Annotated in this window: 46 protein-coding genes (1 of these 46 cut by a window edge); 24 read left to right on the forward strand and 22 right to left on the reverse strand. The window is 28.4% G+C overall.

Features of this window, described 5'->3' with window-relative positions; translation table 11 throughout:
- The first annotated feature begins 342 nt into the window (after positions 1-342).
- The 7 genes from JRV97_RS06510 (at position 343) to JRV97_RS06540 (ending at position 6,537) form a co-directional block, all read left to right on the forward strand.
- Positions 343-1,236, forward strand: a complete 894-nt coding sequence (locus JRV97_RS06510) for an RnfABCDGE type electron transport complex subunit D (RefSeq protein ID WP_280997353.1) — start codon at positions 343-345, stop codon at positions 1,234-1,236.
- On the forward strand, positions 1,233-1,850 hold the full coding sequence (locus JRV97_RS06515; protein ID WP_280997354.1) for an FMN-binding protein: 618 nt from the start codon (positions 1,233-1,235) through the stop codon (positions 1,848-1,850). The genes JRV97_RS06510 and JRV97_RS06515 overlap by 4 nt, the downstream gene beginning before the upstream one ends.
- Positions 1,847-2,449: an NADH:ubiquinone reductase (Na(+)-transporting) subunit D gene (locus tag JRV97_RS06520; protein ID WP_280997355.1), complete on the forward strand. Its 603-nt coding sequence runs from the start codon at positions 1,847-1,849 to the stop codon at positions 2,447-2,449. Before JRV97_RS06515 ends, JRV97_RS06520 begins: the two co-directional genes overlap by 4 nt.
- On the forward strand, positions 2,449-3,045 hold the full coding sequence (locus JRV97_RS06525; protein WP_280997356.1) for an Rnf-Nqr domain containing protein: 597 nt from the start codon (positions 2,449-2,451) through the stop codon (positions 3,043-3,045). Before JRV97_RS06520 ends, JRV97_RS06525 begins: the two co-directional genes overlap by 1 nt.
- 9 nt (positions 3,046-3,054) lie before the next feature.
- The gene (locus JRV97_RS06530; RefSeq protein WP_280997357.1) at positions 3,055-4,170 is read left to right on the forward strand and encodes an NADH:ubiquinone reductase (Na(+)-transporting) subunit F; all 1,116 of its coding nucleotides are present in this window, start codon (positions 3,055-3,057) and stop codon (positions 4,168-4,170) included.
- A gap of 12 nt (positions 4,171-4,182) precedes the next feature.
- Complete coding sequence (locus JRV97_RS06535; RefSeq protein WP_280997358.1) at positions 4,183-4,641, forward strand: hypothetical protein; 459 nt, start codon at positions 4,183-4,185, stop codon at positions 4,639-4,641.
- Positions 4,642-5,082: 441 nt separating this feature from the next.
- Positions 5,083-6,537 (forward strand): NAD(P)/FAD-dependent oxidoreductase, encoded by a 1,455-nt coding sequence (locus JRV97_RS06540; RefSeq protein ID WP_280997359.1) that lies wholly within the window; start codon positions 5,083-5,085, stop codon positions 6,535-6,537.
- 410 nt (positions 6,538-6,947) lie between these two features.
- On the opposite strand, the gene JRV97_RS06545 is transcribed toward JRV97_RS06540, so the two are convergent.
- Entirely contained in the window at positions 6,948-10,721 is a 3,774-nt protein-coding gene (locus JRV97_RS06545) for a glucodextranase DOMON-like domain-containing protein (RefSeq protein ID WP_280997360.1), read from the reverse strand.
- Positions 10,722-10,932: 211 nt separating this feature from the next.
- Here JRV97_RS06545 and panC point away from each other — a divergent pair, with 211 nt between their 5' ends.
- From panC to JRV97_RS06560, 3 genes are read left to right on the forward strand one after another with little or no spacing between them, the layout of a single operon-like run.
- Positions 10,933-11,775 carry a pantoate--beta-alanine ligase gene (gene panC / locus JRV97_RS06550; protein ID WP_280997361.1) on the forward strand — a complete coding sequence of 281 codons (843 nt, stop codon included), beginning with the start codon at positions 10,933-10,935 and terminating at the stop codon, positions 11,773-11,775.
- Positions 11,776-11,786: 11 nt separating this feature from the next.
- Positions 11,787-13,670, forward strand: a complete 1,884-nt coding sequence (locus tag JRV97_RS06555) for a cache domain-containing protein (RefSeq protein WP_280997362.1) — start codon at positions 11,787-11,789, stop codon at positions 13,668-13,670.
- Positions 13,651-14,124 (forward strand): chemotaxis protein CheW, encoded by a 474-nt coding sequence (locus JRV97_RS06560; RefSeq protein ID WP_280997363.1) that lies wholly within the window; start codon positions 13,651-13,653, stop codon positions 14,122-14,124. The genes JRV97_RS06555 and JRV97_RS06560 overlap by 20 nt, the downstream gene beginning before the upstream one ends.
- Before the next feature lie 26 nt (positions 14,125-14,150).
- Here the strand turns inward: JRV97_RS06560 and JRV97_RS06565 are convergent, their stop codons facing one another.
- Positions 14,151-15,344, reverse strand: a complete 1,194-nt coding sequence (locus JRV97_RS06565; protein WP_280997364.1) for a flagellin N-terminal helical domain-containing protein — start codon at positions 15,342-15,344, stop codon at positions 14,151-14,153.
- A gap of 22 nt (positions 15,345-15,366) precedes the next feature.
- Positions 15,367-17,484 carry a hypothetical protein gene (locus JRV97_RS06570; RefSeq protein WP_280997365.1) on the reverse strand — a complete coding sequence of 706 codons (2,118 nt, stop codon included), beginning with the start codon at positions 17,482-17,484 and terminating at the stop codon, positions 15,367-15,369.
- A gap of 276 nt (positions 17,485-17,760) precedes the next feature.
- Between JRV97_RS06570 and JRV97_RS06575 the strand changes: the two genes are divergently transcribed.
- Positions 17,761-19,848, forward strand: coding sequence for a methyl-accepting chemotaxis protein (locus JRV97_RS06575; RefSeq protein WP_280997366.1), 2,088 nt, complete (start codon positions 17,761-17,763; stop codon positions 19,846-19,848).
- Between the two features lie 26 nt (positions 19,849-19,874).
- Here the strand turns inward: JRV97_RS06575 and JRV97_RS06580 are convergent, their stop codons facing one another.
- The 9 genes from JRV97_RS06580 to JRV97_RS06620 all read right to left on the reverse strand — a co-directional run bounded on the left by JRV97_RS06580 (position 19,875) and on the right by JRV97_RS06620 (position 29,273).
- The gene (locus tag JRV97_RS06580) at positions 19,875-20,834 is read right to left on the reverse strand and encodes an asparagine synthetase A (RefSeq protein WP_280997367.1); all 960 of its coding nucleotides are present in this window, start codon (positions 20,832-20,834) and stop codon (positions 19,875-19,877) included.
- A gap of 313 nt (positions 20,835-21,147) precedes the next feature.
- Positions 21,148-23,019, reverse strand: a complete 1,872-nt coding sequence (gene mutL / locus JRV97_RS06585) for a DNA mismatch repair endonuclease MutL (protein WP_280997368.1) — start codon at positions 23,017-23,019, stop codon at positions 21,148-21,150.
- A gap of 4 nt (positions 23,020-23,023) precedes the next feature.
- Entirely contained in the window at positions 23,024-23,743 is a 720-nt protein-coding gene (rlmB, locus tag JRV97_RS06590; protein ID WP_280997369.1) for a 23S rRNA (guanosine(2251)-2'-O)-methyltransferase RlmB, read from the reverse strand.
- Positions 23,744-24,166 carry a Mini-ribonuclease 3 gene (locus tag JRV97_RS06595; RefSeq protein ID WP_280997370.1) on the reverse strand — a complete coding sequence of 141 codons (423 nt, stop codon included), beginning with the start codon at positions 24,164-24,166 and terminating at the stop codon, positions 23,744-23,746.
- A gap of 177 nt (positions 24,167-24,343) precedes the next feature.
- A complete protein-coding gene (locus tag JRV97_RS06600; RefSeq protein WP_280997371.1) occupies positions 24,344-24,994 on the reverse strand; it encodes a response regulator in 651 nt (216 codons plus the stop codon).
- Positions 24,972-26,585: an ATP-binding protein gene (locus JRV97_RS06605; RefSeq protein WP_280997372.1), complete on the reverse strand. Its 1,614-nt coding sequence runs from the start codon at positions 26,583-26,585 to the stop codon at positions 24,972-24,974. Before JRV97_RS06605 ends, JRV97_RS06600 begins: the two co-directional genes overlap by 23 nt.
- A gap of 19 nt (positions 26,586-26,604) precedes the next feature.
- Positions 26,605-26,985: a DUF1987 domain-containing protein gene (locus JRV97_RS06610; RefSeq protein ID WP_280997373.1), complete on the reverse strand. Its 381-nt coding sequence runs from the start codon at positions 26,983-26,985 to the stop codon at positions 26,605-26,607.
- A 12-nt stretch (positions 26,986-26,997) separates the two neighbouring features.
- A complete protein-coding gene (locus JRV97_RS06615; protein ID WP_280997374.1) occupies positions 26,998-27,543 on the reverse strand; it encodes a SiaB family protein kinase in 546 nt (181 codons plus the stop codon).
- Positions 27,544-27,563: 20 nt separating this feature from the next.
- The gene (locus JRV97_RS06620) at positions 27,564-29,273 is read right to left on the reverse strand and encodes a cache domain-containing protein (RefSeq protein ID WP_280997375.1); all 1,710 of its coding nucleotides are present in this window, start codon (positions 29,271-29,273) and stop codon (positions 27,564-27,566) included.
- Positions 29,274-29,351: 78 nt separating this feature from the next.
- Between JRV97_RS06620 and JRV97_RS06625 the strand changes: the two genes are divergently transcribed.
- From JRV97_RS06625 to JRV97_RS06685, 13 genes are all read left to right on the forward strand, one after another.
- Complete coding sequence (locus JRV97_RS06625; protein WP_280997376.1) at positions 29,352-30,284, forward strand: enolase C-terminal domain-like protein; 933 nt, start codon at positions 29,352-29,354, stop codon at positions 30,282-30,284.
- A gap of 179 nt (positions 30,285-30,463) precedes the next feature.
- Positions 30,464-31,198, forward strand: a complete 735-nt coding sequence (locus JRV97_RS06630; protein WP_280997377.1) for a hypothetical protein — start codon at positions 30,464-30,466, stop codon at positions 31,196-31,198.
- Positions 31,199-31,242: 44 nt separating this feature from the next.
- Positions 31,243-31,974, forward strand: coding sequence for a hypothetical protein (locus tag JRV97_RS06635; RefSeq protein ID WP_280997378.1), 732 nt, complete (start codon positions 31,243-31,245; stop codon positions 31,972-31,974).
- The gene (locus tag JRV97_RS06640) at positions 31,971-33,347 is read left to right on the forward strand and encodes a hypothetical protein (RefSeq protein WP_280997379.1); all 1,377 of its coding nucleotides are present in this window, start codon (positions 31,971-31,973) and stop codon (positions 33,345-33,347) included. The genes JRV97_RS06635 and JRV97_RS06640 overlap by 4 nt, the downstream gene beginning before the upstream one ends.
- An 11-nt stretch (positions 33,348-33,358) precedes the next feature.
- Complete coding sequence (locus JRV97_RS06645; RefSeq protein ID WP_280997380.1) at positions 33,359-34,594, forward strand: isoamylase early set domain-containing protein; 1,236 nt, start codon at positions 33,359-33,361, stop codon at positions 34,592-34,594.
- A 130-nt stretch (positions 34,595-34,724) separates the two neighbouring features.
- On the forward strand, positions 34,725-35,060 hold the full coding sequence (locus tag JRV97_RS06650) for a L7Ae/L30e/S12e/Gadd45 family ribosomal protein (protein WP_280997381.1): 336 nt from the start codon (positions 34,725-34,727) through the stop codon (positions 35,058-35,060).
- Complete coding sequence (gene infB, locus JRV97_RS06655) at positions 35,053-37,218, forward strand: translation initiation factor IF-2 (RefSeq protein WP_280997382.1); 2,166 nt, start codon at positions 35,053-35,055, stop codon at positions 37,216-37,218. Before JRV97_RS06650 ends, infB begins: the two co-directional genes overlap by 8 nt.
- A gap of 56 nt (positions 37,219-37,274) precedes the next feature.
- Positions 37,275-38,540, forward strand: coding sequence for a DegT/DnrJ/EryC1/StrS family aminotransferase (locus JRV97_RS06660; RefSeq protein WP_280997383.1), 1,266 nt, complete (start codon positions 37,275-37,277; stop codon positions 38,538-38,540).
- Positions 38,541-38,549: 9 nt separating this feature from the next.
- Positions 38,550-40,391 (forward strand): polysaccharide biosynthesis protein, encoded by a 1,842-nt coding sequence (locus JRV97_RS06665; RefSeq protein ID WP_280997384.1) that lies wholly within the window; start codon positions 38,550-38,552, stop codon positions 40,389-40,391.
- A 10-nt stretch (positions 40,392-40,401) separates the two neighbouring features.
- Entirely contained in the window at positions 40,402-41,316 is a 915-nt protein-coding gene (locus JRV97_RS06670; RefSeq protein WP_280997385.1) for a glycosyltransferase family 4 protein, read from the forward strand.
- A gap of 12 nt (positions 41,317-41,328) precedes the next feature.
- Complete coding sequence (locus JRV97_RS06675; protein WP_280997387.1) at positions 41,329-42,528, forward strand: hypothetical protein; 1,200 nt, start codon at positions 41,329-41,331, stop codon at positions 42,526-42,528.
- A gap of 60 nt (positions 42,529-42,588) precedes the next feature.
- Positions 42,589-44,259: a phosphoenolpyruvate carboxykinase (ATP) gene (locus tag JRV97_RS06680; RefSeq protein ID WP_280997389.1), complete on the forward strand. Its 1,671-nt coding sequence runs from the start codon at positions 42,589-42,591 to the stop codon at positions 44,257-44,259.
- Positions 44,260-45,411, forward strand: a complete 1,152-nt coding sequence (locus JRV97_RS06685) for an MFS transporter (protein ID WP_280997391.1) — start codon at positions 44,260-44,262, stop codon at positions 45,409-45,411.
- A 29-nt stretch (positions 45,412-45,440) separates the two neighbouring features.
- Here JRV97_RS06685 and JRV97_RS06690 read toward each other — a convergent pair whose 3' ends face one another.
- From JRV97_RS06690 to smc, 10 genes are all read right to left on the reverse strand, one after another.
- Positions 45,441-46,163 carry an N-acetyltransferase gene (locus JRV97_RS06690; RefSeq protein WP_280997393.1) on the reverse strand — a complete coding sequence of 241 codons (723 nt, stop codon included), beginning with the start codon at positions 46,161-46,163 and terminating at the stop codon, positions 45,441-45,443.
- Positions 46,164-46,223: 60 nt separating this feature from the next.
- On the reverse strand, positions 46,224-47,018 hold the full coding sequence (locus JRV97_RS06695; RefSeq protein WP_280997395.1) for a cyclase family protein: 795 nt from the start codon (positions 47,016-47,018) through the stop codon (positions 46,224-46,226).
- A 12-nt stretch (positions 47,019-47,030) separates the two neighbouring features.
- The gene (locus JRV97_RS06700; protein ID WP_280997398.1) at positions 47,031-48,434 is read right to left on the reverse strand and encodes a YlbE family protein; all 1,404 of its coding nucleotides are present in this window, start codon (positions 48,432-48,434) and stop codon (positions 47,031-47,033) included.
- Entirely contained in the window at positions 48,431-49,972 is a 1,542-nt protein-coding gene (gene fdrA, locus JRV97_RS06705) for an acyl-CoA synthetase FdrA (protein WP_280997400.1), read from the reverse strand. The genes JRV97_RS06700 and fdrA overlap by 4 nt, the downstream gene beginning before the upstream one ends.
- A 2-nt stretch (positions 49,973-49,974) precedes the next feature.
- Positions 49,975-50,619, reverse strand: a complete 645-nt coding sequence (locus JRV97_RS06710; RefSeq protein ID WP_280997402.1) for an oxamate carbamoyltransferase subunit AllH family protein — start codon at positions 50,617-50,619, stop codon at positions 49,975-49,977.
- A gap of 38 nt (positions 50,620-50,657) precedes the next feature.
- Complete coding sequence (locus tag JRV97_RS06715) at positions 50,658-51,959, reverse strand: uracil-xanthine permease family protein (RefSeq protein WP_280997403.1); 1,302 nt, start codon at positions 51,957-51,959, stop codon at positions 50,658-50,660.
- 40 nt (positions 51,960-51,999) lie between these two features.
- Complete coding sequence (locus JRV97_RS06720; RefSeq protein WP_280997405.1) at positions 52,000-54,354, reverse strand: xanthine dehydrogenase family protein molybdopterin-binding subunit; 2,355 nt, start codon at positions 54,352-54,354, stop codon at positions 52,000-52,002.
- Positions 54,354-54,824, reverse strand: a complete 471-nt coding sequence (locus JRV97_RS06725) for a (2Fe-2S)-binding protein (protein ID WP_280997407.1) — start codon at positions 54,822-54,824, stop codon at positions 54,354-54,356. The genes JRV97_RS06720 and JRV97_RS06725 overlap by 1 nt, the downstream gene beginning before the upstream one ends.
- Positions 54,824-55,690, reverse strand: coding sequence for an FAD binding domain-containing protein (locus JRV97_RS06730; RefSeq protein ID WP_280997409.1), 867 nt, complete (start codon positions 55,688-55,690; stop codon positions 54,824-54,826). The genes JRV97_RS06725 and JRV97_RS06730 overlap by 1 nt, the downstream gene beginning before the upstream one ends.
- Positions 55,691-55,935: 245 nt before the next feature.
- Positions 55,936-57,671, reverse strand: the end of a protein-coding gene (smc, locus tag JRV97_RS06735) for a chromosome segregation protein SMC (RefSeq protein WP_280997411.1). Its footprint extends 1,807 nt past the window's final position; only the last 1,736 of its 3,543 coding nucleotides appear in the window; its start codon lies off the right edge, out of view; the stop codon is at positions 55,936-55,938.

Genomic DNA, 57,671 nt, shown 5'->3' on the forward strand with positions numbered 1-57,671 from the left:
TCCTTTTTATAATTTTTTCTTTTTCATTGACTTCCGTTATTTATGACGAAAAAATATTTATTAGGTTCAAATGTATTTGAACAACTAAAAAAATTATAAAAATATTATATATAAAAATATTTAATTATACTAAATATATTTTTTACTAAATTTTATAGCATTCTTTACTATTAATTGATAATTAGAATTATTAATATTACTTTTCATATATAACAATTTTTGGTAAATTAAGTGGTATAATTTAATTGTTAAAAGGTAATTTAATGATATAAATTTTAAATTTGTAATTAATATAAAAATTTGATATAATTTATCTGAAAAATAAAATTAGGGGGTGGTTTAGTGAAAAAAAGTTTTTTTCTTAAACAGCCTATGATGAGGCGGGTGTTGTATGCACTAACTCCTATATACTTGTTTGCTTTATACTTTTATGGAGTTAGACTTTTATTATTAAGTGTTGTTGTTTTTGGAGGAGGCATAATAACTGAATATATAATGGAAAAAAGAGTTAAAAAAAATGTATCAGAAGCCGTCCTTGTAACTTCTATGCTTTTTGTTCTATCTTTGCCTCCTTTAACGCCATGGTGGATAGCTTTGATAGGTATCATTTTTGGAGTATTGTTTGGAAAAGAAGTTTTTGGTGGTTTTGGGAGAAATCCTTTTAACCCTGCTATAGTTGGAAGATTATTTATTTATATAACCTTTCCAAATATTATGACATATGGCTGGATGGAACCGGGTAATTTTGGGATAAATGCCATTACTACGGCAACACCTTTAAAAATTATGAGAAGTGGAGAAGCGTCTTTTAATCTATTAAAAATGTTTTTTGGATTTAGAGCTGGCTCAATGGGTGAAAGTTTTATATTTCTAATAATCATAGCTGCAATTTATTTAATTTATACCAAAACTGCGAGCTGGAAAATAATTTTATCAACATTTTTAAGTGCAACTACAATGATTTATATTTTTTATTTTGCAGGTTTTATTAATTATCCACTTCAATTTTTAATGTCTGGTAGTTTGCTATTTGTTACAGTGTTTATGGCAACTGACCCAATTAGTGGTCCTAAAAATCAAAAAGCTCATTGGTACTATGGAATTTTGATTGGAGTTATAACTATATTGATTAGAACATTTTCATTATTTCCTGAAGGAACAAGTTTTGCGGTTTTATTGGGCAATACTTTTGCACCTTTAATGGATGAGCTTCTTAAAAAGAAGGTGAAAAAATGAAAAAGGAAAGTAAATTATATGTAGTTATATTTACTTTTGTTATTTCATTTGTTTTTGTTTTTATATTGGCATTAGCAAATGAGTTGACTAAAGAAAAGGTTAAAATAAATGAAGAATTATTCCAAAGAAAGGCTATACTCTCTGCTATGGGAATAGAATTTAAAACTGATAAAGAAGCTTATAAATTATTTGATGAAAAAGTTAAAGTTGAAAAAATTAAAGATATAGATGTTTATAAATCAAATGTGAATGGAGAGGATGTATACGCCGTTGTTTTTGTTGGTAATGGATTATGGAGTACTATTAGAGGAGTACTTGCAGTTAATAAGGACTTAACTAGAATTATAGGGATAGATTTCATTTCCCAAAGCGAAACTCCGGGTTTGGGAGGAAGAATTGAAGAAGCATGGTTTAAAGGACAATTTAGATTTGAAAGGATTAAAGATGGAAAAATAAAAATGATTATAGGAGGAACTGGTAAAGGAGATTTTAACCATGAAAATGGCGAATTTGAAGCAATTACAGGTGCTACAAGAACATCTGAAGCAGTAGCAGCCATGTTAAATAAGTATTTGTCTATTTTAAAAAACCTCTTAGGGGGTGAATTGAGATGAGTGAATACAATAAAGTGTTAAAAGAAAATGTATGGTACAATAATCCAGTTTTTGTTCAAATTTTGGGAATATGTTCAGCATTAGCAGTTACTAATAATTTAACAAACACATTTATTATGACTATTGCAGTAAGTTTGGTTACAGCATTTTCAAGTTTGACCGTTTCAATAATAAAAGGACTAATTCCAAGAAAAGTAAGAATGATAGTACAAACATTAATTATAGCTTTCTATGTTATTATTGTGGATATTATTTTAAGGGCATATTTGCCAGGAATAAGTAAAGCGTTGGGACCATATGTTGGATTAATAATAACCAATTGTATTATTATGGGAAGAGCAGAAGGTTTTGCGCAATCAAATGGACCAATTATATCTTTTTGGGATGGCTTTACATCTGGTCTTGGATATTTAGTAGTTCTAATGGTTGTAGCATTTTTTAGAGAATTACTTGGCTTTGGAACATTGTTTGGTTATAGAGTTTTACCTGAAGGATTTATGTCCTGGACAATCATGTTAATGGCACCAAGTGCATTTTTTATGCTTGCAATTTTTATATGGGTTGCAAAAGGTATAATGTTAAGAAAGGAGGCTAAATAATGGCTCCAAATATAAATCCTTTTATATTATTTTTTGCATCAATTTTTACAAGTAATATATTACTTGCTAATTTTCTTGGAATGTGTTCATTTATTTCAATATCTAAAGACATAACTTCATCAAATGGTTTAGGAATGGCAGTTACAATGGTAATGACAATAACTACAGCTTTAAATTGGATTGTATATAATAAAATTATAGTTCCATTAGGATTAGAATATTTAAGATATATTATTTTTATAATTGTTATTGCTGCAGTTGTACAAATATTGGAAATGCTTATTGATAGGTTATCACCAAATTTATATATGAGCTTAGGTATTTTTTTACCATTAATTACTGTTAATTGTGCAATTTTAGGTGTTTCATTATTTATGCAATTGAGATATTATACATTTATCCAGTCTATATTCTATGGATTAGGTTCTGGTCTTGGCTGGTGGTTAGCAATTATGGCGTTAGCAGCTATTAGAAAAAGAGTTGATAAAAGTCCTAATGTTCCTGCTGCTTTAAAAGGCCCAGGGTTGACGTTGATTATTATAGGTATAATGGCCATGGCATTCATAGGATTCTCAGGAATGCTTAATGTACAGTGAGGTGATATGATGAGTCCTATTATATTAGCACCTTTAGTAGTTTCAATTATTAGTGGAGTTTTAGCAGCTATAATTGCTATAGTTGATGGAATAGTAAACAATTATGGAGAAGTTAAAGTTAATATTAATGGGGAAAAAGAAATAACGGTGAAGGGTGGAGCATCTCTTCTAACCACTTTATCAGAAACTGGTATTTTTGTACCATCTGCTTGTGGAGGTAGAGGAAGTTGTGGTGCATGCAAAGTAAAGGTTTTATCAGATGTTGGCCCACATTTGCCTACCGAAACCCCAATGCTCACACCAGAAGAGATAAAAGAAAATATTAGATTATCCTGTCAGGTTAAAGTAAAAAAAGATATTGAAATATGGCTTCCAGAAGAATTGTTTAATGTAAAGAAATATAAGACAAGAATAGAAAAGATTACAGATGTAACTCATGATATTAAAGAAGTTCGTTTTAAATTATTAGAACCATCAGAAGTAAACTTTAAAGCAGGGCAATATATGCAAATAGTGGTTCCACCTTATGAAAAGATAAAAGAACCCACACAAAGAGCGTATTCTATATCATCATTACCGTCAGAAAAAAATTCATTTGAATTGTTAATAAGGCTTGTCCCCGGTGGGATTGCAACAACATATGTTCATAATTATTTAAAAGAAGGAGATACAATGGAAGTTATAGGACCATTTGGAGAGTTTTATTTAAGGGATACAGATGCAGATGTAATAGGTGTTGCAGGCGGATCGGGAATGGCTCCTTTAAAATCAATAATTTTAGATATGTATGAAAAAGGAATAACAAATAGAAATGTTTGGTATTTCTTTGGAGCAAGATCTTTGAGAGATTTATATTATGTAGAAATGTTTAGAGAATTAGAAAAAAAATGGCCTAATTTCCATTTTGTTCCTGCACTTTCTGAACCTTTACCTGAAGATAATTGGGAAGGGGAAACAGGTTTTATCACCGATGTATTAGATAAATATATTAAGGAAAAAATGGATCAGAATACACCTAAAGAAGGATATTTGTGTGGAAGTCCTGGGATGATAAATGCATGTGTTAATGTTATGACAAAAAATGGTATTTCAGAGGATAAGATTTATTATGATAAGTTCGCTTAAGGGGGGAGAAATATGAAAATGACTCCTGAATTTCAAAAAGCTCAGGCAAATATGCAGCCGGGTATTATAACAGCTGATGGTTTTTTGGGAGACGATGATAGAAATTTAATAGATATTATTATAGAAGATGAAGAGTTGTTATCAAGTCTAAATTGTGATGTTGAGACAATAATTGAAAAGTTAAAATATTTAAAAGAAAAAGGAGAAAAAGGATTGGGAGAACCAATAACCGTTGATGGAAAATGGGAAGTTCAGGTTGGAGAAGCAAGAGGACATTTACCATGCCCATTTGAAGATGGAATATTCAGAAAAGTTGTGACAAAAGTAGTAAATCTTAAAAATAATGAAAGTATTATATTTAGTGATTTATCTCTACATTTAATTGAGAAACATCATTTTTTTCAGGGAAAGGGATCTCCTTTTAGGCTTGATCCTGCAAAACTTGTAAGGGTTTTGGAGATTTGTAAATAATTAAAGTTGAATCAAAATAAAACTCATTCAAACGCTTGATTGCTAAACTGAAAAAAACATATTTTTAATGCACCGCATTAAAAAAAGATAAAGATTTATATTAAAAAATATAATTTAAAAGATGTTTTAATTTATAAAAACTGATATTTTCGCGAAGCGAAAGATTAATGCATAGCATTAAAAATAGATAAAGGTTTATATATTAAAAAAATATAATAATTAATATAGGTTATAAATAAAGCAATTATTTTAGTTTATAATATTTAAAATTTCGCGAAGCGAAAGTTCGGGAATTTTCAATGGTTCATCCCATTATTTTTATAAATTTTCTTTATGGAAATCATGTAAATTTCTAGTTTTCATTCGTTTTATTTTTGAATTCCAATAATGCTGTATTTCTTTCTAGGGTTCATTTTTTAAAATTTATTAGGGGGAAGAATTATGTATGATGTTACTATAATTGGTGCAGGAGTTGTAGGATGTGCTATAGCACGTGAGTTATCAAAATACAATTTAAAAATTTTGCAATTGGAAAAAAGTGATGATGTAAGTAATGGCGCGTCGAAAGCAAATAGCGGTATTGTTCATGGTGGGTATGCTGCAAAACATGGAACATTAAAAGGTAAACTATGTTTTGAAGGAAATAGGTTATATAAAAAATTAAATGAAGAATTAAATTTTGGATATAAAAAAACTGGTGCTTTGGTCATAGGATTTGACGAAAAAGATGAGGAGAATATAAAAAAATTATATGAAAATGGTATAAAAAACGGTGTTTTTAAAAATGAAATGAGAATAATATATAAAGATGAAATATTAGAGTTAGAACCTAATATAAATAAGGATGTAAAAGTTGCATTATTAGCAGAAGATGTAGGTATAACCTCTCCTTATGAAATGACAATTGCTTTGGCAGAAAATGCTGTAAAAAATGGTGTTGAATTAAAACTTGAAAATGAAGTTTTAGATATTATTGAGAATATTGATTATTATACAGTTATTACAAATAAGGGTGAGTATAAAACAAAATATATAATTAATGCTGCAGGAGTTTTTAGTGATAAAATTTCCAAGATGGTTGGTATTGATAATTTTTATATAAAACCCAGAAAAGGACAATATATTATTTTTCATAAAGGATATGGGAAAATAATAAATAGAGTAATTTTTCAAACGCCAACAAAAAAAGGTAAAGGAATCCTGGTTACACCAACTTATCATGGTAATTTAATGATAGGTCCGAATGCTGATGAAGTATCAAAAAAAGAAGATTTAAGTACAGATGTTGAAACATTAAAATATATAATATCAACAGCAAGGAAATCTGTTCCGAATATAGATTTAAGAAAGGTTTTAACCTCTTTTTCAGGCATAAGACCTACTCCATCAACAGGAGACTTTATAATTGAAGAATCAAAAGAAAGATTTATAAATGTTGCAGGAATTGAATCGCCGGGATTAACTTCATCTCCAGCTATAGCAAGAATGGTTCTTGGTATATTGAAAAGCTCTGGATTAAAAATGATAAAGAAAACAGATTTTGATCCATATAGACCACCAATAATTATAAAAAAGGATTTATCATATAAAGAAGTAAATAAAATGCTGAATATAGATTCCCCAAATCAAATAATTTGTAGATGTGAAATGGTAAGTAAAAAAGAGATTATAGATGCTTTAAACAGAGGAATACATATAAAATCTATAGATGCTATTAAGAGAAGAACGAGAGCAGGTATGGGTTTTTGTCAGGGAGAATTTTGTGGGCCTCGTGTAAGAAAGGTTATTGCTGAAACGTTAAATATTCCAGAAGATGAAGTTCCTCAAAGGGGAAAAGGTTCCGGTATAATACCCAAAAAAGTTAATTTAAATTATTTCAAAAATTTAGGAATATAAAACCAGCTGTAAATACAGCTGGTCAGTTTGTAGACAAAATCAAAATTAAATACAAAGTATTTTCAAAAATAATATTCACTCATACGGAAAATTCTAAATCCTCAAAAATATTCATTCCCGGCGGTCGCTCAGACGCACATCCTGATTGGCTTCGCTTAAAATCACATCCATGTGATTTTATCCGCCTTCATTCATATTTTTTCGGGAATTTTCAAGTATTCGCTCATATTATTTTTTTAGAAAATACTTTGTCAACAGTCTGACCAGCTGTAAATACAGCTGGTTTTATTGTAGTTTGAAAATAGAAACCATCAATGTTTTTTCATTGGATAAATGAATATTATTCTGAATGTTTTTTCTTTATCTAAAAGCTAAAGCTCTGACTAAATTAGTCAGAGCTTTAGTTTTTATTAAAAGTCTATTTCTACTGGAACTAATGTTGCGTATTTTTCTTGTGATGCATCATAACTTGATAATACTTTATGCTGATCATATCCTTCTGGAACTATAATATCAAGAACATATGGCCCGTAATCTCCTGCATCTGCCGGATATCCGCCTAATGTCCATTGTGTGTTTTCTGGTGTAACTGCTCTATAATGATCTGCTCCATATCCATCTTGAGATCCAACCATGAAATATGCATAAATTTTGTTGCTTTTAATATCTAAGAATTTTTTCATTACAATAACAGTTATAATCTTTTCTCCTGGATCAGCTTCTACTTGAACACCTTCGGGTAGTTCTTGTTCATCAGAAGTGGCTAATAACTGACCGTAACTTGGCCATCCAGCAACCTTAATAAAGTAGTCCCAAGGATGTTTTGGATCAAATTGAACTCTAGCGCCATCTTTATAAGTTTTAGTTAACCCGCCATCTTTTGTATCTAAATAAATATTAATTAATTGATGTGAGAATCCTTTAGGAGCACCCCATGGATTTGTCATTTCTCCAAACTTAAATTTAAATACTATGGAGTCATCATTATCATATACTTTAGCCCATTCTATATCCCATAAACCTTTATAAGGCTTAAATGCTCCATCTTTAGGATAAGTATATCCTCCAGGTCCATCTTCATCACCAATTGGATCTTCGAATGTTTTTATTAATCTTCCACCAATTTCTTTTGGTATCATAACATGTACTGGTCCAGTATTTGGAGCGAAGTCAACATCTCCGGAATTTCCTTTTTCAGTATATGCCATAACAACAGCTAAATTGAGTTCATCACCACTTTTAATGCTGATTAAATCAAAAGGAATTTTGAATTCAACAATATTTCCTTTTGCTGCAATATATCCTGGAGTTTTCCCTGCAATCATCCACCTTTCTGTTCCACTGGCATTGTAGTAATATAAATCTTTAGAATTAGGATATTTTTGAAGATTGAAACTAAATCTTTTTGCTAGAGCAAAACCAAGATCTGTAATATTTTCTCCTGTTTTTGAGTATGCAGTTCTTGTATTTAGTTTTTTGGCATTTGGCATATCTGTATAGATTTCTAATTTATAAGGCTTTCCTGATAATTCATCAATAGATTTTTTAAGTTCTACAGCAACATAAATATTAGAGTTATCTCTTCCCACATAGAAACCAGAAATCAAGTCTCCTTCTTTATACATAACACCTGAATCATCATCGGCAAAATAGGCACTTTTTGCCATTTCTTTGTCATCAACAACACCATCTAATGTTATTTCAACTTTTCCAATATTTCCTTTTGAAGCTGAAGAAGGTTTTTTATTTGCTATAAATAAATACCCAGGAATTTTATTTTCAGGAACTTTAGCTATTCTATATAATTGAATTAAAAGCTTTTTAAATTGCATATCGAATAATACTTCATTTGGTCCCGCATCTTGATCTGATCCATACCACCAGAACCAATCACTACCTTCGGCGGCATATAAAACATCTAAAGCTTTTTTAAATTCTTCATCTGTTAATTTATTTTTGTTTTCCATTAAAATCTTTCTTGCTTCAGATAGTCTTTCCCAGGCTTCATTTTCTTCTTTTTCTCCATACCATGTGTCTAAACTTCCGCCAACCCATGAACCTTTAGGTAATTGATTCAATTCTCCCTTAACTTCATAACTTTCTATATATTCTTTTGGAGTAACTAATTCAACATATGGATCATTTGAAAGAGCTTGATAGAATAGTTTTCTAAAATCATTACCATTATTTGGATAATGTTCCCATGCATTTTCTCCATCTAAAGCTACTGTAACGACCATATCTCCTTCATCATTTAACTTTTGTATATTATGTAATGCAGTAAGAAAATCTTTTACAGCATTTTCTTTTGTCATAATAGAATATTTAAATCCAATTCTATCAGAAAGATCAGTATCTCTGAAAAATACAATAACACTTTTTCCATTTACTGTGACTTTATATGGTTTATATAATTTATGTGGATCTCCTGTGTTAACTCCCGCTTTTTGTAAAATTTGTTTATCTGTAATTATCCATTTTATACCATTATCTGCAAACATAGGAACTAAAGGAGTACTTACAGCTTGTTCAGATGGCCACATTCCTACAGGTTTTTTACCAAATATTGATGTAAAATATTCTAATCCTCTTGTGATTTGTGCTTTTGCATCTTCTGGCCAACCCATATCTACTAATAATGGCAATATTGGATGATAATAAGGAGTTGTTGTTAATTCAACTTTTCCTTCATCCCATAATTTTTTATATTTATCTACAATTTCTGACATTAGTTTATATTGCACAGAAATAACATATTTTAAATCTTCTTTTGTAAAATCTTTACCTTTTTCAGCTAAAGCTTTTAATTTTTTATCACTATTTATATAGTCAGCATTAATCCAATAAAGATTCCATGAAACTTTTAAATCTAACCAATCTTGATCAGTAAATTTTTCATTTTTATCTCTTTTTTCCCTTAATTCTGCATATCTTGGGTGAGAATCAACAAATTGTGGATTTATATCAAAAAAATGCCATTTAACAAATTCTTTTTCTTCATCGGTTAATTTATCTTTTAAGGATAATTCTAAATATTTATCTTTTGCTCCGTTGTTTACATAGTCCATTAGTTGAATTAATAATACTGGAGTTATATTGAATGTAACACTTCCAGAGGTTAAGTATTTATCAACTAAATCAGCCATATATGGATAATCATTTATAGCATGAGCTCTAACCCAAGGCATTTCTGCATTTAGATTACCAGGTATTTTATAAGAAGGTTGATGATGATGCCAAACAATAGCCACTTTCAAAGGTTCTTTGTTGTCATCGCCTTTAGGAATTTTTGATAAAAAATTTTCTACAGCATTTTCTGTAATATTTTTAACTTCTGGAGCAGGTGCTGAATTTTCTGCTGAGGATTGAGGTGGAATATCTCTCCATGAAGCTACGGTATCTTCTTGGGTTTGTTCAGTATCTTCAACTATTACTACTCTGTTAGAGATTTCTTCACCATTTTCGTCTTTTTCTACAGTATCCCAATTTCCTCTTGTATATTTATATTCTAATCTTTTTCCAACTTCAGTTTCTAATTTATAAGTAGCTTTATTTCCGTTTCTTTCCATGACGAGTTGTCCGGGGTCCCAATTGTTGAAATTACCAACTATAAAGATATTATCGGATTGTGGTGTATTTGAAGGTAACGTTACTACAAAAGTGACTATAGCTTTTTCACCAGGTTGAGCTTTTGTTTTTATTTCTGCTGGAATATCAGCCCAACTTGCTACAACATCTTCAATAGTTTTGTTTTCATCAGCTAAGGCCTTCCTATTAGCAATTTCCCCACCATTTTCGTCTTTTTCTACAGTACCCCAATCGCCTCTTGTATATTTATATTCTATTTCGGTTCCTTTTTCTACAGTTAATGTAACAGTTCCAGTATTTCCATCTCTTGATAAAATATAATTTTCATCACCAGGGTTCCAATCATTGAAAGAGCCTACTATATAAACATTTTCATCAGTAGGTGTATTTGCTGGTAAAGTTACTTTAAATGTTAATGTGACTAAATTAGAACTACTGTCTGTAGGGACAGGTGTTTCTGATGTTTCTGGAGTGACTTCGCTAACAGATGGAGTTTTTTCCATTACTTGCGCTTGTTGAGCACCACAACTAATTAAAAAAATAGATAATAATGTTACAATTGCTACAACAAAAAACTTAGAAAAACTTTTTCTCATACTTTTTGTTACCCCCTTTTAATAGAAATTGATTTTTGTATTTGTAATTATATAATCACATTCATTTAAAATTATACACTAATACATACTGAAATTTCAAGTTTTTAATAAAAACTATTTTTTAGTATAGTTTATCTTTGAAAAATCATTAATGTGTGGTAAAATTCAGTTAGAATAAGGAATATAATAATGATAGGCAGGAGGGATTTAAATGGAATTAATAACTTCTATATCAAAAATGAAAGATATTAGAAATAAAATTATTAAAGAGGGAAAAAGCATAGGTTTTGTTCCAACTATGGGATATTTACATAAAGGTCATTTATCTTTAGTTGAACAAGCAAGAAAAGATAATGATATAGTTGTTGTAAGTATTTTTGTGAATCCAACTCAATTTGGTCCAAATGAAGATTTTGATAGATATCCAAGAGATTTGAATAGAGATATGGAATTATTAAAACCATATAATGTCGATTATATTTTTCATCCAGATGTAAATGATATGTATTCAAAAACTCATTCAACATATGTAGAAGAGATCAAATTAACAAAAGTTCTTTGTGGGAAATCAAGACCAGGACATTTTAAAGGGGTAACAACTATAGTTACAAAATTGTTTAATATAGTAAGACCTACAAGAGCTTATTTTGGTCAAAAAGATGCTCAGCAATTCAGAGTTCTTAGAAAAATGGTTGATGATTTAAATATGGATGTTGAAATGGTTGAAATGCCGATAGTAAGAGAAGAAGACGGCCTTGCGATGAGTTCCAGGAATATTTATTTGAAATCTGAGGAACGAAAACAGGCTTTAGCATTAAGTAAATCGTTGAAAAAGGCTAAGGAATTATATGAAAGTGGTGAAAGGAATGCCAATATTATAAAAGCAGAAATGCGAAAAATATTTGATGAAAATCCTCTGGTTAAAGTGGATTATATAGAAATAGTAGATGAATATAATCTAGAAAATGTTAATATAATTAAAAATAAAGTATTAGTAGCAGTTGCTGCTTTTGTAGGTAAGGCACGATTAATAGATAATGTAATTTTAGGATAGGGGAGATATAAATGTCTAAAATATCTATGAAGGGAATGTTGAATTTAGTATCAATTATACTTTTGAGTATATCAATAATTACTACAGTATATTTTTTTCAAAATGAATTTGGGAAAAATATCTTTGAGCCTATTTCGGAAAGCATAATGAATAATTTAAATGAAAAAGGGAATTATATATCTCTTTATTTTGAAAATGAAATAAGAAAATTAGAGATAATGCCAAAGAATTTTTCGTATAATTCAACAGAAACTGGGGAAATTTTGCAATATTTAAAAAATCAATTAAAGGAATATCCGGAATTTGAAGAATTTTTTATAGCAAATTCTGATGGTGAAAGTATTTCAAGTTCGAATATTTTTACGAATATATCCCGATATAGATATTTTCAAGAAATATTTACAAATAATAAGAAATGGTCTATTAGTGATATTTTTACTTCTAAAATCTCAGGTGACGCTGCTATAATCATTGCAATTGAACATTATATTAAAGGTAAAAAATATATTTTTGGAGGAGCTTTGAATTTAAAGAAATTCTTTTTAGATTCCAATGCCTTTAAATTTAAAAAAGAAGGAAACATATTTTTTATAGATAATCTTGGTACTTATTTTAGTGTTAATAATGATGGGAGTATTAATTCGGGGACATTTGCAAAGAATTTTAGAGATAATATAATTCGTGATTTAAAAAACTCACATGGATATTTAGAAACAAATAAAAATAAAAAAGATTATTTATTATTTGTTAGTCCAATTTATTCTATAAATTGGAAAATAGGGTTTTATATTGAAAAAAAATTAATTATGCCTAATTTTACCAGATATTACCTTATTGGATTTGGATTTTTGGCGTTGCTTGTATTATTTGAGATTCTTTTTAATCATATGATTATAAGAAAAAGGTTTTATAGCTCTATTAATATAATGAAAAATGAAATGAAAAAGCTTAATGAGATGAATTTTGATAATATAGAAATAAATATTAAAGAGCCTATGTTTATTGATTTTTCAGATAATTTACAACTGATGGCAATGAACTTAAAGGAAAATTTTAATTCTTTTTCTAATCAAATCTATAAATTAGAAGGAAATATCAATCAAACTGATTCTTTAATTAAAGAAGAAATTTCACGTATAAATGAAGAAAATGAAACTATTGAAAAATTGTCCAAGACATTTGAAGCAATTTCTCAATCTGTAAACGATTCTCAAAATATTTCTGAGAATTTTAAAAACAAACTTTCTTCTTATGATAAAGAGCTTGAAGAATTGCGTCATAATTTATTGAAATCAAAAGCAAAAATTTCATATTTTTCTGAATTAATTTCAAAAATAACGGAAATCTCTGAAAAGGTTAGTGATTTGTCATTTAGGGCGGAAATATTATCATTAAATGCAGCATTAGAAGCCTCAAAAGAAAAAAGTTCCCTGACTTTTGCAGTAATTGCTGCAGATATGAGGGATATGTCTTATGTTTTGAAAGATTATAATTCCAAAACACATTCACATATATCTCACATAATAGAAAATTTAAATGAATACAAAAATACACTGGATGGATTATTTAAAGCAATAGACACCAATATATATGAAATAAGAAGAGTTTCCTCTACTTATAAAGATATAGAGAATTTTATTAAAGAATACTCAATATCTTCTGCTCAGCTAAAAAATGCTCTTAATTTGTTAAAGTTAATTACCAATAAAAATAAAACAATTATGGAAAATATTGTGGATAATTTTAAAGAAATTGAGAAGAATTATGAAGAGTTAAAGAAGATATTTGTGTCAAAAAAGGTGCCTAAAAATTTAGATGAAATATTTAAGAAATTAGAAGAAATAGAGAAAAAAGAGGAATCAGGAAGTGAATTAGATGAAGAAGAATCCGTTTAAAGAATTAAAAAAAATAATTTTACTTAAGGATAAAATTGATTATTATGTTGTGTTTAAAGTAGAAAATGTATTATATGGGTTAAAGGCAGAGATCATAAAAGAAATTATACCAACTTTAGAAAAAAAAGAATTACCAAATACTCCAGACTATATTGGAGGAGTAATTAATAAGGATAATCAGCCAATTACTTTAATTGATTTAAAAAAATTATTAAGTGATGAATATCAGGAATATGACAAAAATATGTATATTATAAATTTTATTTATGATAAAAAGAATTATGGATTTTTTACAAAAGAAATAATAGATATTATTCCTGTGGATAAGGGGTCTTTAAATAATGTAGGAGAAGAAATGCAGGATTTTTATTTTGTTGATAATATATTTTCTTTTAATGGAGATATAGTTCTTATTATTAATGTGGAAAAAATATTAAAAAACAATGAAGAATAAAAAAGCCGGGTTATAAACCGGCTTTTTTATCTTAAAAGTTGTGTAACCTGTTGAGGTAACTGATTTGCCTGAGATAGCATAGCGGTACCACTTTGAAGCAAAATTTGTTGTTTGGTATATTCTGCCATTTCTTTTGCCATGTCAGCATCTCTGATACGGCTTTCAGCAGCTGTTAAATTTTCTTCAGCAACACCTAAGTTTTTGATTGTATGTTCTAACCTGTTTTGTGAAGCACCTAATTTTGCCCTAAAAGCTGAAACTTTATAAATAGCTGCATCTAAAGCACTCAAAGCAAATTCTGCATTACTTTGAGAATTTATTTTTACTTCAGAAGTAATACCTAAATCATCAGCTTTCATACTTTCAAAACCAAGAGAAATGACCTGCCCTTCATTTGCTCCAATATGGAATTTTATAGGATCGACATTAGAAGTAACTATTCCATATACAGCAACAGAACCACCATCTACTTTTGTTCCTGATGCTAAAGTTCCTCCGTAATCACTAATTTTTGCTATTTGATCAGAACTCCATGTAATACCGACTGTAGCAGTTCCACCACTTAATGTAGCAGTAACTCGAGATCCTGATAAAGTTACACTTGTAATTGTAACTTGAGAAACTCCGTTAGAATCAATTCTTGAAATTTTAATATCTAATTGTGAGGTTGCTCCGCCATTGAATTGTCCAACTTCTATTATAAAATTTCCGCTTGCCGTAATATTAGAAGAATAGCTACCAACAGCAAAATGAGCAGATCCAGGTGCTACAATTTTTGCTTCAGCAGTTCTTGTTCCTTTTATTGAACCATCTAATAAATTTTTTGTGTTAAATTGTGTTGTTTTAGCAATTCTGTTAATTTCATCTCTTAATTCGGAAAATTCATTTTGTAATTGGTCTCTGTCTGCATCAGTATTTGTTTCAGTAGATGATTGAACTGCTAATTCTCTCATACGTTTTAAAATAGAATGAACTTCATCAAGTGCGCCTTCGGCGGTTTGGATCATAGACACAGCATCTTGAGCGTTTTTGATGGCTTTATCAAGTCCCTTTATCTGGTTCCTCATTTTTTCAGATATTGCCAATCCAGCAGCATCGTCAGCAGCTCTGTTAATTCTTAAACCAGAAGAAAGTTTTTCTAATGTTTTTCCCATACTACCCTTTACATTTGAGAGGGTTCTCCATGCATTTAATGCTTCCATGTTGTGATAAATTCTCATAAACTACACCTCCATGTTTATGTTATTTGGTTTTGAAATTAATTGTATAATAAATATTTTCGAATTCATCTGCATATGTGTTTCCAAATTCATCAACTATTTGAGAAGGATCAATCTGTATTTCCCATGTTTGCGTAGAATCTAACGTAATATCTTTAAGTATTCCGTCATATTTAATAAATTTATTTTTTTGTTTTGCGGATAATGGAATATTAAAAGTTTTATTTGTCCCATTTTCTAATATTTTTATATTGATACTTAAATAATCTTTTTTTTCTATTTCCGATTCATCTGAAAATTCAATTAAAATCCGAGGATTTTCTATTGATTTGCTAACATTTAAATCGTAAAAATCGTATGTGCTTTCCTTTGAATAAACGTCAGTTCCTTCTATTGATATCCTGTACAGTTCAGGAGGATTATTTTCTTTTACTAAAACCTCAAAATTTTTTGTTACTGAGTAATTGTTATCAATATCTTTTGTCGAGAGCTGTATGTAATTATGGCCTAATGGAAACCCATCAGAAAGATTATAAGTAAAAGTTCTAACTTGAACAGGATTTGATTTGAATAACTCATTGTCATTTATATTAATGGAATATACATATGTTGCTGGATAAGAGTAATTTGAATTTATGTTGAATATTATATCGAAATCATTTAATCTAGTAGATTCCGGATCAACTTCAATTTTTTCTGGTAGTATATAAAGGGTAGTGCTATTGTCAGAGTTCTTCTGATTTAATGAATATTTTAAATCAAAATTATTTATAGCTTTTGAAACTTTGAATGTTTTATAATAGGTTTTTGTATATTCTGGATTTTCTTTTGTTATAGTAACAGTTAATTCATAATTTCCTGGGTCTAAGTACATTTTTTCTGTTTCTAAAATAGTGCTATTTGTAGTAATATCTAATTTTTTATAATCGGTGTTGTCTTTTTTTAATGTAAAACTATATTTTAATTCATCTGAAAAATTACGTTTTTTCTTTACTGAAACATTAAAAAATACTGGATCTCTATTTGTTATAATTGAAGAATTATCAATTTTAATATTTTTATCTAAATAATCTTTTTTATAAATATCAACATTGGCAGAAAATTCTTCAAACTTTTCCACGTGAAGTAAAATTTTATTTTGTGTAGAATCATTTGTTACCATATTCCTGGCATTTAATAATAAACTGACTTCACCATCGTTTAAATAAATAGGACCATATTTTAATTCTTTTTTTTCAGTTGTTGATTCAACGATTTTTTTATCATTATTTGAAATACTAAATAAATAAGATGCAGGTAAACTATATTTTTCATCTACATTCAATATGACATATATGGGATCTATTGTAGATAAAGTTGCATTATCAGTTATAATAGGACCGTCATAAGATTCTTTATGCAATTCTGTTATTAGATTGAATGAAGTATCTATATTTTTAGGATTTAATTCTACAGTTGTTCTGCCAAAACCATTATTAGCAGTATCGTATATTTCTACAGAGATAATATGTTTTTTCTTCTGAAAAAAAAGTGGAGTTGATTCAAATGTTTTATTTTTTATATTTCCATTTTCAACCAATTTATTATCAAAATAGATTTTATAAGAGAAATCGCTATTATATACAATATCCGAATCAACATCAACTAAAATAGAATAGTTTTTATAAGGATCATAGATGTTGTTTTCTAATATTTTACCTGTTTCTGTATTTTTGAATTTCAGAATTGGTTCCAGTTCTTTTTTATAATCATAGACGTTAATATATAATTTGTTTTTACTGGTATAATTTTCTCCACCAATGGAAAAAACACCCTCAATTTCATATTTTCCTGGTTCTGTTAATTCGAAATTTCCGGAAAATGTATTTTCGTTTATAGATTTTAATTCTATTGTTCTAATATTTTTGTTATTGGTAGTGCTTACTATATTTAAGTGAGCTTGACCAATATTAGCAAGTGGTGAATCTAATCTTAATATCACTTCACCCTTTGCTTCATTAATATCCTTATTCATTATTGTCTTAGTTTGAGAAGAAAAAGAAATTTCAACGTTTATTTTAAATTTTGATTCAACAGGTTTCAAGCATGATGAGAAAAGGAATAATAATAAAATTATCATTAAATAGGATATGTTTTTCATAAAATCCCTCCATGGAATAATCTTTCAATTTATCATTCTTTAAAAGAAATAAAATTCCTAAAAGTGTAAAAATAATTATTAAAGTATACGATTTGAGAATTTATTTGGATATACAGAATAAGAGATGATTTTTAAATGCAGATGTTAGTATTTCTTTATAATCTTTTTTGGAATTTTAATCATAAAAGTATATAATCAAACTGTAGAATTATATGGATTTATTTGTTGATAGATTGATATTTGAATAATTCTTTCAAATAAAGCGGAGGTGTTAAAATGAGCATTAAAGCGAAAATTATTTTTGGATTTTCTGTAATAGTATTAATAGCTGTTATTATAGGATCTTTGGGTTTGTTGTCAACAAATAATATAAAAAGTTATGTTTTAAATATTGCAAATGAGAACTTACCTAAAGTTCAGAAAGTGTTATCGCTATATCAATTACAAACATCTATTGAAAAATCTGAAATGGCATTGCTTGGATTAACCGATCAACAATTAAGAAATAATGAATATCAAAAAATGGATGAAACATGGAATTCCATTAATAAACTGATTAAGGAATATGAAAACTTTAATTTGAATGCCGAAGAAACAAAATATTGGAAAGAATATAAAAATAAATTAAGTGCCTGGGAAAGTGCCCATGCAAGTTTCATGGAATTATCTAAAAAATTGGATGAGACGAAGATACTTGATCCTAAAACATTAAAATTGGATGTAAAAACATATGAAAGCGAATTATATAGATTAGCATGGATTATTGAAAAAGCAATTTTAGAAAAAGAACCATTTAATGAAGAATTAAATCCTAGAAAAAGTGCTTTTGGTAAATGGCTTGAAAATTATCAAACAGAAAACGATTATCTGGCAGATATGTTTGTTGATATGAAAAAATATAATGAAGGTTTTTTAAAAACAGCTAAAACAATTAATTTGGTAATAAAAAAGAAAAATGAAAAACAAATCTCTTTAATGCAGAGAGTATATAACAATTCTCTTATTCCATATTTAGAGAATATTTTTGATACATTTGAAACAATAAATCAAATTGCTGATGAATCGTTGAAATTAAAGAATCAAATGGCTGATCAAAGTTTAAATGTAGATTTGCCACTTTTTGAGGATATGGCAGGTGTATTAAAGAAAATAGTTGATTATAATAAGACTGAAGCAATTCAAAAAGGTAATGAAGCAGTTTCTAAAGCTCAAAAAGCATTAATTGTTGTTTTATCTTCAATAGGATTCGGTATTATTATTTCTATAATTTTTGGATGGGCTATTATTGCAAATATTGTAAAACCAATTAAAGAATTAATGAAAAAGATAAAAGCATTTGGTAAAGGAGATTTAACCATTGATTTTACCATGAAAGGTAAAGATGAAATATCACAAATGGCTAAGGTTTTAGATAATATGGCAAGTGATTTAAGGGATTCAATGAAATTAATATATGAAGCTTCAAATAAATTATCATTATCTTCGGATACATTAGCTTCAATATCAGAAGAGCAAAATGCTATTTCAGATGATTTATCATCACAATCAAGAATTATTGAATCAAATACAGAAGATGCGTCTGCTTCCGTAGAAGAAGTATCTTCAGGAGTAGAAGAGGTAGCAAGTTCTGCTCAAATGATATCAACAAATGCAGAAGAGTTATCTTATAAAGCGAATGAAGCTTCAGAAGCAGCATTGAATGGAGAAAAATCTGTAAACAGAATTGTTGAAATAGTGGAAAATGCAGTAAAAGAATCAAGTAATACTCAAGAAAAAGTAAATAGCTTATCAGAAAAGGTTCAAAATATAGGTAATATTGTTGAAACAATAAATCAAATAACAGAACAAACAAATCTATTGGCATTAAATGCCGCAATAGAAGCCGCAAGAGCCGGTGAAGCCGGCAAGGGATTTGCAGTAGTTGCTGATGAAATAAGAAAGTTAGCTGAGCAAAGTAAAGCGTCAACTGAAGAAATAGCAAAAATTTTGATATCTGTTAAAGATGGTGCTGTAAGTGCAAATGAAGCCACAAATAAAGTAGTTAATATAATAAAAGATATTGATGTTGAATCTGAAAATGTTGTTTCGCAATTTAAGTTGATTTTAGATAAGGTAGAAGAAATGAATATGAAAGTTCACGAACTTTCATCTGCAGCTGAAGAACAAAGTGCTTCTACAGAAGAAATGGCAGCAGCCATGGATAGAATTTCAAAGGTTATTAATGAAATATCAGATCAAGTAAAATATATGGTTTCAGCAATCGATCAACAAACAAAAAGTTCTCATCAAGTAAATGAGACAGCAGAAGAAGGAAATAAATTGTCACAATCGTTAATGGAATTAATAAATAAGTTTAGCATATAATAAAACGGGCTGAAAAGCCCGTTTTATTATATAGAATGTTTACCTGGAGTTTTGGCAAAGAGTCTGGTTTTTTCAACATGATCTAAAGCTAAAATCCATCTAGTAAATCTTTCAATTCCGATTCCACAACCTGCTGAATGTCTTAATATTCCAGCTTTGGCTACTTCTAAATAATCTTTGAATTGTTCTGGTGGGGTCTTTTTTAATTCCATTCTTTTTAATATTTGCTCATATTCATGTTCTCTTTCACCACCAGAAATAGCTTCTTCATATCCTTCTGGATATATAAGATCAAAATCAAGTAAAACATCAGGTCTTTCAGGATCTTGTTTATCATAAAACTCTCTTTCCATTAAAGGAATATCTATCATCCAGAATGGTTCTTCGGCCTCTAAAGAAGCTTTTTTCTCATAATCTTCACCGTATTTTTCTTTTAGTTCTTTAACTGTGTATCGTTTAAATGGTTTTTTAGGTATTTTTAGTGATGGATGATATTTTTCGATAATTTCAGGATGTTTTTCTTTTATAGTTTTTATTGTGTAAATAATTGCATCTTCCATAACATCAAAGACATCTTCACGAGAAGATTCTAACATTTCCATATCAATTTGAACAAAATCAAATAAATGCCTTCCTGAATTCATTTTATCTTCTGTTTCAAGTCTAACATTTGGTGATACAATATATATTTTTTTATGAACCAATACAGCGACTTGTTTGTGTAAAATCATAGATTTTGTTACAGAGTATTTTTGCCCATAATATTCAAATTCAGCTTCGAAATGTGGATGGTTTAATGGATCAGTTATTGGAGAAACTGTAACAGGCAATAATTCAACAAATCCTTTTTTGTCTAATACATGTCGGATACCTTTTAAAATATCACTTTGAATCAATGTTGCATCTTTAAAAACGGGATTTTCTAAATACTCTTTTACCAATTCTACAGTATCAATCTTTCTTCCTTCTGCCAATTTTTTAGTCATAATACCCTCTCCCTTCAAAATAATATAATATATAAAATTATGTATAATCTCTCCCTCTCCCAGGCATTTTCACAAAGTACTTGAAAAATCAATAATAAAAAAATTATGATTAATGACTAAAATATAAAAAACCGGCGCTGGTACGAAAATATCCAGCGCCGGTGAATTATAAACAACGAACTACCTCGCGTTACACCAACGCTGGTTGATATTATTATTATTGAAATTATTAAATTTTATTGAAATTATTTTTTTCATAAGTTACACCGCCTATAATATTTTTTTTCAATTATACTATAATTTTTTTGAGATGTCAAGTTCTCTCAAAAAAATCATCTATTTTTTTTAATGATAATTCCATGGAAATAGGTCGTCCATGAGGGCATGTTAAAATTTCATATTCTATAATTTTAGAAATAAGAGTTTCCAATCCAACAGGGTCATCTCCAGTTTTAACTGCAGCTCTGCACGACATAGTTGCAATTGCATGATCAAATACTTTTTCGGGTGATTCTATACCTTCCAATCTTAATTCATCAAGTATTTCTATAATAGCATTTTGAGGGTCGTTTATTTTAATATTAGATGGTAATCCAGAAATAAAATATCCATCATTATTTTTGATAATTTCGAATCCCAGTTTTCTAATTTTTTCAATATTATTTTCTAAAATTTCTTTTCTTATAGTATCAAGATTTAATTTTATAGGTAGCATTATCATCTGTGTTGTAATATTTCCATTTTCAAAAAATTCTCTTTTTAAGTCTTCATAGATAACTCTTTCATGAGCGGCATGGAAATCTATAAATTGTATAGAATCTTTTAATTCAAGAATAATATATCTATCTGCTACTAATCCGAGAATTTTATAATAACTTAGGTCTAAAATTTTTTCTTTTTTCTTTATTTCTGGTTTTATATAATTTGTATTATGAATAATATTTTTTACAATATTTTTTTCATTATTTTTTTGTTGAAAGTTTTTTTGTATGGACTGAAAATAACTGTTTTTATTATCTTTTTCTTCCTTTTTTCTTTTTATTAAAAATGTATTGTATTTTTCTTCATTATCTGAAACTATAGGAACTTCATTTAATTTTAAAGGTTCAGATTTAACAGGATATTTTTCTTTTTCAATTTTTGATTTTTCTTTAAAATTATAATTTGAGTCGTTTTCAATATTAATAGCCATTTTAAATTTAGTTTGATTAATTAAAGTTTCTCTTATAATCCTTTTGAATTTATTATAAATAATTCTTGATTCAGATATTTTTACCTCTAATTTTTGTGGATGAACATTAACATCAACTTCTTTAGGATCTATATCAAAAAAGATAATCCCATATGGATGTCTTCTCGACTCTAGCATTTCACCATATCCTGCTTCAAATACAGCGAATAAGTCACCAGAACGTATATATCTATTATTTATAAAAAATATTTGAGCTGTTCGATTGTTTCGAGTTACTCGTGGATGAGATATAAATCCTTTTATTTTAAACCATGGTTCTTCATAATCAATTCTAAAAAAATCTTCTTTTGAAGTTTCAGGAAAAATAACGTTTATTTTTTCAAGTAATTTCATATTTTTAGATATTGAGTAAATAGATTTATTATCTTTTATATAGCTTATTGAAACATTAGTAGCTAAAATAAATTTTTCTATAATTTCAGTAATCATTCTTCCTTCAATTGCGGCAGATTTTAAAAATTTTCTTCTTGCTGGAACGTTGAAAAACAAATCTCTTACTTCAATTGTTGTTCCACTTGAAGCAGCAACTTTTTTAATATTTATGGGTTCACCACCTACGAATTCTATAGAAGTAGCAATATTTTCATTTTTTCTTCTTGAAACGATTTTCATTCTTGAAACTCTTGATATAGCAGCTAAAGCTTCACCTCTAAATCCATAAGTATGTATAGAATATAAATCTTCAACTTCTTTAATTTTACTTGTAGTATGTGGTTGAACAGCTAATAAAATATCTTCTTCAGACATTCCAACACCATTGTCTGTAATTCTTATATATGTTTTTCCACCATCTTTTATTTCTATAATAATATTATCTGCGTGAGCATCAATTGCATTTTCAAATAACTCTTTTACAACTGCAAAAGTACCAGTGACAACTTCACCAGCAGCGATTTTCATAATAACAGATTCAGGTAACTTAACAATAGCCATTTTTTCACCTGCTTTTTTGTTTAAATATTTCAAAAAGCAATATTCCTGCACTTACAGAAACATTTAAAGAATCAACATTATTTGCCATTGGGATTGATATTAAAGCATCACATCTGGATTTTACTTTTTCTCTGATTCCGTTTCCTTCATTTCCCATAACTAATGCGACATTTCCAGTTAAATCCATTTCATAATAAATATTATAGCTCATATCTGCACCATATACCCAGAATCCTCGTTTTTTAATAACGTCAATAAATCTTGATAAATTAGTGACTTTTAAAATGGGTATTTTAAAAGCTAATCCTACAGAGACTTTAATTACAGTAGGAGTAATTTCCACAGAGTTATCTTTTGGGATTACAATTAGATCGCTGTTTGATGCGACAGCTGATCTTATTATTGCTCCAAAATTGTGAGGGTCCTGGAGTTGATCCAGTATAATGATTGTGGCGTTTTCTTTTAAATTATCAAGAATATCTTCTTCGGCATATTTAAATTCTTTGCCTATATCAATTACCACACCTTGATGTTTGGATATATTTACCATTCTTTGTAATACTTTATCTGGTGCAAAAGAGAAAGAATAATTATGTTTTTTGGCTAATTCAATTAAATCATTTAAAGTTTTATCCGTTTTTTTACTATCTGTAAAGTATATATTTTTTACAGGATATTTTGCATTTATAATCTCTTTTAGAACATTTCTACCATAAACATACATCTATTCTCTCTCCTTTAATGTGTTTTTTGATAGTTCTAATATTTCATTCAATCTTGTATAATCTTTTTTTAAAAACAAATATCCAATTACAGTTTCAAAAGCAGTAGCTTTTCGATAGTTTATATCATTACCTCTTTTTTTTGCTCCTTTTGAATTTAATCCCCGTTTATAAATAGAGTTTTCTTCTTCAGTAAAGTTATTTATAATGTTGTCTACTATTTTTGATTGTGCAGAAGCGCTAACATAATTTTTGCTCTCATTATGCAATTTTCCAGCCTTTTTCCTGCCTTTATCAATTATATAGTTAATAAAATACAAATTTAATACAGCATCTCCAATATAGGCAAATGTATCTACAGGGACTTCTTTTAAATCTATAATTTTACTTTCAAATAATTTTCCTAACGCATCAAATTCACTCATAAGAAACTCCTTTCAGAAAAGATTGTATTATTAATAATTATATCATAAAACTTAGCACCTTACGGTGCTAAGTTTTAGTTTATAAAAAAATTACAAAATATTCAAAATAATATTTTACTCTTTACATTATTTTTTAATATTTTATTTTCAATCTATAATTTAACGACAGGCGTTAAATTATATTTCTATATCAACATCTCCGCCGTGATTTTTTATTTTCAGCATTATGTCATTCAGTGATTTTTTTAAAACGTATATATTTTCATTTTCATCGAAATATGTAAAAACAATATTTAAAGGCTTTATTATTAAAAAACCGTCGACAACTTTATTTATTTTTTCAATAACTCTTCCATTTAAAGGTTTGTTAATATGAATTCTTAAAACGCCGTTCACATTTTTAACTTCTACAACGTTTTCTTCTTCTTGTTTTTTATAAAGATTTCTTATTTTTGAAACTTTGTTTTGTGAAATAAAAACCTTATTTAAAGCCTTTTTAAGCTTTTCTATAGTTACAGGTTTTATAATAAAATAATCAGCACCGAAATTCAAAGCATCAAAAATATCTTTTTTATTGTTTATTACGCTAATAATAATAATTTTTGAATCCGGGAATCTTCTTTTTAACTTTTTTAAAGCATGAATTCCATCAGTTTTTTTTAACATTAAATCTAATGTTATTATATCAGGTTGTAATTTTTGATATATATCAATCAAATTATAACTATCTTCTAATTCATCAACAACAATATGACCAAGTTCATTGAAAAATTTTTTTAACGTATTTCTCATAATTATATTATCTTCAACAATTAATATTCTGGCCATGGAATAAACCTCCTGAAGATTTTGGTAAAATAATTTCAAAAGATGTACCTTTTAAAGGTTTTGACGAAATTTTTATTTTTCCATTTAATTTTTCTACTTCATTTTTAATGATAGTTAATCCCAAACCTTTTCCGGCAAACTCGCTTGGAGAATCATATGTGGTAAATCCTTCTTTGAAAATTTCATATAATAATAAATCTTTATTTTGCTTGTTAATTTTTTTTAATTTGCTAATATCAATTCCTTTTCCATCATCAGATATTGTAATATAAATGTTTTCTTTATCATCAAAAATTTTACAATATATATTTCCACCAGCTGTTTTATTTAGAGATAATCTTTCTTCTGGTAATTCTATACCATGAACAACAATATTTCGGAATATATGTATAAGAGATTTATTAAAATTGAAGTATATTTCTGGATCAAAGAAAATATTACTATTACTTTCTATATTAAAACTATTAATTTCTTTACCAAATTTAAGAGCTAACTCGTAAGAATATTTTTTATACATATTAAAAATATCAATAAAAGAGGAGTAGTATATTTTTTTTATTTTATTTAATAATTTTTTGGAATAAAATTCTGGCAGTTCTTTTTCTATTAAATTTTCCAGATCTAATAATTTAGTTTTATCAATCCATAATTTATCTTCTTTCAGAAAATCTTTACCTAAAGCATTTTCTATAATATTTATTTCATAGTCAATAAAATTTTCGGGCTTTTTTTGCTGAATAAAATTTAAAATATCATTTTTTGATAAAATATCATTCTTTATAATATTTAAAGTGTTTTCAAAATTATCAATATTTTTTCCAGCTTTTATCATATTCCATTGTAAAAATAAACCTTTATATGTATGCATTTTTTTTAGTAGATCAGATAAAAAAGCTTTTAAAGAAAGAATATTGATATTATAATATAATCCTTTTGTACAATAATTAATATAATCATCAATAGTTTTTTTTACAATATCTCTATATATTATAGTATTTAATAACATTTTATTATTATTTTTTTCAATTTCTAATTTTTCTTCCAGGATTTTTTTATCGGTAATATCGGAAATTATACACATTATTTTCTTCTCGGATTCTAAATGGAGTATTTTATATCTAATTTTTAAAATTTTATTATTTGTTGTTATTTCAGTTGGTAAAAGTTCTAAATAAACATCCTCTTTTTCATCGTTTTCAAAGATATGATTTAAAATTCTCTTTTCGATTTCATGATCTTCTCCGAATAATAGGTATAATACATTTTCTTTAAAAATATTTTCTTTATCGAAAATATTTAAACATTCATTACTATAATCTCGGTTAATAAGAAAATTTTCTCCAAAGGTAAAAAATCCCTCTCCGGAATTATCAAGAAGTAACTTTAAATTCTTTTTAGTATCATTAAGCAACTTATGATTAATATCACTTATTTTAGCTATCTTTTTTGATTGATTTAAAAGTTGTTCATAACTTTTTATTAAAGAATAATAATTCTCTTTTATTTCAGTATCAGAAAGAGAATTATTTTCTAAAAGTTTTTTGTGTTTTTCTAAAATTTCTATTTCATTAAAAAATATATTTTCACTCATAGCTATTACCTCGAGTATTCTATTTTTTAATCATATTAAATGGAATATTCAAATCTTCCATAAAGTTTTCAGCGATTTCATATGAAAATTCATTATCCTCATCATAATACCAGTTGATTATTATATTTTTATTATTTTCATATGCTTCTTCAAGAATATCTAATATAAACATTATAGATTTTGTGCTGCTTGTATTTAAATAACTGATATCGAATTTAAAAATAACCTTTTCATTATTTGCCAAATTATCAAAATAATTTTCTAACCATTCAAAAATAGGATTATAGAAATCAAAAGAATTTTCAGGATAAGATTCTCCTTTTATAGATAAAATATTTTTTTCCGGATCAAAATCAATTTCTGGTGTTGCCTTTGTAGGTTCAATATATAATTTCTTCATTATCTTACCCTCCTAAACTTTTATTATTAATATAAAATAATAATATTTTTCATCTAATTTTATGAAATCATATTCGAATTTTTCAGAAGCTCTTTTGGCCATTTCAAGAAAACCAAGACCAGCACCACCAGTTTTACTCTTAAAAGTTTCTTTTAATCTTTTTTTATATAGTAATTTTATTTCATCTTTACTTAAAGAATTTATTTTATTAATATATTCTTTTAAACTTTGCATATCTTCTTTTTTTATAATATTTCCAGAACTAATAAAGTATTTATGATCGCTTTTTCCTATCAATAATATAGATTCTAAAAAAACGTGATTTTTTTCTTCTGCAGTTAAAATTCTTTCATAATTTTTTATATTTTGACTTTGTTCTATAAATACAGAAAAAACATTGTTTGAGGGGGTATTAAGATTTTTATCATTCTTCATATATTCTCTTAATGCTCTCCCGATTTCTTCGATTATCCCCTGAGAAAAAGGTCCAATAAAAGACATTATAACATTACTTTCTGTAATTTTCTTTTTCAGTTCAAGAATTATTTTCGGATACAAAATAATTCCCCCCTTTGAAATTATTTTAATTTAAAACCAATAATAGTAATATCATCTCTTTGGTCTTCTCCAGCCATATATTTATTAATACATTCTTCAAAATTCTTTTTTTGTATAGTCATCGGTTCTCCAGAAACTTTTTTTATTAAATTAATAAAATTCTTTCTACCGAATCTCTTTCCTTCGGGATTATTTTGATCTTCATATCCATCAGAAGACATATAAAAAGTCATATTTTCTTTTATTTCAATAATATGTTCTTTAAAGATATAATCATCTTTAGAGCGTTTATATCCAATTCCTTTATTATCTGCTTTAATTCTAATGACTTCATCATTGTGTGCATAATATAAAGAAATTCCAGCACCGCTATAAACAAGCTCACTTTTATCTGACGAAATATAACATAATCCAATTTCTAAACCATCATCAATTCTATAATCAGTACTATTTGAATTTATGGTTTTTTTAAATAATCCATTTAATTCACTTAATATTTTTGAAGGTTCTTTAATATTAGTATCGTCTATAATTCTATTTAATAAAGAATTTGCTGTCATTGTCATTAAAGCTCCCGGTACACCATGCCCAGTGCAATCAACTACAGCAATGTAAAAAGAACCATCTTCTTTTTCTTTAAACCAGTAAAAATCGCCTCCAACTATGTTAGTCGGTTTCCAAAAAACAAAGAAGTCTTTAAAATTCTTTTTTAATGTATTTTCTGAAGGTAAAATAGAATTTTGAATGTTTTTAGCATAAAAAATACTATCCATAATTTTTTTATTTTTTTCCTCTAATTCTTTAGTTCTTTTTTTAACTAAAGCTTTTAACCTAATATTAGAGATTAGTATACTTTGTAATATGACAAAAGCAATTAATAATGCGAGAGAAATTAATGAGTAAGAAATAACCCCTTTAATAACCGGAGCTATAACTTCGCTTGTTTCAACCGTTGTAATTATATACCATCCTGTAGAACTCAGTTTTGTATAAGCAACGTAATAATTTTTAGAATTGATGGAGGTTTTTATAAGATCTTTTTGTTTGTCGAAAGCTTTTAAATCAAACATAAATTTTTTGTTTATATTCTCAAGGTTTTTATGAAGAATAATGGTGCCTTCTTTATTTACAACGAATGTTTGACCGGTGTTATAGCTTATTTCTGCGTTTATTAAATTTACAAATTGACTTATGGAACAATCAATAGATAAAACACCTACAACTTCATTATTTTCGTTAATTAAAGCTTTTCCTGTAGATATTAACCATGCCTTTGTTTTATATTCTTTATAAGGTGTTCCAATGTATACAGTTTTTGGATTTTTAATTCCTTCTAAGTACCATGGTCTGATTGTTGGATCATAACCCTCTGGTACTTCCCAATCATTAATAACTATTTTTTTATTTTTATATCCAGTATAAATATATGCAATATTTTTGTTTGAATTTTGATAGTTTTTCAAAACTTCTAAAACTTTTTTTTCACTTTCTCTGGAAAATCCTGCATTAATGAAATCTTTGTCCTTTGCAAATGTTTCGGCAAAATGTATCAATTCTTTAAAATAATCATCGATAAAAGTAGCAACAACAGAATTTTCACTTTTTATATAGTCTTGCGCTTTGCTTAAATTTATATTATAATAGTTAATAGAGAAGAATAAACCGATTCCAATAATGAATATAATAGATATGAATGATAAAGGCAAAATAATTTTATGTTTGTTTTCCATTACTAGCACCTCGTTTTTTTAAAATAATATTCATATATTATATTATATCAGAAAAATTATAAAAATAGGAGGAAAATTATGAATAGAAAAAGAGATGTATACTATTGGCAGGAAAGAAGTATATTAAAATATTTAAAAGAGGAATGGATAGAACATGCTGTATTCAAAATTGATTCAAATGGAGTAGAAGGTATTGGTGCAGGGACACCTAATCCTGATTATGGAGAAACATATAAAACTACAATGGCTATAATTGAAAAGTTAAGAAAGTTGACAGAAGAATGGAAGAATTTAAATGATTATGCTGAATTTGAAAGAGAGATGGACAATATAGTAAAATTTGATATGTCATCAAAGACAGCTGTAGAAATTGCAATTGCTGATTATATATTAAACGCAAAAGAACTAGATTTATCGAAAATATTATTTTCTGAATCAGGTGAAAATCAAGAAATGAAAAAAATATATGTTCATAAGGATATGGGATATGCCATTTATGAAGAAATTTATGATGCTTCCACCATAAAAATAGAATTTTTAGAAAAAATAAATTTAGAAGAGTTAGAAATATTGCGAGCAAATATAGAAAAATATAATGTTTGGATAGATTTTAAAGGATTATTTAATCATTATGAAGTAAGGAAAATATTGAATATTTTTGAAGGAATAAATATAATTGCTATTGAACAGCCTTTGCCTGTTGGAAGTGAGTTTGCAGCAAAAGATTTGTTAATGAAATATCCAATTTTTTGGGATGAATCATTTAAAAACGTTCATGATATTTTAAAACTAAAGAATATATCAACAGGATTAGTTTTTGAATTAACAAAATTTGGTGGATTGTTAAAAACATCAGAGTATTTAAAATTGGCAAGAAGAATAGGATTAGAAACAATGATTTCTTCAAGAATAGAACATCCAATTACTTTAAAATGGGCAAAAAAGATAAAAAACTCTTTTAATTATATAGATCTTGATTATGAACATTATATAGAAAAAACTTCTAAATAAGGAATCTGGAGGATTCCTTATTTTTTTTACAATTTTTATTGTTAATAATGTATAAACAATAATAATCGATATTAATAATTTGTAATAATCAAAAATCATTTTTCTTTCAAAAGAGTGAAGGAGTATAATATTATTGCAACAAAAATATAACATCTATTACATCTATAGGAGGGGTGTGTATGAGAAAATATTGGATATTTTTTATGTTGATTGCAGTTTTATCTTTTGCATTAGTAGGATGTGTAAAACCTAAAGTTGAAGAACAACCTGAACCTATTATGTTAAAAGTAGAATTACCAGATAGTTTACCTTCAACTATAACAAGTGTTTATATGGTAGGGAATTTTAATAATTGGACATTTTCTGATGATTATGTATATGATGTGGTTACAGAAAATGGGAAAAAGATGGTTAATGTTGAGTTAAATTGGGATAATTTAGAATATCCAATTCAGTTTAAATTCTCTGATCAAATGGACTGGGCAGGTGTAGAAAAAGGTCCTAATGGAGAAGAATTAACTAATAGAGTTATTTTTGAAAAACCAGTTGAATCAAAGAATTTAAGAATTTGGAATTTTGCAGATACTTCTATAGATTATTCTTCTATGTCTACACCTGTTACAGTTAAATTTGTAGTTGAAGTTCCAGAAAATACACCTGAAGCATCAGGAGTATATATTAGAGGAGATTTAATAAATTCTTCCTGGGATGGAACACCTTTGACACTAAATAATGGAAAATATGAAGTTACTTTAACTCTTAATTCTTATGAATTATATCAATATAAGTATGTTTTAGATAATGATTGGGCACATGTAGAATTGATGCCTGATGGTACAAATGATATACCAAATAGATGGATTGTTGTAACTGATAATGAAACTATAGTTAATAAAGTTCATGCTTGGAAATAATTAAGTAGCCCCTTTTGGGGCTTTTTTAATAGGAGGTGGTGTTTTTGAAAAAGATTGTATTATTAATCTTAATAATTTCTTCAGTGTTCATTTTTTCTGGATGTTTAATGAAATTGTTAAATCTTTCTGTTCCAGAAGGTATATATGTAGGATATGATGGAAATAATTGGCTGCAAACAGATGATAAAGGTATTATCGAAAATAGTAAATTTGTATATGATGATAATTTAAAATTATATAAAGTTACAATAGATGCTTCTAAAATCAATTTTAATGAAATAGATAATGATGGTAGTAAATTTTATATAGGTTATTATAAAGTATTTAATGTAAAAAGCGATGGGAACATAGTTTCTGACTCTATTCCTATTTTGAAATCTGCTTTGTCAAACAATCAAATAACAGTTTATTTAGATATAGATAAACTTGTTAATGGTAAAGCAATTGGTATTGGCGATGATACAAAATTAAATATGAATTGGTATGCTGCTGGAACTTTCAATAATTGGTCTCCTGAATTGATGAATAAAGTTAATAATCATTTTGAAATAGAAATAGATAATGCGTATAATAAAGGAGATAATATAGAATATAAGATCCCAGCTTCAAATAATTGGAAACCATGGCAGATGATATTTAACAGTGAAGTGTATTCAGATTCATCTCAAAATCAAATATATACCTTTAAAAATAATGTGACAGGTTTTAAAATTAAATTTTATCCTTTAATCAGTTATGTTGAAATTGAAGAATTAAAGGCTGGTGATTCACAATGAAAAAAATCTTTTTGTTTTTAATTTTACTAATTTCAATATTTGTTTTTTCCGATATTCAGATCAATGGTAATTTAGAAACATCGTGGACTTATACATTAGAATCATCACCTGCTCAATTTTATTACAATGGATTAAAATTAGATTTGTATGTTAAACCAAATGATTCAAATTTTTCTGGAGAGTTAAACCTTAACAAAGGCAATGATGATAAATATTATATAACAGATGGTGAGTTTAATTTTAAATTCGATACAAGTCAAGTAAAAACTTTATGGAAAAAGAAAAGCGTAAATACTACAGATTGGATAAATGCTTTTAATAATGAAAAAATTGGAACTGTTGATGGAATCATATATAGTTTTGATTTACCAATACTACATGCTGAAAATTATTTGGTCAAAAAAGATGGAGGTTCTTCTTCGATTTTTATATCTCATATAAGAGGTATTCCTTTAGGAAATTTCTATTATAGTTATATATATTCAAGAGAATTTTTTACAAAGTATATTTATTCAGATTGGAGATTATTTGATTTTAACTTGAATTTAGGAAATAATCAATTATTTGGAGAATTTGGATATTCATATGATAAAGGTGAGAATTATCTGGATAATAATTATCTTATCTTTGCAGGAAATAAAATGAACTTAGGTAAAATTCAAAATTCTTTATACATAAAATATCTATCTTCAGGTTATAAAAAAGATTATTTGCCAGATAGTTTTTCACAAAATATTAGAGATGAATTTAACATTGATAAATTAGGAATTACATTAGAAGGAGATTATCATTTTAAAGATGATAACTTTTCTAATTTTTCATTAGATTATTTAAAAAGCTACTTTTCATTAAATAATTATAATTATGTATATATAGGAATGCCTTTTGAGAATAATAAGTATAATATAGATAATATTGAATTTTCTGTGAATGTTCCATTGAATTTACCTGTTATAGGTAATGCGAATTTTTCGGTGTATAAATATGGATTAGAAGATAATTGGAAGAATATAAAAAAGTATAAATCATTTTCTATTTCATCTAATGTAAATGGAAATATGTTTGGATATTATTATAATTTATCTTATATTTTTGGAAACAATGCAGTGAATATAGAAAATTCTACTGTTTATAGTGGAGGTTTTTCTGAAGTTTTATATGGGACATTATCAAAATCATTTGGTAATTTAAACATATTTGGAAAAGGTATGTATATATATGGTGTAATAGAAAGGTATAAAACAATGTATTTAGAAGCGAAGTATACAGGTTTTTCTAATATGGAGTTATTACTAAGTCTGGGTGATGGTAATTTTGGTGCTTCAAAAGAGTTTAAGAAACAATTATCTTTAACTGTTAAAACAGGATTTTAGGAGGTGTGTGTATGAAAAAAATATTATTGATATATCTTATAGTAGTTTTATCTATTATGTCTTTTTCAAAGGTTTATGTGTATAAAAATAATGTAGTTTTTGAATTTAAAGATCTTACAGCATCAAAAGTTTTTTTAGCAGGTTCTTTTAATAATTGGGATCCAACAGCACAACCTATGAAAAAAGTTAAAGGTGGATTGTGGAGGGTTGTATTAAGATTGACTCCTGGAGATTATCAATATAAGTTTGTAATTAATGGTACAGATTGGAAAGAAGATCCAGAAGCTCCTGATTATGTTCCTGATGGATATGGTGGAAAGAATGGAGCATTTTCATTGGTTTTAGAAAATGGAAAATTAAAGATAAAAAAACCAGAAAAACAAGAAAGTGGTATATTAAGTGGTAAATATTCATTTGATTTAAAATCCAAAGTGAATATGGATACATATTCTTTTAAATCTCCAGAAATATCCCATAATTTTTATTTAACTATTAACCCTAAAAAATCTGGTATGAATTTTGAAGCTGTTTTAAATGCAGACAACTCTAATTGGCAGTTAGGAATATCATCTATAAAGGCTACGTGGGAAAATTCGAACTTTATTTTTGGAGTTTTTAAGGATATTCAAGCTAACAAGTTGCTTAATTTTAGTGAAAGAGTAGAAGAAAATAAAATAGGTTTTTTTGGTATTTTAAAAGTTGGAGATTTAAAAACAGGAGTGGATATTTATTCTCAGGATAATGAATTAAAATATTTTGTTTCATCAAATATTTATTTAAGTAATATTTTACTCAGTGCATTATATATGCCAAAAACTCAAGATGCTTCTATGAATATATATTCTAGAATAGAGGGGTTTGGTATTGGTGTAGAAGCAAAGTATTCAGATAAAATTGAATATGTTAAAGGTGATTATAATAGCGAAATTTTGGCTTTAGAAGGAACTTATGATTTTGTTAATAAAAATATAATTTTTGGTGGAAACTATGATGATATAATAACTTTCTCTGGAGAGTATTCTTTAGAAAATAATGTATATAATATTGAGTCTGATTTACTTTTTAGTATAAAATCAGGATTTAATGTTTTGATTGATGCTTATTATGATAATACTAATAACTTTGGATATAAATTAGGTATGGAATTGAATAAAGATAATATAGATTTAAAATTAAAAATAGGAAATGATTTTTCTGGAGATTTTGATGACTATTATCTGTTTATTGCGTCATCAGCGATATTTTAATATAAAAATCCTCCTTCGGGAGGATTTTTTGTTAACGGTTTGTTATTTGTTTGTATAAGCTGAAGATTATTTCATTATTCTTATTTTATATGTTATAATTAATTTAGAAAAGAAAATTGGAGGTAAAAGAATGAATGAACAGAAGGTTATAAACCTGCTGGGTTTTGCTTCACGTATGCGCAAAATAATATTTGGAAAAGATAATATAAGAGAATATATTAGAAATCCAAGAAGAAGATCGAAATTTATAATTATAGCTTCTGATGTTGGCGATTCAATAAAGGAAGATACTATAAAAAGATGTCAATCTCATCATGTTCCATATGTGCTTTTGAAAGAATATACGAAAGATAAATTGGGGCGTTCTCTCGGAAAAGATGAGATTAGCGTGGTAGGGGTTTTGGATGAAAATATAGTTAAAGGAATATTAGAAGTAGTGAATGCTGGAGGTGATTCAAATGTCTAAGACACGGGTATACCAATTAGCTAAAGAATTTGGAATGCATGCTAAAGAATTTTTAGAAGAATTAAAAGATTTAGGATATAATTTAAAAAGTCATATGTCTTCCTTAGAAGAAGAGGAAGTAAAGACTATAAAAGAATATTTTGAAGAAAAATTAAATGAAAATAAAAAAGAAAAAGTTGTTGAAGAAAAAAAAGAATTACCGAAAAAAGAGGAAACAAAGAAAGAGAAAAAAGTTGAACATAAAAAAAGCAAAAAAAATGAAAAAAAGAAACATTTCGAACATAAAAAAGAAAATAAGATAAATAAAGAAATAAAAGAAGAAGAGGAGATAAAAGAAATAAAAATAACAAAATCTGAATTAAAATTAGATATTCTTGCAAATAAGTTGGGAAAAGGGCAAAATGATATTATAAAAGCCTTTTTTATGAAAGGAAAAGTATTAAGACCCGGTCAAACATTAACAGAAGAACAAGCTGAAGAAATTGCAATGATGTTTAATGCGTTGCTTGAGATAACTGAAGAAGTAAAAGAGGAAAAAATAGAAAAAGGCTCTGAAAAAAACGACCCGGAAGAAATTTTAAAAGAACGATGGAATAAAATATATAAAGAAAATGAGGATAAATTAATTGAAAGGGCTCCTGTTGTTACTATAATGGGCCACGTTGATCATGGGAAGACAACATTACTTGATAATATAAGAAATACAAGAGTAGCAGAAAAAGAAGCTGGTGGAATTACCCAGTCTATAGGTGCATATCAGGTTAATTATGAAGGGAAAAAGATTACCTTTATTGATACACCGGGACACGAAGCTTTTACAGAAATGAGAGCAAGAGGTGCTCAGGCAACGGACATTGTTGTTTTAATAATTGCAGCAGATGATGGGGTTATGCCTCAAACTATAGAAGCATATAACCATGCAAAAAATGCAAATGTTCCTATAATTGTAGCTATAAACAAAATAGATAAGCCTAATGCAAATGTTGATTTAACTAAACAACAAATGGTTGCAAAATTAAATCTTATTCCTGAAGACTGGGGTGGAGATACAATTACAGTTCCTATTTCTGCAAAAGCTGGTCAGGGAATAGATGAATTGTTGGAAATGATTTTATTAGTAGCTGAAATGCAGGAAATAAAGTGTTATCCAGAAGGATTAGCAAGAGGGGTTATTATAGAAAGTAAATTGGATAAATTCTTAGGTCCAGTTGCAACTACTATAGTTAAAGATGGAAAATTAAAAGTAGGAGATTATTTTGTAGCTGGTAGTACTTTTGGAAAAGTTAGAAGAATGATAGATCCAAGTGGTAAAAATGTTAAAATGGCAGGTCCTTCAGATCCAGTACAAATTTTGGGTTTTGAAGAAGTACCGGATATGCATTCTATATTATATGGGGTTAAAACATTGCATGAAGCAAAGGAGTATGTAGAAAAGAAAAAAGCTCTTGAAGAAAAGGTTGTACAAAAAAGGCATATTAGACTTGAAGATGCTTTAAGAATGATGAAAGAAGATGGAGAACAAAAAACATTGAACATAATTTTAAAAGCAGACACTTTTGGTTCATTAGAAGCATTGAAAAATGCTATAGCAAAATTAGAAAACCCTGAAATTGAGTTACAGGTTATTCATGGCGGTATAGGTGCAATAACGAAAAGTGATGTAATGTTAGCAACTGCATCTGATGCAGTTATTTTAGGTTTTAGGGTAAAAGCAGACAGTAGTGCTGTGAAATATGCCGAACATGAGAATATTCAAATTAAAAGATATGATATAATATTTAATTTAATAGATGATTTGAAAAAAGCCCTACAGGGTATGTTAGAACCTGAGGAAAAGGAAGAAATTACAGGTTCTGGTGAAGTAAAACAGGTATTTAAAATTAAGAAGGTTGGAAATATTGCAGGTATTCAATTAAAAGAAGGATATGTTGAAAGAGATGGTGGAGTAAGATTATACAGACAGGGTAAATTGGTATATGATGGAAAAATAGAGTCCTTAAGGCATTATAAAGATGAAGTAAAAAGAATTGATGCTCCAAAAGAATGTGGTATTAAGATATTAAACTTTGATGACATAAATGAAGGCGATGAAATGGAATTTTATAAATATATTCAAGTTGAAAGAACATTGGAATTTGGAAAGAAAGAAGAGAATTAATAAAATAGGCTCGCTTTTAGCGAGCTTACTTTTAATGTAAAAGGGGGATATTAATTTTGAAAGTACCACTTTCTTCAGCCAGCTTGACGAATAAAGAAAAAAAAATAATAAATAAAATTTTTGATAGCAAAAGGTTAGCTCTGGGATCATATTTAAATAAGTTTGAAGAAATAACAAAAAGTTATTTTAGTGTAAAAGATGCAATTGTTGTTAATAGTGGCACATCGGCATTGCATTTGATTTTAAGATCCTTGGATATTAAAGAAAACGAAGGAATGATTGTAACCCCATTTACTTTTATAGCCTCTTCAAATGTAGCTTTATTTGAAAGAGCGCACCCAGTATTTATAGACATAGATCCATTTAATTACAATATAGACCTAAAAAAAATAGAAGAGAGTTTAAAAGATAAAAAGCATCCGTTGTGGAATCGTATAAAAAATTTAAAAAATATAAAATTTTTTATGGGTGTTGATGTTTTTGGGCAACCTATTGATTGGGATAATGCTATAGAGATATGTAAAAAAAACGATTGGAAAATTGTGGAAGATTCATGTGAAGCAATAGGTGCAAAATATAAAGATAGATTTGCTGGTACATTTGGAGAAGCAGGTACATTTGCCTTTTATCCTAATAAGCAGATAACAACAGGTGAAGGTGGTATGATAATTACCAATAATATAGAAATTGGGAAATTATGCAGATCTATGGCTAATCAAGGACGCGGAGATTCTTCAGAATGGCTTGAGCATGTAAGATTAGGATATAATTATAGAATGGATGAGTTATCAGCGGGTTTAGGATATATACAGATGAAAAGATTAGATGAGATTCTTGATAAAAGAGAAAAAGTAGCAAATAATTATTATGAACTGTTTAAAGATGAAGAAAGAATAATTTTACCAAAGATTGAACAATACACAACAAGAATGAGTTGGTTTGTTTTTGTGATTAGACTTTCATTAGATTGGATAGCAAAATTTACAGATATTCCAGAATATGTAAGAAAAATAGATCTTCCGTTATATATGAAAAATAGAGAACAATGGAAAGAATTATTAAAAAATATTAAAGGAATAACGTATAAAGTAATTGAAAAATTAAATAAAAAAGGCGTTCAATCAAAAAATTATTTCTCACCTATCCATTTGCAGAAATTTTATAGAGATTTATATGGCTATGAAGAAGGAGATTATCCTATTACGGAGCTGATTTCTTCTTTAACCATTGCAATACCATTTTACACAGATTTGACTATAGAAGAACAAAAATATGTTGTAGATACAGTTAAAGCTATTTTAGATGAATTTGAAAAAAAGTAAGGTGACACTATGAAAAGAAAAATTGAATTAATTATTGTAGATTATTTATTATTTTTTATGAGCTATTATATAGCTCTATTTTTTAGGTTTCAAACTGATTTTGCTGAAATGCAAAAATATATTTTACCGGTTATTATTTTTCCAGTTGTAATGGTTATAGTGATGTATTATAATAAAATATATGATCACATATGGCGTTTTGCAACATTAAAAGAAATAAAACCGATAATATATTCTTCATTCATAGGATATATGTTTAATTTTTTGATTATTGAGGGTATAAGAAGAGTATGGATTCATAACCTTGCTATTCCAATATCAGTTGGTTTTATGACAGCTCTCTTGGGTGCAATACTGATTATTTTTAGCAGAGTATGGTGGTTTTCCAGAAATAAAAATGTAATTGATAAAGTTTCTGATAATAAAAAAATATTAATAATTGGTGCAGGAGATGCAGGGGTTGAATTATTGGATGAATTTTTAAAACATCCGTCTTTTGGTAAAGTGATAGGTTTTTTAGATGATGATGAGTCTAAGATAGGAAGAAAAATAAGAAATATAAAAATTTTGGGTAAAACTTCTGAAGTGATGACATATGTAGAGAAGTATAGTGTAAATGAAGTTATTATAGCAATACCTTCTGCTACTTCAGAACAGCTTAGAAGGATAATTGATAATATTGATACAAAAAAGGTGAGATTGAAGACATTACCAGGAATATTTGAAATATTAAATAATAAAGTTTCTTTAGGTTTTTTAAGGGATGTAAATATAGAAGATTTACTTGGAAGGAAAGAAGTAAAAGTTAATTTTGATGAAATAGGTTATTATGTTACAAATAAAAAGGTATTAGTAACCGGGGCAGGTGGAAGCATAGGTTCTGAAATTTGTAGACAGGTTGCAGCATTAAAACCAGAAAAATTATTTATTTTGGGTCGTGGAGAAAATAGCATTTTTAATATAAATAAAGAACTGAAAGAAAAGTTTCCTGATTTAAAAGTGGTAGAAATTATAGGAGATGTAACTAATATTAATAGAATAAAATATATCTTCAAAAGATTTACTCCTGATGTGGTTTTTCATGCTGCGGCACATAAACATGTACCTTTAATGGAAAAAAATCCATCAGAAGCATTTAGGGTAAATGCATATGGAACGTATATACTCGCAAAAAAATCGATTGAACATGGTGTAAAACATTTTATTTATATATCAACAGATAAAGCAATAAATCCTACTTCTATAATGGGAACTTCAAAAAGGTTTGGAGAAATAATAATTAGATCATTAGCTCAGAATTCAAAAACAAAATTTGCTATCGTTAGATTTGGAAATGTTCTTGGAAGTAGAGGAAGCGTTATTCCAATATTTAGAGAACAAATAAAGAATGGAGGCCCTGTTACGGTTACAGATCCAAAAATGAAAAGATATTTTATGACTATACCTGAGGCAGTTGCTTTGGTATTACAAGCGGGTTCTTTTGCTAATAAAGGTGAAGTTTTTGTTTTAAATATGGGAGAGCCTGTATCAATTGATAAATTAGCTCGAGAGATGATCAGACTATCAGGATATATACCAGATCAGGATATAAAAGTGGTATATACTGGCGTTAGGCCAGGAGAAAAACTTTATGAAGAGTTATTTTTAGATTCGGAGGAATTTGTTAAAACGGAAAATGACAGAATATTTATTCTTAAAGAGAACAATGTTTTAAGTAAAAATGAATTAGAAAAACTAATAAATAGTATTGTTTTATCTTTTGAAGAAAATGATTATGATATTATGAATCAATTGATAAGAAAGTATATACCAGAATCAACATCAGGAATAAAAAGAGATATAGCTTATTAAGAGGTGAATTATGAAATATATTCCATATATAGTAGTGCTTGTTTTATCAACTATAGTGACATATATTATGATTCCAATAGCAAAAAAAATTGGAGTAGTAGATAAACCTGATGAAGAACTAAAAATACATGAAAAGGCCACACCGTATCTTGGAGGAGTAGCAATATATTTGTCAAGTATTTTTTTTATTAATGATTTAAAATTTGTTTTTTTTAGTTCTCTTATGATGTTTTTAGGATTATTGGACGATATAAAAGATATATCGCCAAAATTAAGATTGATATTTGAATTTTTTGTAATATTAATAACTCTTATTCCATTTTATTCGTCACTGGGAATAGTTTATTTTTTAATTTTAATAATTCTTGGTGTTGCTCTAATAAATGCTGTTAATATGATAGATGGTATGGATGGAATTTGTGGAGGAAATGCTCTTTTTATAATTTTGTTTTTAAGTATAATTTCAAAACATTATACCTTTATATATATTGTTATGGCAATCATAGGATTCTTATTTTTTAATTTTTATCCAGCAAAGATTTTTTTAGGCGATGCAGGTTCGTATTTTTTAGGGTATACAATATTTTATCTGACAACAATAATGACATCTAATCATGGATTCGGAGGATTTGCTATATCTGTTATAGTTTCAGCCTTATTTTATACAGATTTATTTTTCAGTTTCTTAAGAAGAATTTTAAACAATCGTTCACCTTTTTCAGGAGATAGAGACCATATTTATGATAAAATAAAAAAAAGATATAATATATCTGTTAAGAAAACAGCATTGATTACATATATATTTTCATTTTTATTTGGTATAATAGGTGTTATCAGTTGGGACTTCCCTTATGTAGGATTAAGTTTAGCGTTGATAGAGTTTTTATTTTTAGGAATATATTTAAAGTTATATTCCTATAATTAATGGAGGTAAAATATGGCCTTATTAAAAGGTATTGATGGCTCGTACTTTGAGTTAAGTCCACGGGTAATAAAAAAATTCTGGTTTGCTGATTCAATAGATGAAGATGTTGAAGAAAAATATATATTTGAAATAAAAGCGAAAACAGGAGACTTTATATGGAAACCGAATGAATTCAGTGTTGAATTAGCTGATTCTATTGATGTAGAGCTGGAATATATCCCAACACTTTTGACTATATTCAGATTAAATAAATATTTCAATAATAGAATGAAAAGTATTTTTTCTTTTCTTTCTACAGATTCTTTGATGTTAACAGAAAACATTATCAGTCAGGAATTAATGGTTTATACTATTAATGAAAGTGTGGATTTTTCAGCAGTATATATAAATAAAGCAGGAAGATATTATGAACATCATTTTATTTTTTCAAGATATGATTATCAAAGCATATTTGATGTAAATATAAAAACTACAATGACAGAAATAAAAAGGTTTTATAAAAACCTTATAAATGAATTTAATAAGTTTAGATTAAATGTTTTACCAGAAATAATAAACCAGGAGGCATTTTTAAAACACGTATCCGAAAGAATTAAAGTTGTGAACTATAATGAATTAAAAAATATTGAAGATAATATATTTCAATTATATAATGTTAATAATTTAAATAATAGTATGTCTTTAAGTAATTCAGATGAAGCTCTTAAAGCATTTACTAATTTTATAGCTGAAATGAGAAAACAAAAAGATGTTGAAAATGATGATGTGGATATAGAAATATTTATGGAAGAAGATGAAGAAAATGATGAAAATGAAACATTATGGGAAATAATAGACGAAATAGAAGAAGAAATAAAAAATATGTTAGAGGGTGAAGAAACAGAAGAAGATTTTATTTTAACAAAAGAAGAAAAATTGGAAAGTATATATAATGAAATACAAAAGAGTTATGAAGTATTTAATAAAAAAGTTTTAGATGAGGATGAAAAGAGTAAGGAAGAAAAATTAATAAAAAGCTTAATTCTAATATATGGAATAGAAACAATTTATGAATTAAAAGAGAGGCTAAAAAAAGATTTTAAAAACATTAATTTAGAAAAAATAATAGAAGAATATTTAAAAAATTCAGATGAAGGAATTATTATGGAATATAAAAAATGGTATAAAAAAATAATGAAAAAATTAGGAAAGAATTTAAATCAAATAACATAAACCCGGATTTTATTCTGGGTTTATTTTATTTTGATAAATTTTTCACAGGGGGTATGAAAATTGGCAACCAAGAGTTTCTTCACAAAAGATGAGATAACCTATACAAATCCTATTTTTTCAAGAATCAGAACAACTATTGAAACTGCTTTCTACCGAAATAATGTAATAAAGGTAGATTCGCCTAAGGAGGCTTATAAACTTGCTAAAAATTCACCGGGAACAATAGTTACGGATATAAATGTTTATAAGCCTGAACTATTAGCCTTAGACGAAGGGACAAAGATATTGATATTTAATGATGGAGCAGTTACTGGAAGATATGCAGCTGGAAGGAGAATCGTTGGAGAACCTGGTGTTGATGAGAATAAGTATGCTGAAATCATTAGAGAAGCAGTATATAATACCAGATACAAAAAAATGTATCATGCTATATCATTTACAGGGCTGCATGAAGATTTTATAGTAAAAAATCATTTGTTGATTCCAGAAGGACATGAAAATATTTTATATAATTGGTTATTAAACTTCCAACCATTTACTGTTGATTTTGTAAGAATATATGAAAAATCAAGAATATTAAATGAAGGAGATATTTATATATTTTCGGATCCTGATTGGAAACATCCAGATTTCCCATTAGGATTATCATTTTTTGATCCGCAACACAATTGTGCTGCAATACTCGGGATGAGGTATTTTGGAGAATTTAAAAAGGGTACATTAACATTAGGATGGGGAACTGCAAATAGGAATGGATATGCTTCCTGTCATGGCGGGTTAAAAAAATATACTTTAAAAGATAATGAAAGTTATGTAGCTGCATTTTTTGGTTTATCAGGTTCAGGCAAATCCACATTAACTCATGCAAAACATAATGGTAAATATGATATAACAGTATTGCATGACGATGCATTTATTATCTCTATGGCAGATGGGTCTACAATATCATTAGAGCCATCATATTTTGATAAAACAGCAGATTATCCAGTAAATTCAGAAGATAATAAATACTTATTGACAATACAGAATTGTGGAGCTACGCTTGATGAAGAAGGTAGGGTTATTTCGGTAACGGAAGATATTAGAAATGGCAACGGGAGAGCTTTAAAGTCAAAATTATGGTCACCAAATAGGGTTTATAAAATTGAAGAGCCAATAAATGCTATATTCTGGTTGATGAAGGATCCTGTATTACCGCCAATATTAAAAATAAATGATCCAATTTTAGCATCTACACTTGGTGCAACATTAGCTACAAAAAGGACATCGGCGGAAAAATTAGCAGAAGGTGTGGATCCAAATGCATTGGTATTTGAACCATATGCAAATCCATTTAGGACATATCCGTTATCAGATGATTATTATAGCTTTAAGAAATTATTCGAAAAAGGTGTTGAATGTTATATATTAAATACAGGTCATTTTATAGATAAAAAAATAACTAAAGAGATTACATTATCTGTAATTGAATCAGTTGTAGAAGGCAAAGCGGAATTTAAAGAATGGGCAAACAATATTGAAATAATGGAGATAGAAGGATATCTTCCGGATATGGAAAATAAAGAATATATAAATAATTTTGTTAATTCAATGAAAAGAAGATTGGAATTTATAAAGTCACGTGAAATAGAAAGAGGCGGAATAGATAAATTGCCTTTTGAATGTAGCGAATCTATAGAAAATATTATAAATGTATGTAAAAAAAATAAAAAAGATTTACTGGAGGGATAAATGGAACCATTAGCATTATACATAACCTTTACTAATTTTTTTACAAGTTTTTTTAAATCATATTTTAAGCCATTAATTCCATTTTTTATGGAATATTTTAATGTGAATGAACCGAAAATATTTGTTATGATGGCATCGATTTTAACGCTAATCTCTTCTTTTAGTCAGATTTTTTTTGGTTATATTGCAGATAAGTCAAATAAAAAACTTAAATTTTTATATCTATCAGTAATAATAACCATGGTGCCAATATTATTTTTAGGATATGTAAAAAGCATATGGTTATTATTTGTAATATTTTTGATAGGCTATATGGGAAGTGCTGCTCAAGAACCTTTAGGTGCAGGTATTAGTGGAACAATAGGTAAAGAAAAAAGTACGACACTTGCAGTATTTATGGTTGGAGGTACATTTGGGTATGCGCTTGGCCCTGTATTTATAACCTATTTTGTGAGTCATTATAATCTAAAAAATGCAACATATATTGGATTGATAGGAATATTATTATATACAATTTTATTTTATTTTGCGTATAATTATTTCAAAACACATAAACATCTTAAACCGAAAAATAAAAAAAGTCGTTTTTTTGAGAGTTTTAAAGGATTTAAATATATTGCACCAATTTGGTTTTTAACAATACATAGGGCTTTTATCAGTATTATGTTTAGGTCATATGTCCCAATAAAATCAAGAATGTTAGGCTATGATTTAACAGTGGGTGGATTATTGGTAACATTAGGATTTTTAGCGGGTACATTTTCAAATCTTCTTGGAGCAAAATTAGAAGAAAAAACTAGTGTAAGATTTGTCAACATGTTGTATTTTTCAGCCTTTTCAATTTTGGTATTTTTATTCGCGACTTCTACAAATATATGGATATTGTCAATTTCATATATTTTAGCAGATGCTTTTATGTTTTTAACTATGTCAGTAAACGTTCATTATGCACAACAATTATTGCCTGATAATAAAAGTTTTGCTTCTGGTGCTTTAATGGGCTTTACAAGAGCTATGGGAAATGTACTGATCACAATATATTCATTCTTTTTTGGAAATAACATTCCTTTTATTTTAAATAGTTTATGGATATTTGGTATAGTAGGAATAATATTAACCTTAATATTAATAAAACCACAAATACAAAAATAGGGCAGGCCATTATGACCTGCCCATTCTATTTAAACAACGGGACTGTCTGGAATAATTAACTCTTTATTTGCTTCAGCTACTTCAGCACTTGCTGGTTCAAGTTCAGTTTTTACTAATTGTTTTAAGTAATCTTTAATTGAAAGATCCCAATATTCTTTGGTTACGTAATAAACTTTTGCACCACCGAGCTCATGTTGTACATCTGGCCATGGATATGATGGTTGTGCCATACCTAATCCCCATCTCTTAAATCCATTATAACTTTCATATGTTGCCCACCATTCTTTAGCTCCTAATTTTTCAAAGGCATATTTTGCTTTTGCATAATACATAATAGCTCCAACTCTTAAACCTCTAACAAATGCCATTGAGTGAAGACTGATATGAATACCATTATTCATAACTCTTGCATTTGCAAATCCTGCTAATTTTCCATTTATTGTACCAATCATAAAATATGGATCTTTTAATCTATTTCTGTACCATCCTAATAATTCACCATATACTCTTACACCAACTATATCATAGAAATCATGGTCAACATCTAATAATTTTTTTACAAAAGGTAATAATTTAGGGACTTCATCTTTTTCTAAAGGTCTAATATATAAATAACTTCCATCCTTTAATTTTGCCATTTCTGGTTCATAAGGTGGTAATTTTAATGATGGACCTGATAAAATAGGTTCTAATTCTCTAACATCAAATGTAATTTGTTCTTGAGATACTTTTTCTGGTATTTCTTTCCACATAAATTTTCCCCTCCATATTTTTAGTGTATATTTTTATAGTCAATAATATCACTTTTAAAATTATTCTTCAATTTCAAATGCAGCAACACGCGCTATACTTGATTCACCATCAACCAATCTCCATGGGAATATACCAATATACATTCTTCTATTTAATACTTTATCGATATCTCCTCCAAGATTTTCTGCATGAAGAATTAAGTGTGGGAATAAATCAATATGCATTAATTGATATGTTTTATCATCGAAATATTCATCAAGAGGTTTTCCATATTTTTCTCTAAAATGTTTATCTGCCATTGCAGCAAATTCTGGCCTATATTCTCTTAATATTGTATTCATTGGGTGATCTGCAGAACCACAATCAACACCAATCCATTTAATCTCCATTTCTTTTAACCAATCAGCAAATCTTTGATCTGGTCCAGGATGGAAATAATAATATTTATTTTCATTAGCTTCTGGTTGATCCCATGCATATTTGTGATAACCGGTGTTGATAATTAAAATATCACCTTTTTTAATTTCAAGATTATTTTCTTTAGCAACTTTTAATAATGTTTCAGGTGTATAAATATCAAAATCGCCAACTTCTTTAGAAATATCTAAAATTACCCCTTCGTGGAATAAGTAACCATCTAATGGTAATGATGCAATATCTCTTCCACCTGTCATGAAATGTCTTTGGCCGTCTAAATGTGTACCATTATGCATACTTGTTTGAACTATTTGGCCGTTAACTTTTTGAAGCATCATCCTTTTGAAATACCACAATTTCATTGGCTCATAACCTGGCCAAGGTGGTGTTGTAATACCTATCTTTTGAGTTAAATCATACACTTTAATACCTGCCATGATGTTCCCCCCTTAATCCAAATATTCTTTTACAAATGCTTCTAATGCATCTATAAATATGTTCATAGGTGGATAGGTTAAACCTGCTCCAACCTGACCTATACCTGGTTCTTTATGGGCAATACCTGTGTTAATTCTTGGTAATATACCTTTTTCTACAACTTTTTTAACATTTAATCCTGTAGGTGTTCCTCTAAAGTTTAAGAATGGTATTTTATATGTATTATTTTCTGCATCTGTTATTTCATACATTTTTAATGTCGTTTCAATAGCTTCTTGTACTGTTCCACCAACAAATTTAACTATTGCAGGTGCTCCAGCCATTGCAAAACCGCCAAAACCACCAGTTTCTGTTATAGTACTGTCACCAATATCTGGGTTTGCATCTTCCTTTGTGAATCCTGGGAAGTATAAACCTTCAACTTCTTGAGCTGGCCCAACAAACCATTGTCCTGGCAATCCAGCTAATCTAATTCCAAAATCTGTTCCATTTCTAGCCATTACTGTAACTATTGTACTTCCTTTAATGCCTTCAGCAGCTAATGTAGCTGATTTAGCAGCTGGCATTGATAAATTCAAGAAGAAATGGTCATTAGAATTAATAAATTCAATTACTTCTTTCTTTTCTTTATTTGAGAAATTTGTATCCAAAATAGCAGGAGCTATTTCTCTTATGAATAATGATGTTGCTGCTCTATTTCTGTTATGACATTCATCACCCATTTGTACAGCTTGAGCAATTAGATTTTTCAAATTAATTTCACCTTTTAATTCAATAGCTTCTTTTAAAACAGGATATAATGTTTCTTCCATCCATTTTAATTTTTTAATTACATCAGGTCCATTTGCTCCATATCTTAAAACTTTACCCAAACCTTCATTCATTGTACAATATGCTTTTATACCATATGTTTTGTTTTCTATAATAAATACAGGCATTGAAGGAGTAGCTACACCTGCCATTGGTCCAACACCATCATGATGATGCCATGGATCAAATTCGATTTCACCAGATTCTATTAATTCAATAGCTTCTTTCTCATCTTTAGCTTTTCCTTCGTATATTAATCCACCAATAACTGCCCCTTTTAATGGTCCGCACATTCTATCCCAAGTAATTGGTGGTCCAGCATGTAAAACCATGTTATCTTTCATTCCTGGTACAACATCTCTGGCGATTCCCATACCAACAAGAGTTGGTTGAGAGTTCATAATTCTTTCAACTGCTTCTTTATTAGCTTTTTCAACATCGATAGTTAATTTGTTAAAGTCATTTAATATTTTTAAAGCTTTTGACCCTCCAAGAGGAGGTTTCCAATCAACATGAACAACATTAGCACCTTGCTTTTTTAAATCTTCATAAAATGATTTTAAACCGATATTAACTATTTTTAATTCTTCTTTGAATAAACTCATCTTCCCAACTCCTTCCAAACATTAACTGCAAATTTTACTGCGCTTGCATTGCTTGGGAAGACTATAACACCAACATCTTCCAGCTTTTTCTTTTGTTCATAATATTTTTGTGGATCTTCATATGTTCCACAGATATTAGCAATAACACATCTATACCTATCTGAAGTTTCTCTGGCAGTTTTAACTGCTTCTGCAATTTCACCTGCTGGATCCATATGAGACCCCCAACCTAAAACAACATCAACCATTATAATAGCTGTCTCTTTATCTAAATATTCTTTTATTAATCTGGATTTTCTCATAGTAAAATCAATCATTGGATGAGGTCTTCCAACAGTGAATTCATCTTCACCCATATCAACTACAGTATGTTCTTTACTTTCATTTATATTTTCAAGTAAATAATCTGGATTTAATGGCTTTGGTGAATAAATAGGACCTATTTCTTTACTCAATAAAACCATAGTCTCATCAGCAAGCGTTCCTCCAGAGTATAAACCTCTTATGTATTTGCCTTCTTTAATTTTTGAAGCTTCTTCTTTTACTTTTTTATCGAAATCAAATGATTCTAAGAAATCGAAATAAGTGTATTCATTTTTGTCTATAGGTTTTTCCTGACATAATAGGGCAGCTTTTATAGCAGCATCTTCTAAAGTATATCCAACTGTTATAGTAGGATCTTCTACTACTCCATTTACAAAATGAACAACATGTTTTTTATCTGTATTTTTTAATAATTCAACAGACTTTTTAACAACATCTGGATAAGGCGGTTTTGATACTAATACAATTATTTCTGTTTCTTCATCTTCAATAAGTCTTTTAATACCTTCTAAAAACATTAATCCCCCAACATCTTTTTTCACATCTCTACCACCAGTACCTATTAATTGTGAAATTCCACAACCGAGATTTGAAATAATTGAAGAAACTTCTTGAGCTCCAGTACCTGAAGCTGCAACAATACCAATTTTTCCTCTTTTTACTACATTTGAAAATGCCATAGGAACACCATTGATTATTGCTGTACCACAATCAGGTCCCATGACAAGTAACCCTTTTTCTAAAGCATATTTTTTTAATTCGATTTCTGTTTCTAAAGGAACATTGTCACTAAAAAGCATTACATTTAAACCGTAATCTAAAGCTTTTCTTGTTTCGAAACCAGCATATTCTCCTGCTATTGATATTACTGCCATATTTGCGCCATCTAATCTTTTTACAGCACTTTCAAGGGAAGGATAAAACTTTTCTCCCTCTTCTTCCTCAGTTTCAGCTTTTAATAATTTTTCAACTTCCTTTTCAATTTCATTCATATCAATATTTTCACCTTTGATGACTATTAATAAGTCATTAGGTGTAGTCTTTTCCAGTTCTTCATCCATCATGTTTAATTCTTTCAAAAATTCTTTATTTGTATCCGTTCCCATTCCAACTAATGCTTCTTCCACATCATCTCGTTTTTTGATATCCTCTGTAATAAGCATAAGCGTAACTGAATCATAATATGAATTTGGTTTAATCATTTTGTAAACCACGTTTATCCCTCCAAATCAAAGAAAAATGAAATTCCCCACATCCAACCTAAACCAGAAGTAGCTCCCATTTTTAATAATGATTGTATATTTTTTGATTCTAAATACTGTTTTACCGGTTTAGGTGCATATCCTTTAGCAGCATAAAACATTTGAAAATAAGACAATTTATTTGTTTTTTTCTTTGCTATATTTAGAATACTTTCAGTATCTATTTTTTTGGTAATGGAATTAATCAATAATATGCCAGATAAAATATCATCAAATAATGGAGTTAATCCTGGTCCAAACCCTATTAAATCTGTGAAATTATAAGATTTAAGTTGAGAATCTATTTTATTTAATATTCTCTTATCAACGAGTGGTTTTAATTTTACATATATATTTTTTATTGGTTCATAAAAAGTAATAGTTGAAATTTTTGGGTCGTATAAAATAGGATTTTCAACTAAATATGTATTATCAAAAATTAAACTATTATTTGCAATCTTCAATGTTGAAAAATTTAAAAAATGGGGAGGGGCGGACATTCCTAGTGCCCCAACCCTATTATCATAAGTCGTCAAAGTAAAAATATCTTCATCGTTAAATAGGAAATATTTTGTATGATTGGTTTTAAAAAATTCTTTAGCAGTATGCTTTTTTTTCAAAAAAATCAGCTTAGAAACTTCGACCATTTTTCACCTTGTTATTCATCAGAAGCCCCAGTTAAAACAAGAATACCATTTACAACAATACCAACAATAGCAGCAAGACCTAAGCCTTCTAAAGCAAAGTTACCAGCTTGGAAAACTGCTCCACCTAAACCTGTAACTAACATCAATGACATTGTTACTAAGTTTCTTCCTTCAACTTTAACCTGGTTGTTTATCAATGTTTTTGCACCAATACTTGCTATCATACCGAATAATAATATTTCTATTCCACCCATTACTGGCACTGGTATTGATCTTACTAATGCTCCAACTTTTGGCACCATTGCTAATAAGATTGCAAAGAATGCTGCTATTCTCATTATCCATGGATTGAATGCTTTTGTAAATGCTAATACCCCAGTGTTTTCACTATAGGTCGTGTTTGCAGGGCCACCAAAGAATCCACCTAATGATGTTGCAAGCCCATCACCCATTAATGTCCTGTGCATTCCAGGATCTTCATAGAATTTCTTTCCTACTACTGCTGAGATTGCAAATACATCACCAAAGTGTTCTACTGATGGTGCAATAGCAACTGGTACTATTGCTGCTGCAGCATACCATGAGAACTTTGGTAAATACATTTCTGGTATTCCTACCCAGCTAGCTGTTCCTACTTCTGCAAAATGTACATTTCCTGTTATTGCTGCAACAATATATCCTACTATGATTCCCCATATTACAGGTATTAATCTGCTAAATCCCCTTGTATATAGTCTAACTATAATTGCTGTACCAAGAGATACCATTGCTATCCACCAATTTCCACTTGCCATGTTTATTGCTACTGGACTTAGTATCAAACCAATTAATATAATCATAGTTCCTGATATTACTGGTGGGAATAACTTTTCAAATCTCCTAATGCCTATCCATTTGATCAAAGCACCAAAACCAAATTTAACTAAACCTGCCAAAAATATACCACCTGTAGCATATGCAAGATATGGTTTTAAATCAACACCAGCAGCTACAGCATCCTGAATGTTTTTATATCCAAGTCCTGCTTGATTCATATAATGCATAGCAACAGCAACGATAGGTGCAATATATGCAAAACTTGAGCCCAGAAATACAGGTACTTTCCATTTTGTAATCCAGTGGAATAATAATGTTCCAAGTCCAGCAGTAAATAACGCAACATTAACTGGTATTCCTGTCAAATAAGGTACCAATACAGTTGCACCAAACATCGTGAAGGTATGTTGTAACCCTAATAATATTAACCCCCCAACACCCATACCCTCACTTCTATCTTCCTGTGGAACGATGTTCAAATATTCGCTTTCACTCATGTTTCTCCCCTCCTAAAAAAGATTTGGATAGACGTTTATTTTAACTATTATTTTTCTTTTTATCTAAAGCATTTAATATTTTATCTGGAGATAAAGGCAATTCATTTACATTTACCCCAAGAGCATCATAAATAGCAGAAGCAATAGCAGGTGGAACAGAAATCATAGGATGCTCACCAACACCTTTTGCCCCAAATGGTGATGATTCTTCAAAAGTTTGAACAAAGTCATATTTTATTTCATCAGGAATATCTGCTATTGTGGGTATTTTATAATCAGTAAATGATATAGTTAGAGGATAACCTTTATCATTGTATTTAACACCTTCAAATAATGCAGGTCCCATGCCTTGAATCATTCCCCCAACTACCTGTCCTCCTGCAGTAATAGGATTAATAATTGTACCAGCATCAAAAACTCCAACTAACTGCAACATTTTTAATTCTCCAGTATCAAGATCTATTTCAACTTCAGCAGCTTGAGCACCAAACGTCCATTCTGCTGCAGCATTTCCCTGTCCGGTTTCAAGGTCAAGATTTGTAAGCATTTCTGGAGTGAAGCTGCCTCTACCTATTACAGGGCCACCAATTGCATGACCATCTGGATATGTATAACCCATAACAACATCTTTTAATAATAAATATTTTTCTGGCCTATATTTTACATATACTCTATCATCTTCTACCTCTAAATTATGTGGCGCAACGCCTAATACCTGTGAAGCAATATTTTTAATTTGATTTAAAGCATCTTCAGCAGCTCTGTATAATGCATTTCCTACTGTCCATAATGCTCTTGAAGCAACGGTTTGCCATTCATATGGATTAACATCAGTATCTACAGGCATTACAAAATGAATTTTATCTGGTGAAATATGTAAAGCATCAGCAGCCATTTGAGTAACAGCAGTGTTAAAGCCTTGACCAATTTCTTGAATACTTGCCTGTAGAGTAACTGTAGCATCTTCATGGAATTTTATAATTACAGCAGATGCTGCATTTGTAGGCATTGCTGGAGCTTTTACAAGACCTGCGATACCTTTACCTCTTACTTTTCTTGGATCTGATGGTTTTTCTGGTTTTTTATGATATTCAATTAATTCAGCAGCCTTTTTTAAACATGCTTCAACATCTCCAGTGTCATGATGTATTGTTTGTCCCATTGAATTTGTTAAACCTGGTTTTAATACATTTTTAAGTCTTAATTCTAAAGGATCTATTCCAAGAGTTTGTGCAACTTCATCAAGGTTTCTTTCTGTAGCCCAATGTAGTTCACCATGTCCAAATCCTCTAAATGCACCACCTAAGAAATGGTTTGTATATACACCATAAGAGTCTGTTTTTAAGTTTGGAACATAATATGGACCAGGTAATGTGTAACCAGCTGCTCTAACAACATTTGTTCCATACTCCGCATAAGCACCGCCATCAAAAATTAAAGTAGCTTCCATTGCAGTTATTGTTCCATCCTTTTTTACACCTGTTTTTATATGAGCAGTCATGCCCTGTCTAACAACTGTAGAAATGTCTTCTTCTCTTGTATAAACGAGTTTTATATGTCTTCCTTTTAATTTTTCGGATAAAGCTATAACAATGCCTTCCATATTTATACCGGCTTTCCCACCAAAACCGCCACCTACATATGGAGCTATAACCCTAACCTTATGTCTTGGTATTTTAAATGCATATGCAATTAAATTTCTTAATGTAAAAGGTGATTGAGCGCTGGACCATACAGTTAATTTTTCATTATAATCCCAGAAGGATATTGCAGCATGTGGTTCAAGTGGAGCATGATACATTTGAGGTAATGAATAATCTCCTTCTACAATAACATCAGCTTCTTCAAACCCTTTGCTAACATCACCTTTTCTTGTTTTATGATGATGGAAAACATTTTTTTCTGGTTCAATATTGTAGATTGGTAATCTTTCATAATTAGCTAAATCAGGATGTATTAATACTTCTCCCTTCATTGATTCTTTAGGGTCTTGAATGGTTGGTAATTCTTCATATTCAACTTCAATTAACTCTACTGCTCGTCTTGCAATCTCTAATGTATCTGCAGCAACAGCAGCTACAGGTTCACCAACATACCTAACTCTGTCAGAAGTAATTATAGGTCTATCTACGAGATATATGCCCTGTCTATAAGGAACATCTTTTCCAGTAACAATAGCTCTTACTCCATGTAAAGCTTCAGCTTTAGAAGTATCTATTTTTTTGATAATTCCATGTGGAATAGGACTTCTTTTTACTGCGGCATAAAGCATATTTGGAAAGAACATATCAGTAACATATTTTGCATTTCCGGTAACTTTTTCAAATCCATCAACTCTATTCATCGGTTTGCCAACATACTCAAATTTTATAGGTGATTTATATTCATATTTCATTATTCTGCACCTCCCATTTTCTGGGCAGCTATTTTTACTGCATCAAGAATTACGGTATAACCTGTACATCTACATAAATTTCCTGCTAATCTTTCAACGATAACTTCTTTGGTTGGATTTGGAACTTTCTCTAGCATAGCCTTAGTTGACATAATAAAACCAGGAGTACAATATCCACATTGGAATGCATTTGCTTCGATAAACGCTTCTTGAATAGGATGTAATTTGTTGTCTTTAGTTAAACCTTCAACAGTTTCAATAACTGCGCCATCAGCTTCTGGTGCAAGTACTAAACAAGAATTTACAGGTCTTCCATTGTATATAACTGTACAGGCACCACATTCGCCGTTGCCACATCCTTCTTTTGCACCTGTTAAATATAATTTTTCTCTTAACACATCAAGGAGGGTTTCATTGTTTTTTACCTCAACTTCTACATTTTCATTATTTACTGTAAATGTAATTTTCATTATAATCCCTCCTTTATCATTTTTAATTCTCTAAGTAATTTAATAGGTAATATTTTTGCCATTCTCTTTCTGTATTCAGCAGTTCCTCGTGCATCAGTAATAGGATTAACGCTATCGTGAATAATTTGAGCAAATTCTTCAACATTTTTCATTGTTAATTCTTTATCTTTTATAAACTCTTCAGCTTTAAAAATTCTTACAGGTGTAGGAGCTACAGAGGCCAGAGCTACTCTGATCTCCCTTTTTCCTTCCGGATCAATAATAGTTAAAGCCATTCCTATTGTTGAAAGGTCTACAGCTTTGATTCTTGAAACTTTATAATATCTTCCTATGCTTTCACCTTCAAAAGGAATATGAACAGATTTTACAATTTCTCCTTTCTCAAGAACTGTTTTTCCCGGTCCTGTAAAGAATTCTGTAATTTTTACTGTTCTTTCACCGTTTTTGGATATTAAGTTTAATTCCGCATTGTAAGTTAATAAAGCTGGAGCAGTATCTGAAGCAGGTGAAGCATTACATAAATTTCCAACAACAGTGCCTCTGTTTCTTGTTTGATAACCGCCAACTACATGAATTCCTTGATAAAGTGTGGGATAATATTTTTTAACATAATCAAATTCCTCGATTAGAACATTTAATTTTAAACCAGCGCCAAATGTTAAACCGCTTTCTTTTGAAAAATCAACATGAAATAGTTCATCAATACCTTTTAAATCGACAATCAATTTTGGTTTGATTCTACCTGCACGCATTTTTACAATCAAATCAGTTCCACCAAGAATAGGATAAGAGTCTTCTTCGTTGAGCGCGTCTAAAGCTTCATTGAGCGTTTTAGGTTTAATATAATCATAGCTAAAAGTAATCATGATTTCCCTCCTTCTAAAATAAAATCAAAAACTTAAAAAAGTTTTTTATATAACGAATATTAATTTGTTATGAATATATTATATGCTTATTTTTTTCGTATTACAAGTAACACAACATAAAGGAATATTTAAACTATAAATAATAATCGAGTATAATCTTATTTAATCAATTGTAATTTCTTGTTAAAAAGAAAATTTTCTTTTTATTTAAAGAAAAGAAAAAAGCGCCATAAAGGCGCTTTGAATTAGTCATCTAAACTTTCTATAAACTTAAAGTCAACAGGAACAACCTGTGAAACTCCATGTCTCATTGTGATTCCATGAAAAATTTCTGCGATTTCCATCATTAATTTGTTATGTGTAATAATTAGAAATTGCGTTTTATCAGCGTGTTTTTTTATTAATTTTGCTAATTTACCAGCATTAATATCATCAAGCGGTGCATCGATTTCATCCAATAAATAAAAAGGACTGGGATTTACATTCATTAGAGCAAATAAAAATGCAGAAGTTATTAAAGCTTTTTCTCCTCCAGAGAAAAGTTGTAGTTTTTGAAAATTTCGTCCAGGTTTTTTAACGGAAATTTCAACACCTTTTTCAAAAGCTTTTCCGTCGCCTACCATTTTTAAAATGCCATCTCCGCCAACAAAAAGTTCTTTTATAAATTCACCAAATTTTTGATTCACCAGATTAAAAGTATTTAAATATTTTTCTTCAGCCTCTTTATCTATCTTTTCAATACCCTCTTTTAATGTCTTTATTGATTGTAAAATATCCTCTTTTTGTTTATGTCTGTCATCTAATTCTTTTTTTACCATTTCATATTCATCCAGAACTCCGAGGTCTACGCTTCCAATATGTTTTAAAGCCTTTTTAATATCTTCTATTCTTCTTTCCAAAGCCAGAATTTCTGCTTCTGATAATTCTTCGTAAATAAACTCTTCAGAGTTTATGCCTATATTTTTTGCTTTTTCTTTTAAAAATTCTTTTTCATGTTTTAAATTTTGAATTTCTAAATCCAATTCATGAGACAAATTTTTTAATTCATCAATTTTATCTTTTAATTCATTCTTTTTTAATTCAAATTTTTCTAATTCATCAAATTTTTCTGATTTCCCTTCTCTACTCATTTTCATCATTTTGAATGCATCTTCTATTTCTGTGTTCATTGATTTTATTTCTTTTTCATATTCATTAAGATCCATCTTTTTTTTGTTTATCTCTTCTTTTAATTCTTTTAGTAAATTATTAATTGATTCTATTGTATTTTTTATTGTGCTAAGGTTATTTTTAATTTTTGAATATTCATCTCTATAATTACTGATTTTTTCATTGATAGAATTTTTATAAAGATTTAATTCGTTTAATTTTGCTATTTTTAAACGTAATTCTTCATGGATAGATTCGTTATTTTTTTCTATATTTGCAATATTTTTTTCTAATAATATAATTTGTTCATTATTTTTTTCGATTTCAATATCTATATTTTTTAGTTCAATATTTATATCATATTCGCGTTCTTTGTATGAATCTATTCTGCTAATAATTTCATTATATCTTTTCCTGGATGAATCATAATTATTTTTGAATTCTTTATATGAATTTGCACCATTTAATCTATTATATTTTATTTCATTTAATTTTTCTTCAAGTTTTCTTAAATCTAAAGAATTCTTTTTATATTCATATTCTATTTTTTTTAAATTTTCTTCATATTCATTAATTTCAAGATTTAGTTCTTTTAATTCATCTTTTAATTCTTTCAATTCTCTTTTTCTTGTAAGTAATAAGGTAGAGTTATTTCCTTTTGATATACCCCCAGTAATGGCGCCGGAAGTATTAATAATTTCACCATCTGTAGTTGAGATAGTTAAAGACAAGTTTTTATATCTGTTTTTAATGTTCAAAGCTGTGTGTAAATTATCAACCACTATAGAATTGCTAAAAACGTAATGAATAGCTTTTTCGTATTCTTTATTGT

This window comes from Marinitoga aeolica (genome assembly GCF_029910535.1).
Lineage (GTDB): Bacteria > Thermotogota > Thermotogae > Petrotogales > Petrotogaceae > Marinitoga > Marinitoga aeolica.

Excerpts from the sequence above, each read along its gene's own strand:
- JRV97_RS06570 (WP_280997365.1), bottom strand. The coding sequence starts at position 17,484 with ATGAAAAACATATCCTATTTAATGATAATTTTATTATTATTCCTTTTC.
- JRV97_RS06605 (WP_280997372.1), bottom strand. The coding sequence starts at position 26,585 with ATGAGTGAAAATATATTTTTTAATGAAATAGAAATTTTAGAAAAACAC.
- JRV97_RS06555 (WP_280997362.1), top strand. The coding sequence starts at position 11,787 with ATGTCTAAAATATCTATGAAGGGAATGTTGAATTTAGTATCAATTATA.
- JRV97_RS06595 (WP_280997370.1), bottom strand. The coding sequence starts at position 24,166 with ATGAGTGAATTTGATGCGTTAGGAAAATTATTTGAAAGTAAAATTATA.
- JRV97_RS06725 (WP_280997407.1), bottom strand. The coding sequence starts at position 54,824 with ATGAAAATTACATTTACAGTAAATAATGAAAATGTAGAAGTTGAGGTA.
- JRV97_RS06600 (WP_280997371.1), bottom strand. The coding sequence starts at position 24,994 with ATGGCCAGAATATTAATTGTTGAAGATAATATAATTATGAGAAATACG.
- mutL (WP_280997368.1), bottom strand. The coding sequence starts at position 23,019 with ATGGCTATTGTTAAGTTACCTGAATCTGTTATTATGAAAATCGCTGCT.
- JRV97_RS06515 (WP_280997354.1), top strand. The coding sequence starts at position 1,233 with ATGAAAAAGGAAAGTAAATTATATGTAGTTATATTTACTTTTGTTATT.
- JRV97_RS06690 (WP_280997393.1), bottom strand. The coding sequence starts at position 46,163 with ATGTGGAAAGAAATACCAGAAAAAGTATCTCAAGAACAAATTACATTT.
- JRV97_RS06730 (WP_280997409.1), bottom strand. The coding sequence starts at position 55,690 with ATGATTACTTTTAGCTATGATTATATTAAACCTAAAACGCTCAATGAA.
- JRV97_RS06695 (WP_280997395.1), bottom strand. The coding sequence starts at position 47,018 with ATGGCAGGTATTAAAGTGTATGATTTAACTCAAAAGATAGGTATTACA.
- JRV97_RS06545 (WP_280997360.1), bottom strand. The coding sequence starts at position 10,721 with ATGAGAAAAAGTTTTTCTAAGTTTTTTGTTGTAGCAATTGTAACATTA.
- JRV97_RS06520 (WP_280997355.1), top strand. The coding sequence starts at position 1,847 with ATGAGTGAATACAATAAAGTGTTAAAAGAAAATGTATGGTACAATAAT.
- JRV97_RS06565 (WP_280997364.1), bottom strand. The coding sequence starts at position 15,344 with ATGAGAATTTATCACAACATGGAAGCATTAAATGCATGGAGAACCCTC.
- JRV97_RS06665 (WP_280997384.1), top strand. The coding sequence starts at position 38,550 with ATGAAAAGAAAAATTGAATTAATTATTGTAGATTATTTATTATTTTTT.
- panC (WP_280997361.1), top strand. The coding sequence starts at position 10,933 with ATGGAATTAATAACTTCTATATCAAAAATGAAAGATATTAGAAATAAA.
- JRV97_RS06580 (WP_280997367.1), bottom strand. The coding sequence starts at position 20,834 with ATGACTAAAAAATTGGCAGAAGGAAGAAAGATTGATACTGTAGAATTG.
- JRV97_RS06630 (WP_280997377.1), top strand. The coding sequence starts at position 30,464 with ATGAGAAAATATTGGATATTTTTTATGTTGATTGCAGTTTTATCTTTT.
- JRV97_RS06700 (WP_280997398.1), bottom strand. The coding sequence starts at position 48,434 with ATGAGTTTATTCAAAGAAGAATTAAAAATAGTTAATATCGGTTTAAAA.
- JRV97_RS06685 (WP_280997391.1), top strand. The coding sequence starts at position 44,260 with ATGGAACCATTAGCATTATACATAACCTTTACTAATTTTTTTACAAGT.
- JRV97_RS06650 (WP_280997381.1), top strand. The coding sequence starts at position 34,725 with ATGAATGAACAGAAGGTTATAAACCTGCTGGGTTTTGCTTCACGTATG.
- JRV97_RS06560 (WP_280997363.1), top strand. The coding sequence starts at position 13,651 with ATGAAGAAGAATCCGTTTAAAGAATTAAAAAAAATAATTTTACTTAAG.
- JRV97_RS06540 (WP_280997359.1), top strand. The coding sequence starts at position 5,083 with ATGTATGATGTTACTATAATTGGTGCAGGAGTTGTAGGATGTGCTATA.
- JRV97_RS06535 (WP_280997358.1), top strand. The coding sequence starts at position 4,183 with ATGAAAATGACTCCTGAATTTCAAAAAGCTCAGGCAAATATGCAGCCG.
- JRV97_RS06625 (WP_280997376.1), top strand. The coding sequence starts at position 29,352 with ATGAATAGAAAAAGAGATGTATACTATTGGCAGGAAAGAAGTATATTA.
- JRV97_RS06670 (WP_280997385.1), top strand. The coding sequence starts at position 40,402 with ATGAAATATATTCCATATATAGTAGTGCTTGTTTTATCAACTATAGTG.
- JRV97_RS06610 (WP_280997373.1), bottom strand. The coding sequence starts at position 26,985 with ATGAAGAAATTATATATTGAACCTACAAAGGCAACACCAGAAATTGAT.
- JRV97_RS06640 (WP_280997379.1), top strand. The coding sequence starts at position 31,971 with ATGAAAAAAATCTTTTTGTTTTTAATTTTACTAATTTCAATATTTGTT.
- JRV97_RS06575 (WP_280997366.1), top strand. The coding sequence starts at position 17,761 with ATGAGCATTAAAGCGAAAATTATTTTTGGATTTTCTGTAATAGTATTA.
- JRV97_RS06720 (WP_280997405.1), bottom strand. The coding sequence starts at position 54,354 with ATGAAATATGAATATAAATCACCTATAAAATTTGAGTATGTTGGCAAA.
- JRV97_RS06620 (WP_280997375.1), bottom strand. The coding sequence starts at position 29,273 with ATGGAAAACAAACATAAAATTATTTTGCCTTTATCATTCATATCTATT.
- JRV97_RS06530 (WP_280997357.1), top strand. The coding sequence starts at position 3,055 with ATGAGTCCTATTATATTAGCACCTTTAGTAGTTTCAATTATTAGTGGA.
- JRV97_RS06525 (WP_280997356.1), top strand. The coding sequence starts at position 2,449 with ATGGCTCCAAATATAAATCCTTTTATATTATTTTTTGCATCAATTTTT.
- JRV97_RS06675 (WP_280997387.1), top strand. The coding sequence starts at position 41,329 with ATGGCCTTATTAAAAGGTATTGATGGCTCGTACTTTGAGTTAAGTCCA.
- JRV97_RS06645 (WP_280997380.1), top strand. The coding sequence starts at position 33,359 with ATGAAAAAAATATTATTGATATATCTTATAGTAGTTTTATCTATTATG.
- JRV97_RS06715 (WP_280997403.1), bottom strand. The coding sequence starts at position 51,959 with ATGAGTGAAAGCGAATATTTGAACATCGTTCCACAGGAAGATAGAAGT.
- rlmB (WP_280997369.1), bottom strand. The coding sequence starts at position 23,743 with ATGTATGTTTATGGTAGAAATGTTCTAAAAGAGATTATAAATGCAAAA.
- infB (WP_280997382.1), top strand. The coding sequence starts at position 35,053 with ATGTCTAAGACACGGGTATACCAATTAGCTAAAGAATTTGGAATGCAT.